Below are 54,989 nucleotides of genomic sequence, written 5' to 3' on the forward strand. Positions count from 1 at the left end.
AGGGAAGTTAGCGAATGGCGAGTAGCGAATAGAACGAGCGTCTATTCGCCATTCGCTACTCACTATGCGCGCTTCCTACCCCGCGATCTCCAGCCCCGCATTCGCGTACACCACACCGCCGTCCACCGCGATGGTGTTGCCGACCACGTAATCGCCCGCGCGCGAGGCGAGGTAGATCGCCACACCCGCCATGTCCTCGTCGGTTCCGATCCGCCGCGCCGGAATGCGCTTTGCGACCTCGTCCGAATGGTCGCGCGCGGCCCGGTTCATGTCGGACTTGAACGCGCCCGGCGCGATCGCGGTGACGTTGACGTTGTCCTTGATCAATTTGGTCGCCATGCGGCGCGTCAGATGGATCACGGCGGCCTTGCTGGCGGCGTAGGAATAGGTCTCGCCCGGATTGACGAAGATGCCGTCGACCGAGGCGATGTTGATCACCTTGGCCGGACGTTCGGCGCTTGCGGAAGCGCGCAGCGGTTTCGCCAGGGCCTTGGTCAGGAAGAACAGCGATTTGACGTTGAGGTCCATCACCTTGTCCCAGCCGCTTTCGGGGAATTCGTCGAACTCCGCGCCCCAGGCAGCTCCCGCATTGTTGACGAGGATGTCGAGCTTCGGCTCCAGCTTGATGATTTCGGAGGCGAGCCTGTCGCAACCTTCGACGGTGGAGATGTCGATCGGCAGCGCGATGCATTCGCCGTCATATTGCGCGGTGAGCTCCTTGGCGGTCGCCTCGCACGGTCCGGCCTTGCGCGCGGTGATGTAGACCTTCGCGGCGCCGGCGCTGAGAAATCCCGCCGCGATCATCTTGCCGATGCCGCGCGAGCCGCCGGTCACCAGCGCGACACGGCCTTTGAGCGAGAACAGGTCGTTGAACATGAGGCCTCCCTTGGTTGGCGCTGTTTTGAGCGGGGCGGCGAGGGGAGTCAAGGAAGGTGCTAAGTGTAGCGCGACAGCGGAGCGCGCGCCTACGCCGCCGCGATCCGGCGGAAACCGTTCCACATCGCGGTCGCGGCGCCCGAGGTCAACACCGGCAGGATTCGCGCGTCCTGGTAGTTGCCGTTGAGCGAGACGCGCGGCAGTGCCGTCATCTGGTCGGCATTCTCGGCGAACAGCATGCCGGGCCGTGTCGTCACCGCGGTCTTGAAGCCGGCCGTCGCCGCCAGGCCGAATTCGCGCATCCCCGCCGCCTCGCGGTCGCCATAGGGATAGGCGAGATGCAACACGGGGCGCTGCAGCGCCTGCTCGATCCGCGCGCGGCTCATGGCCAGCTCCTGCGCGGCGATGTCTTCCGCCACCTTGGCAAGATTGCAATGGCTGACGCTATGCGCGCCGATCGTGACCAGCGGATCGGCGGCGAATGTCTTCACCTCGGCCCAGGACAGGCAGAGGCTACGGCACAGCGCTTCCATGTCGACGTCGTGCGCCGTGCACAGCGCCTCGATCTCTCGCTGAAGGTCATGCTCGCCCGGCAGCGCGCGCAGCCAGTCGTGCAGGCGGTCGAACGCTGCCTGCTTGGCCGCGGGCGTTGTTGCATCGAGCCGCAACGCGGAATGGCCGATTCTGACGTCGACCTGCTCGGCCTTGGCGATCACGGCCTCCAGCGCCACCCACCACAGCCGTCCGGTGCCCTCGGCAAAGTCGCTCGCGACATAGACGGCCAGCGGGGCGTCGAATTCGCGTAGCACGGGCAGGGCGTGGTCCAGATTGTCGCGATAGCCGTCGTCGAAGGTGAAGGCAGCGAAGCGGCGGTCGAACCGGCCCTGCACCAGCCTCTCATGCAACTCGTCCATGCTGACGATGTCGATGTCGCGCGAACGCAAATGGCATAGCGTGGCGCGCAGGAATTCGGGGGTGACTTCGAGATGCCGGTTCGGCTGGAACGCGGCCTCGCGCGCCGGCCGGACGTGGTGCAGCATGAAAATGGCGCCGACGCCCGACAAAAGCGGGCGCAGCAGATGGTGCGCCCCGCTGAAGTAAAGTGCTTCCAGCCCGGCGCGGATGACGTTGTTACGCAGTTGTTTCATGACCCGCTGGCGGACTCTGGCATTCCGCTTTCAACTTACGGAAGAACCCTTGAAGAAAAAGTTATTTCGATTGTCCAGCCAGCGCCTTCGGAAGGGCGCCATTTCCGGTTTGACAGCCTGCCAAGGGTTTGTTTTGTCTCCGGTTCCAGAGTTCGGGTCGTCGAATGCAGAAACTTTTCAGGTGGGCCAGCAAATGGTGGCCGGGGCTGATTCCCCTGGCCGTCATGTGGGGATTTGCGGCTTGGAATAATACCTTACCGGTCGAAGCCGACCTGTCGGCCCGCAGCACGGCCGCGCTCAAGGGGACCGTTCTGGACAAGACCCGGATCGCGGTCGACGGCCGCGACGTTCGCCTGGCCGCGGACGCCTTCTCCGAGGAGGGGCGCCGCGACGCCGTGACGGCGGTCGAGACCGTTCCCGGCGTGCGCCTGGTCGACGACCGGACCCGTCTTGTTCCCGAGGCCAAACCCTTCGTCTGGAACGCCGAGCGCGACGTGGTGCGGGTGACGCTGTCAGGCTCCGCACCCTTGCCCTCGATGAAGGGCCGGCTGACCGAGGCGGCCCGCAAGGAGGTCGGCGGCGCCGAGGTGGCCGACCAGATGAGTCTGGCGCGCGGCGCGCCGCCGCGGTTCGAAGCCGCCGCCATGTTGTTGCTGGACCAGATCGGCAAGCTCAAGGACGGCAAGATCACGATCACGGATACCCAGGTCAATCTGTCGGGCATGGCGCGCGAGCTCGGCGGCCGCGAAGCGATCGCGGCTGCGCTGAAGAACCTGCCCGAGGGCTTTTCGGTCGCCGCCAACGACGTCAAGGCGCCGCCTTATATCTTCCAGGCGTACAAGGATCCGGTGGCCGCGACGGTGGCGCTGACCGGCTACGTTCCGGACAACAATGTGCATGCGGCGATCGCCACCAGCGCCTCGCGAAAATTCTTCACCGAAAAGGTCGTCGACAATCTCAAGGCCAGCATCGGCGCGCCCGGCTCCTTCAACACGGCCGTGGTCGCAGCGCTCGGCGCGCTGTCGCGACTGTCGACCGGCACGCTCGTCGTCTCCGACCGCGAAGTGAAGCTGTCGGGCGATGCGCTCTATGAGGGGGCCGCCAACGACATCCGCGCAGGCCTCGGCAAGGACTTCCCGAAGAACTGGCAGTACAAGCCGGAGATCACGGTGAAGCCTGCGGCAGGCCCGGTCGACGGCACCGTGTGCCAGCAATTGTTCACGGACCTCCTGGCCAAGGGCAAGATCCGCTTCGTCGCCAAGCGCGCCGACATCGATCCGGACTCCGCCGCCATCCTCGATCATCTGATCGAGACGGCGCTGCGCTGCCCCAATACCAATATCGAAATTGCCGGGCATACCGACGCCGACGGCGAGGAGGGCTTCAACCGGGCCCTCTCCGAGAAGCGCGCGCAGGCGGTGATCGACTATCTGGTCAAGGCCGGCCTGCCCGCCAGCCGCTTCACCGCGATCGGCCATGGCAGCACGCAGCCGGTCGCCGGCAACGACACCGACGACGGCAAGGCGAAGAACCGCCGCATCGAATTTCTGGTGAGGTGACGATGCCCTATCTCGTCTCGTTTCATCTGGGTTGGCTGATCGGCTCGGTGCTGCTGGGATTTTGCATGGGCTGGATCTCGGTGGTCCAGCGCGGCAACGGCACCTCCAAGGTGACGGCGCGCTGGCTCGCCGCGCTTGCCGCGGCCCTGGTCGCGGTCTCATTCGCCCGCGTCGTCCCCGGCCGCTTCGGCTACTGGCTCGACCTCGGCCTGATCCTGTTCGCGTGCTATCTGGTCGGCTGCACCATCGGCGCCTGGCTGCGCGACCGCGTGGTCTCGCGCAGCATGCCTGCGGCCTGAGCCGTTGGCCCCGACGATCGGGCGGTGCAGCGGTCTGCGGCCCCTCGCCCCGCCCTTCGGGCCCGCGACCTTCCGGCGCATCGGAAAATCCGCCCCCTTTCACCAGGCAGGCGTGCCCCATAGATTGACGTCGGCTTAAGGCGTGACGGAACATTGTACGTCCGAAATCATCAAACCTTCATCGCGCCTGCGCAGGATCGCCCTGGAGATTCGCCTCAACTCTGCCGCCGAAGGCGCCAAACCCTGCTTCAGGAGCCCGCAACCCTGCCTAAAATATTGAATGCACGTGTTTTTGTTCGAATTGGCGAATTCCACTCGGCCCGAAAACGCGCTAGTGGAATGGCAGGGGGCATGCGCGATGCCGGAGCCGGCGACGAGGGTTCGTTGATTGCCTGCGCGTCGTCCGCCCGTTCGCCGGCCACCCTGGCCGCTGAAGCGTTGTTCGAGGTCTAGATGCTGGAAGCCATCCGCAGGGCGACGACGTTTCTGCGCCAGAAGCAAATCCTGCATAAGCTTGGAGTTGTGATCAGCGTCGCGGTCATCGGCATCGCTTGCTATGTGCTGTACCACATGCTGCGAGGCATCGATTTCAACGAGGTCCTCGAAGCGATCAAGAGCACCGAGCCGAGCCAGATCGCGATGGCGGCACTGTTCGTCGCCGCGGGCTATTTCACCCTGACCTTCTACGACCTGTTCGCCACGCGCGCGATCGGTCACGCCCATGTGCCCTACCGCATCAACGCGCTCGCGGCCTTCAGCAGCTATTCGATCGGCCACAATGTCGGTGCATCCGTCTTCACCGGCGGCGCCGTGCGCTACCGCATCTATTCGGCCTACGGGCTGAACGCGATCGACGTCGCCAAGATCTGCTTCCTCGCCGGCCTGACCTTCTGGCTCGGCAATGCCGCCGTGCTCGGCCTCGGCATCGCCTATCATCCGGAGGCCGCCGCCTCGATCGACCAGCTTCCGCCATGGCTGAACCGGACGCTGGCGCTGACGATCATCGTGGGGCTGGTCGGCTACGTGGTCTGGGTCTGGACCAAGCCGCGCGTGGTCGGCCGCGGGCCATGGACCGTGGTGCTGCCGGGCGGCGCGCTGACGCTGCTCCAGATCGCGATCGGCATCATCGATCTCGGCTTCTGCGCGCTGGCGATGTACGTGCTGGTCCCGGACGAGCCCAATCTCGGCTTCGTGGTGGTCGCGGTGATCTTCGTCTCGGCGACATTGCTCGGATTCGCCAGCCACTCGCCCGGCGGGCTGGGGGTGTTCGACGCCGCCATGCTGGTCGGCCTCTGGCAGATGGACCGCGAGGAGCTTCTGGGCGGCATGTTGCTGTTCCGCGTCCTCTATTATCTGTCTCCCTTCGTCATATCTGTAATCTTGCTGACGTTTCGCGAAGTTATGATCGGCGCACGATCGAAGCGCTTGCAGCAGGCGGCGCTCAAGCTGGACCCCGGTCCGGCGCGTGAAGCCGCTTATGTGAGAGAGCGTAGCGACAGCGGCGCCTGACCGCGCCAAGCGTTAGGACAAGCCTCTAGGAGAAGTCCGCCCCGATGGCGATCGACGCCCCATCTTCTCCCTCCACCCAGCCCTGGTCCGACCGGCTGCGGCACTCGACCATCATCCTGATCGCTGCGGCGCTGGCGCTGTCGGTCGTGGTCTCGCTCGGCGAATTGGCACCGCTGCACGCCGCAATCGTGTTCCTCTGCATCGCGGCGGCGGCCCTGATCCCCTGGCGGCTGCACGATCCCGCCGCGTCCCGCGACGACGTCAGGCGCATCAACCCGGTCGAGAGCGCGGCGGTGGCCGCGGTCGTCGCCGGCATGCCGGATCCGGCGGTGCTGCTCGACCGTGCCGGCCGCGTCATCCACCTCAATGCCGCCGCCGCCCAGCTCGCGCCGGCGCTGCGCCGGAACGAGCTCGCCCAGTTCGCGCTGCGCTCGCCGGAGATCATCACGGCGCTGCGCGAGGCGATCGCGACCACCGAGCCGCGGCGCGCGACCTATCTCGATCATGTCCCGGTCGATCGCTGGATGGAGCTCATGATCACGCCGGTGCCGGTGCCGACCAGCTTCGGCGGCGCCGACAAATGCATGCTGATGACCTTTCACGACCAGACGCCGCTGCGCCGGGTCGAGGAGATGCGCGCCGACTTCGTCGCCAATGCCAGCCATGAGCTGCGCACGCCGCTCGCCGCGCTGTCGGGCTTCATCGACACGCTGCAGGGCCAGGCCAAGGACGATCCCAAGGCGCGCGAGCGCTTCCTCGGCATCATGCACAACCAGGCCACCCGCATGGCGCGCCTGATCGACGATCTGTTGTCGCTGTCGCGGGTCGAGCTGTCGGCCCATGTCCGGCCTGACACCCTGGTCGACCTCTTGCCGATCATCCGCCAGGTCGCCGACGGGCTCGAGCCGCTGGCGCTGGAGCGGCAGGTCGAGGTCGAGATCCATTTGCCTGAAGGGGCGGTGATGATCGCGGGCGACCGCGAGGAGCTGCTCCGGCTGTTCGAGAATCTGATCGAGAACGCGCTCAAATACGGCGCTTCCGGCGGACGCGTCATCGTGTCGCTGACATCAGGCGCAGCCACTGACGGAACTCAGGAAATCCGGATCATGGTTCGCGACTTCGGCCCCGGAATCGCGCCCGAGCACCTGCCGCGGCTGACCGAGCGGTTCTACCGGGTCGACGTCGGGGACAGTCGCTCGCAAGGCGGAACCGGGCTCGGATTATCGCTGGTGAAACATATTCTTAACCGTCATCGCGGCCGGCTTTTGATCGAGAGCGTGCCCAAGCAGGGCGCCACTTTCACCGCCTGCTTCCCCCAGGCCAAGACTTTAGTTTAGGCTGAAAATCCAAGCGATTTCAATCGCTTGCAGGTGTCATCCGACTGTCACGAAACCTTCGTAAAAGCACAGCCGACCGCTCCTAAAGGGGCGGCGTGGGGAGCGCGATCGGGCGCGGATGGCGCTTCGCTCCCCCCAATGGAGACCAGCATGAATTTCCTCAAAACGATGGTCGCCGCCGGCTTGGTCGCCGCGTCGGCGACGACGGCCTTTGCCGCCGACATCACCGGTGCAGGCGCGACCTTCCCGTTCCCGATCTATTCGAAGTGGGCTGATGCCTACAAGAAGGAGACCGGCAACGGTCTGAACTACCAGTCGATCGGCTCCGGCGGCGGCATCAAGCAGATCCAGGCCAAGACCGTGACCTTCGGCGCCAGCGATGCGCCGCTCAAGGCCGAGCAGCTCGAGAAGGACGGCCTCGTCCAGTGGCCGATGGTGATGGGCGCCATCGTTCCCGTCGTCAACCTCGAGGGCGTGAAGCCGGGCGAGATGGTGTTCGACGGCGAGACGCTGGCCAACGTCTATCTCGGCAAGATCACCAAGTGGGACGATCCGGCCATCAAGAAGCTCAATCCGAATGTGAAGCTGCCCTCGGAGGCGATCACCGTGGTCCGCCGTTCTGACGGTTCGGGCACCACCTTCAACTTCACCAACTACCTCGCCAAGGCCAGCGCGGACTGGAAGAGCAAGGTCGGTGAGGGTACCGCCGTCGAGTGGCCGGTCGGCGTCGGCGCCAAGGGCAACGAAGGCGTGTCGGGCAACATCAGCCAGACCAAGAACTCGATCGGTTACGTCGAGTACGCCTATGCCAAGCAGAACAAGCTGACCTACACCGGTCTCGTCAACAAGGCCGGCAAGACCGTGCAGCCGACCGTCGAAGCGTTCCAGGCGGCCGCCTCCAACGCCGACTGGGCCAAGGCTCCCGGCTACTACGTCATCCTGACCGACCAGCCCGGCGAGAAGTCCTGGCCGATCACCGCGGCGACCTTCATCCTGATGCACAAGTCCGCCACCGACAAGGCGGCCTCGCAGGAAGCCATCAAGTTCTTCCGCTGGGCCTTCAAGAGTGGCGACAAGCTGGCTGAAGAGCTCGATTACATCCCGATGCCGGACAGCGTCGTCCAGCTGATCGAGAAGACCTGGGCTGCCGACATCAAGAGCTAAGGTACGCGTGTCCCGGACGCGGCAGCGGGAAACGCTGCTGCGCTGCGCCGGGACCCACAAGAACCATGCCCCGGATCGGCGTTGCGTCGCATCCGGGGCACGGCACCAAGAACAAGCGTATAGAAAATGGGTACAGGGGATCGGCGTGGCAGAAATGGCCGTTCAGAGCGATGTAATCGAGGACGCCGGACCGTATGACCGCGCCAAGGCCTTGAGCGCGTTCAAGCTCGGCGACGTCACCTTCTACTGGATCACGCGGCTGTCCGCGATCTCGGTGCTGCTGATCCTCGGCGGCATCATCATCTCGCTGATCGTCGGCGCGTTCCCGGCGATCAGGGAATACGGCATCTCCTTCCTGTGGACGCAGCGCTGGGCGCCCTCGGCCGATCCGCCCGTGCTCGGCGCGCTCGGGCCGATGTACGGCACGCTCGTCACCTCCTTCATCGCCATGCTGATCGCGATTCCCGTCGGCCTCGGCATTGCGATCTTCCTCACCGAGCTCTGCCCGCAATGGCTGCGCCGCCCGATCGGCATGGCGGTCGAGCTGCTCGCCGGCATTCCCTCGATCATCTACGGCATGTGGGGCTTCTTCGTGTTGGGCCCGTTCCTGGCCAACACCTTCCAGCCCTTGATGATCAAGATCTTCGACGGCGTCCCCGTGCTGGGCGCGATCTTCGCAGGTCCGCCGTCCTATCTCAGCACGTTCAATGCCGCGCTGATCCTCGCCATCATGGTGCTGCCCTTCATCACCTCGATCTCGGTCGACGTGTTCAAGACGGTGCCGCCGGTCTTGAAGGAAGCCGCCTACGGCGTCGGCTGCACCACCTGGGAAGTCGTCCGCAGCGTGGTGATCCCCTACACCCGCGTCGGCATCATCGGCGGCGTCATGCTGGCGCTGGGCCGCGCGCTCGGCGAGACCATGGCGGTGACCTTCATCATCGGCAATTCGTTCCGCATCTCCTCGTCGATCTTCGCGCCGGGCACCACGATCTCGGCGGCGATCGCCTCCGAGTTTGCCGAGAGCGACGGCCTGCACCAGTCCGGCCTGATCCTGCTCGGCCTGCTGCTGTTCGTGCTGACGTTCTTCGTGCTGGCCGCCGCGCGGCTGATGCTGATGCGGCTGGACAAGAAGGCGGGGAACTAACGTCATGGCCCTCAATCCGATCTATTCGCGCCGCCGCCGCAAGGACATCGTCATCCGCGGGCTCTGCTTCGCCGCAGCCGCCTTCGGCGTCACTTGGCTCGCGCTGATCCTGATCACGCTGTTCTACAACGGCCTCGCTGGCCTGAACCTCCAGGTCTTCACCGCCGACACGCCGCCGCCCGGCTCGACCGAAGGCGGCCTGCGCAACGCCATCGTCGGCTCGATCATCATGACCGTGCTCGGCGTCGGCATCGGCGCGCCGCTCGGCCTGTTCGCCGGCACTTATCTCGCCGAATACGGCCGCAACGACAAGCTGACCTCGGTGATCCGCTTCATCAACGACATCCTCTTGTCGGCGCCCTCGATCATCATCGGCCTGTTCATCTACGGCGCGGTGGTGGTGCCGATGCGTGGCTTCTCGGCGATCGCGGGCGCGCTGGCACTCGCCGTCATCGTCATCCCGGTGGTGGTGCGCACCACGGAGGACATGCTGCTGCTGGTGCCGAATCCGCTGCGGGAAGCCGCCAGCGCATTGGGCCTGCCGCGTTCGCTGGTGATCAAGCGCATCGCCTATCGCGCGGCGCGCTCCGGCCTCATCACCGGCGTGCTGCTCGCCACCGCCCGCGTCGCCGGCGAGACCGCGCCGCTGCTGTTCACCGCGCTGTCGAACCAGTTCTTCAGCCTCGGCCTGGACAAGACGATGGCCAACCTGCCGGTCACCATCAACAATTTCGTCCAGAGCCCCTACGCCTATTGGAAGCAGCTCGCCTGGAGCGGTGCGCTGCTGATCACCCTGACCGTGCTTGCCCTGAACATTGGCGCGCGCATCATCGGCGCCGAGAGGACTGCAAAATGAGTGAAATGTCTGTTTCCGTGAGCGCGCCGACCGTTCATCCCGGCTCGCAGCCGCTGCCCGAGGCACCGGCCAAGGTCACCGCGCGCAATCTCAACTTCTATTACGGTGAGCACCACGCGCTGAAGAACATCAACCTGACGCTCGGCACCCACCGCGTCACGGCCTTTATCGGCCCGTCGGGCTGCGGCAAGTCGACCCTGCTGCGCATCTTCAACCGGATGTATGATCTTTATCCGGGCCAACGCGCCACCGGCCAGCTGATGCTCGACCAGACCAACATCCTCGACGCCAAGCTCGACCTCAATCTGCTGCGCGCCCGCGTCGGCATGGTGTTCCAGAAGCCGACGCCGTTCCCGATGACGATCTACGAGAACATCGCCTTCGGCATCCGCCTCTACGAGAAGATCTCGAAATCCGAGATGGACGACCGCGTCGAGAAGGCGCTGCGCGGCGGCGCGCTGTGGAACGAGGTCAAGGACAAGCTCAACGCCTCCGGCCTGTCGCTCTCCGGCGGCCAGCAGCAGCGCCTGTGCATCGCGCGCACCGTCGCGGTGCGGCCCGAGGTGATCCTGTTCGACGAGCCCTGCTCGGCGCTGGACCCGATCTCGACCGCCAAGGTCGAGGAGCTGATCCAGGAGCTGTCCGAGAACTACACGATCGCGATCGTCACCCACAACATGCAGCAGGCGGCGCGCGTCTCCGACAAGACCGCCTTCATGTATCTCGGCGAACTGATCGAGTTCGACGACACCAGCAGGATCTTCACGTCGCCGAGCGATCGGCGCACGCAAGATTACATTACCGGCCGGTTCGGCTGAGGAGACGCGACATGGGTACTGAACATACCGCAAAGGCTTTCGACACCGACCTCCAGGAGCTCACCCGCCTGGTCGCCGAGATGGGCGGCATCGCCGAGCGCATGATCGTCGAATCCGTCGACGCGCTGATCCGCCGCGACGTCGCGCTGGGCCAGCGCGTCGTCACCATCGACGCCGAGCTCGACGCGCTGCAGAAGCGCATCGAGGAACGCGCCGTGCTCACCATCGCCCGCCGCCAGCCGATGGCGGTCGACCTGCGCGAGATCGTCGGCGCTATGCGCGTTGCCACCGACCTCGAGCGGATCGGCGACCTCGCCAAGAACATGGGCAAGCGCGTCGCCGCGCTGGAGACCGACTTCCATCCGCTGAAGCTGTTCCGCGGCCTGGAGCACATGACCGACCTCGTGCAGCAGCAGGTCAAGAGCGTGCTGGACGCCTATGCCGCGCACGATCTGCCGGCGGCGATGGCGGTGTGGAAGGGCGACGAGGAGGTCGATGCGATCTGCACCTCGCTGTTCCGCGAGCTCCTCACCTACATGATGGAGGATCCGCGCAACATCTCGTTCTGCATCCATCTGATGTTCTGCGCCAAGAACATCGAGCGGATCGGCGACCACGCCACCAACATCGCCGAAACCGTGTTCTACATGATCGAGGGCCAGGCGATCACCGACAAGCGGCCGAAGGGCGACATGACCACCTTCGCCACCACGATCCCGAATAGCTGAAGACCTTAAGGAGCGACGACACCATGGGCGCACGCATTATGGTGGTTGAGGACGAGGAAGCTCTCACCGAGCTGCTTCGCTACAACCTCGAAGGCGACGGCTATGACGTCGAGACGGTCATGCGCGGCGACGACGCCGACACCCGCCTCAAGGAGCACATTCCCGACCTGATCGTGCTCGACTGGATGCTGCCGGGCCTGTCGGGCATCGAGCTGTGCCGCCGCCTGCGCACCCGTCCCGAGACCAAGCAGCTGCCGATCATCATGCTCACCGCGCGCGGCGAGGAGAGCGAGCGCGTACGTGGCCTTACGACCGGCGCCGACGATTACATCGTCAAGCCGTTCTCGGTGCCGGAGCTTTTGGCGCGGGTGAAAGGTCTGCTCAGGCGCGCCAGCCCGGAGCGGCTCGCCACCGTGCTGGCCTATGGCGACATCGAGCTCGATCGCGACAAGCGCCGCGTGGCGCGCTCGGGCCGGCCGATCGATCTCGGCCCGACCGAATATCGCCTGCTGGAGTTCTTCTTGGAGCATCCCGGCCGCGTGTTCTCGCGCGAGCAGCTGCTCGACAGCGTCTGGGGCCGCGACATCTACATCGACGAGCGCACGGTCGACGTCCATATCGGCCGCCTGCGCAAGCTGCTCAATCTCGGCCGCGAGCAGGACCCGATCCGCACCGTCCGCGGCGCCGGCTACGCACTGGACGATCGCTTCGCCAAGGCCGAGCAGACGTAAGGTGTGCTTGTGCTGAGCCAACAAAAAAGCGCGCCGCTGGCGCGCTTTTCTTTTTCGCGACGTCGCCTCAGGCCGTGCTTAGCGCGTGCCCGGCTTCGGTGCTGCACGACGGCGGTCCGCCGCCGGCTGATACGCCACGCGCGAGTGCTGGGCGCAGTAGGGCAGGCCGGACAGCGCCTTGCCGCCGCAGAAGAAGAAATCCGGGCTCGAGGGATCGCCGACCGGCCAGTGGCAGGTCGCCTCGTTCAGCTCCAGCAGCGACAGCCGCTGGCTCATCGGCACCACGTTGTCGTAGGTGACCGGTTCGGCCTCCACCTCGACCTCGAAGGCCTGCGCCAGCGCGGTGTTGCCGCGCGCAATGGGGCGGGTCACCCGCATCATATGCTGCGCCGGGCGCGCCTTGCGCGGCCGGGGCGCCGCCGATGAAGGGCTCTTGGCGCGGCCGGATAGACCGAGCCTGTGCACTTTGCCGATCACGGCATTGCGGGTCACATTGCCAAGCTCTGCTGCGATCTGGCTGGCCGAAAGTCCGGCCTCCCAGAGCTTTTTCAGCTGCTCGACGCGATCATCGGACCAGGTCAAAACCGTCATTGCACCCTTTCCCTCGCTGCCGGCCAGCCATCCTGGGGCCTTGCAGCGAATGCCTAAGCCTTCAAAAACCCGTGCCGTCAGAATCCCTTAAGGCTCGCCGGGCGCGTGACTGACGCCCGAACGTTTACGCCGGTACATGAGGACTCTTGGGATCAGAACCGCTGCACGAGATGTCGTATCTGACAATCCAAACGCTACAATATGGCGTGACTCCCGCGCAAGAGTCCGCCGACTCGCTTCCACATGTTCCGTGGTGAAAACCCGCAAAATCGGCACCGCAAGACTACGGATTCAGCGTTTCCTGAGGCTTTCCGGGCGGCATTGACACCCGTCTTGCCAAGCATAAGATAGTCCCGCGTGCCGCCCTTAAAAGGCGGCACGTTTCGTTTTCCGGGCCGGTCGATGGTGCGTTGCGCAATGCACGCGTCACACCGTCCGCAACCTTCAAGTGACCGTCATGACTAACCGCGCAGTGCCGCATTTGCTCCCCGTTTTCGCCAGGGCCGACCTCGGTTTCGAACGCGGCGAAGGCTGCTGGCTGATCGCGAGCAATGGCGATCGCTATCTCGATTTCACCTCGGGCGTCGCGGTGAATGCGCTCGGCCATTGCCATCCGCATCTGATCAAGGCGCTACAGGAGCAGGCGACCAAGCTCTGGCACATGTCGAACCTGTTCCAGAGCCCGGACGGCGAGAAGCTCGCCGCGCGCCTGTGCAATGAGAGCTTTGCGGACTTCGTGTTCTTCTGCAATTCCGGCGCCGAAGCGCTGGAGGGTGTGATCAAGCTGGTCCGCCATCATCACTTCTCCAAGGGCCATCCCGAGCGCTACCGCATCATCACCTTCGAAGGCGCCTTCCATGGCCGCACGCTGGCAACGCTCGCCGCGACCGGCTCTGCAAAATATCTCGAAGGTTTCGGCCCGCCGATGGACGGTTTCGACCAGGTCCCGCATGGCGACCTCGAAGCCGTCAAGAAGGCGATCGGCCTAGAGACCGCCGGCATCCTGATCGAGCCGATCCAGGGCGAGGGCGGCGTGCGCTCGGCGACACCTGCCTTCCTCAAGGCGTTGCGCCAGCTCTGCGACGACAAGGGCCTGCTGCTCGCATTCGACGAGGTGCAGACCGGCATGGGCCGCAGCGGTGATCTGTTCGCCTATCGTCGCACCGGCGTCACGCCTGACGTGATGTCGCTGGCGAAGGCGCTCGGCGGCGGCTTCCCGATCGGTGCTGTGCTGGCGACTGCGGAAGCGGCGTCCGGCATGGGGCCCGGTTCGCACGGCTCGACCTTCGGCGGCAATCCGCTGGCGATCTCGGCGGCCAACGCGGTGCTCGACGTCATGCTCAAGCCCGGCTTCTTCGACCACGTGCATAAGATGTCGCTGCTGCTCAAGCAGAAGCTCGCCTCCGTGATCGACCGTCACCCCGATGTCGTCAGCGAGGTGCGCGGCGAGGGCCTCCTGATCGGCATCAAGGCGGTGGTGCCTTCGGGCGATCTCGTGGCCGCCTTGCGTGGCGAAAAACTGCTCACCGTCGGCGCGGGCGACAATGTCGTGCGCTTCCTGCCGCCTCTGATCGTCACCGAAGCCGAGATCGAGGATAGCGTCGGGCGGCTCGAGCGCGCCTGCGCTGCGATCTCGTCCAGCCAGACCAAGCGGGCGGCAAGCTGATGAGCAAGTCGCCGAAACATTTCCTCGACATCAACGAGCTGCCGCTGTCGGAGCTCAAGCGCATGCTCGCCGCATCCTCCGCCATGAAGGCGAAGCAGAAGGCGCAGCAGCCGGTCAGGCCGCTCGAAGGCAAGACGCTGGCGATGATCTTCGAGCGCCCCTCGACGCGGACGCGGGTGTCGTTCGACGTCGCCATGCGCCAGCTCGGCGGCGAGCCCATCATGCTCACCGGCGCCGAGATGCAGCTCGGTCGCGGTGAGACCATCGCCGACACCGCGCGCGTGCTGTCGCGCTATGTCGACGCCATCATGATCCGCATCCTCAATCACGAGGCGCTGCTGGAGCTTGCGGCCAACGCCACCGTGCCCGTCATCAACGGCCTGACGCGGCGCTCACATCCCTGCCAGGTGATGGCCGACCTCATGACCTATGAGGAACATCGCGGCCCGATCGAGGGCAAGACGGTGGCCTGGACCGGCGACGACAACAACGTGCTGGCGTCCTGGGCGCATGCCGCCGAGCGCTTCAAATTCCAGCTCAATGTCGCAACGCCGCCCGAGCTCGCGCCGAAAAAGGCGATGCGCGACTTCATCAAGACTTCAGGCGCGCCGATCGTGCTCGGCACCGATCCGGAAGCCGCCGTGCGCGGCGCCGATTGCGTCGTCACCGACACCTGGGTGTCGATGGGCGACAAGGAGGGCGAGCATCGCCACAACGTGCTCAAGCCCTACCAGGTCAACGGCAAGCTGATGTCGCTCGCCAAGCCCGATGCGCTGTTCATGCATTGCCTGCCCGCCCATCGCGGCGAGGAGGTCACGGATGAAGTGATCGACGGCCCGCAATCGGTCGTGTTCGACGAGGCCGAAAACCGCCTGCACGCGCAGAAAGGCATTCTGGCCTGGTGCTTTGACGCGGTGAAGTGATCATCTTGTAGCCCGGATGGAGCGCAGCGTAATCCGGGGCTCTTCAGCTGCGGAACGAGTTTCCCGGATTGCGCTGCGCTCCATCCAAGCTACGCAGGCCGTCGTTTCGTGGACGATGGAATGCAGCTGCGCCTCTTTCATTCTGCATCGATCGACCCCAGATAGACCGCCATGGTTTTCCAATCTCCTGACATGAAGACCGGGCCCGAAGGCCCGGTTCGCGCACCATCAGCGGTTCCGATCGATGATGCCGTGCTGCCCTACGAGGTCGATGCGCTCGACGTGCGCGGCCGCTTGGTGCGGCTGGGTCCCGCGCTCGACGAGATCCTGACCAAGCACGATTATCCCGCTCCCGTCGGCAAGCTGCTCGGCGAGGCCATCGTGCTGACGACGCTGCTCGGCAGTGCGCTGAAATTCGAGGGGCGCTTCATTCTCCAGGCTCAGACCGACGGCCCCGTGTCGTTCCTGGTCGTCGACTACATGGCGCCGGATCGCCTGCGCGCCTATGCGCGCTTTGACGCCGCGCGTCTTGGCGAGACCAGGGATTCCGGCGCGCTGCTCGGCCGCGGTCATCTCGCCATGACCATCGACCAGGGGCCCGACATGAGCCGCTACCAGGGTTTGGTCGCGCTCGACGGCGGCAGTCTGGAAGACGCCGCCCACGAATATTTCCTGCGCTCCGAGCAGATTCCGACCAAGGTGCGTCTCGCGGTCGGCGAGGAGTGGCGCTCCAGCGACGGCGGCAAGCATCGCTGGCGCGCCGGCGGCATGCTGATGCAGTTTCTGCCGAAGGCGCCGGAGCGCGCCCGGCAGGCGGACTTACATCCCGGCGATGCCCCTGATGGCGTCGAGGTGCACAGCGTCGCGGAAGACGACGCCTGGGTCGAGGCGCGCTCGCTGATCGAGACGGTCGAGGACGTCGAGCTGATCGATCCCGAGCTCTCCGGCGAGCGGCTGCTGTTCCGCCTGTTTCACGAGCGCGGCGTGCGCGTATTCAATCCGATGGTTCTCAAAGCGCAGTGCTCCTGCTCGCGCGATGCCGTCGCTTCGATGCTCAAGAGCTTCTCGCCCGATGACCGCGCCGCCATGGTCAAGGACGACAAGGTCGTCGTCACCTGCGAGTTCTGCTCGTCGGTCTACCAGTTCACGCCGCATGAGGCAGGCGTCGAGGATGCGTAGCGAGCTCTCGTAGGGTGGGTTAGCCGTGCGGATGCGCAAAGCGCATCTGCTCGGCGTAACCCACCTCTTCTGTTCCTGCGGACGCAAACAATGGTGGGTTACGCCTTCGGCCAACCCACCCTGCGGCACCTCGCTGTGTCGGCCCGCTGTCAATCCATCCGCGCAAAAATATTCCACTTTACCGAAATTCGGTTTTGTCGTATGTGTCGGCCATCCCGGCTCATCCAAGAGGGGCGATCTCGAGGTCGTCTTGATCGCGAGCCGGGCTTGCGGTGGACGCGGCAGCGTCGGCATGATGGTAGCGGGCAGGGCGGGTAGTCCCTGTGAGCCCGAGGCTTCGTGCAGACGAGCGGCGCTGTCAGGTTCGTCTCGCCTGTAAGTTTCCGGCTTCGTCGACAGGGCTGGAAATACTGCGGGCGACATGGCGGGCCGTGCGTACGGCAAAACCGTGTGGTCCTGGCCGTCGTTGCCACGGTCAAGCCTTTCGAAGATGCGCGCGAGCCCAACCGGGTGGACGGCATCGTCAATTCGAACGGCGAGGGAGGCCAGAAGGAAAGTTCGGCTCCCGGGAGAGCACGGCATAAGCCGTCCGACCATCGCGCAGGGAAGGCCGAGTGATCGGCACCACCTGTATGCTGCTGTGCGGTTCTTTCTGCGTGTGCATTTCGCGCAGCGGACCGCGGGTGCTTGTCGGCACCCGGCCTTCCCTGCGCCCTCTTGGATTTGAGGGTGGCGAGACCAAGCAAAGCTCGGGCGAATTTAGCCGCGAGAACGAGAAGGCACGTCTGCGTGTCACAAGCTCAAACATCGTAGGGTGGGCAAAGGCGCACTTGCGCCGTGCCCACGATCTCTCTCCGCCGCGAAAGATACGTGGGCACGCTTCCGCCTTAGCTTTTCGAGCTATGGCGGACAAGTCGCTTTGCCCACCTTACGGCACTGCCTCAGTTCAACACCCGCTTGCTGTCCGGGCTGTCGAGCGAGAACGCGGGCACGTCGATCTCGAAGCGCTCGCCGCTTTCGCTGACCATCTGGTAGCGGCCGGTCATGAAGCCGGAGGCGGTCGAGAGTGGCACGCCTGAGGTATATTCGAAGCGCTCGCCGGGGGCCAGGATCGGCTGCTCGCCGACCACGCCCTCGCCCTTCACCTCCTGCTGGCGGCCGGAGGCATCGGTGATGATCCAGTGCCGCGTCTTGAGCTGCACGGTCTCCTCGCCGGAATTGGTGATGACGATGGTGTAGGACCAGAAGTAGCGGGAGCGGTCGGCCGACGACTGCTCCGGAACAAAGTTCGGCTCGACGGTCACTTCGATCTGGCGGGTCACGGCGCGGTACATGTTGCTACCATACCGAAATCCGGCTCCGGAACCAAACGCCGCGGGCGGCTTTGGCGACATCGTCCCGCCAGAATTCGAAGGGAATGACACCCCGAAGATCCGGCCGCTTTGCGAGATGACGACCGGACCGGTACACTCCTAGACACGTCGCGATTTGCGGAAGGGTTTTTGGCCCCCGATGAGCATTGCCGACCAAGTGACGGGACAGACGATCGCGGGAACCGCAAAGCCTGCAGGCGCGAAGCCGCGCGCGTCCGCATCGGCCATCACGCTGCCCGCCATCGGCGAGCGCGAGCTCCGGCTCGACCTGTTTCGCGGCCTCGCGCTGTGGCTGATCTTCATCGACCATCTGCCGGCCAGTCTGTTGACGTGGTTCACGATCCGCAATTACGGCTTCAGCGATGCCACCGAGATCTTCATCTTCATCTCCGGCTACACCGCCGCCTTCGTCTACGGCAGGGCGATGCTGGAGAGCGGCGTCCTCATCGCCACCGCGCGCATCCTGCGCCGGGTCTGGCAGATCTACGTCGCCCACGTCTTCCTGTTCACGATCTTCCTCGCGGAAATCTCCTATGTCGCGACCAGGTTCGAGAACCCGCTCTACACCGAGGAAATGGGCATCCTGGATTTCCTCAAGCAGCCCGACGTCACCATCGTGCAGGCGCTGCTGCTGCGCTTCCGTCCCGTCAACATGGACGTGCTGCCGCTCTACATCGTGCTGATGCTGGCGCTGCCGCTGATCCTGTGGTCGATGAAATGGCGCCCGGACTTCACGCTCGGCCTCTCGGTCGCGCTCTATGCGGTCACCTGGGAATACGACCTTTACCTCTCGGCCTATCCGAACGGCTTCTGGGCCTTCAATCCCTTCGCCTGGCAGCTGCTGTTCGTGTTCGGTGCATGGTGCGCGCTCGGAGGTGCGCGACGGATGTCGCGCATCCTGGCCTCGCCCGTGACGATGTGGATATCGATCGCCTATCTCGCGGCGGCGTTCTGCGTGACGTTGACCTGGTACGTGCCGCAGCTCTCCCACTTCATGCCGAGGCGGATCGAGCAGTGGATGTACCCGATCGACAAGACCGACCTGGACGTGCTGCGCTTCACGCATTTCCTGGCGCTGGCCGCGCTGACCGTGCGCTTTCTACCCCGGGATTGGCCGGGCTTGAAATCGCGCTGGCTGCGACCATTGATTCTATGCGGGCAACATTCGCTCGAGATCTTCTGCCTCGGCGTCTTCCTGGCCTTCGCCGGCCATTTCATTCTCGCCGAAGTCTCCGGCGGCGCAGCCATGCATGCGCTGATTAGTCTCTCCGGGGTCCTGATCATGTGGGGCGTGGCGTGGGTGATTTCGTGGTACAAGCGGGTGGCTGACAAGAGCGGTGCGAAAACCAAAAACGCCGTCGGCAACGCCGATCTGGCGGGAGGGGGCTGATGAAGGCGAAGGTTCTCCTGAGCCTGGTCCTGCTATGCGGTAACCTCGCCGCGCCCACGGCGCGCGCGGGCGATGCTGCGCCTGCCGCGCCCGCGGCGTGCGAATTGCCGTCCTATCTGCTGACCAGCGAAAGCCGGCTTCCCAAGGTCGCCGATGCCGTCAAGGCCGGCAAACCGCTCGACATCCTCGTCATCGGCAGCCGCTCGACCACGATTCCGTCTTCGGAAAGCAGCTCCTATCCGGCGCGCATGGAGGCGATCCTCAAGGAGAAGCTGCCGGCGTCCGAGGTGGTGCACGTCTCCGTAGAAATACAGAGCAAGAGAACGGCGGAGGAGGCCGCCTCCACCTTCGTTAAGCTGATAGAAGCAAAAACGCCTACTTTGGTCATCTGGCAGACCGGGACCGTGGATGCCATCCGATCCATCGATCCCGACGAATTTCGTAGCGCCGTGACGACAGGGGTTGTTGCGTTGCAAAAGGCAGGGACCGACGTCGTCTTGATGAATTTGCAGTACAGCCCGCGCACCGAAACGATGATCTCGGCGCAACCGTTTCTCGATAATATGCGCGTGGTGGCGCAGGAGCACGATATTCCGCTGTTCGATCGTTTCGCGATCATGCGGCAGTGGAATGATCAGGGTCAGTTCGACCTGTTCAGCCCGTCCCGCGGGCCCGAGCTGGCGAAACAGGTCCATGATTGCCTTGGCCGGGCGTTGGCACAGTTCGTGATTGACGCTGCCCATCTGGAGCCGGCCCAGCAGTAAAATTGAGGTCTAGCGTTAATGAGTTCTCTCCGCCCTTTTTGCCTGACGACATGGTTGGCCGCACCTGCAGCCGCAGTGCTGTTGTTGCTGACGCCGGCCTCGCAGTCGCTTGCGCAGGCGCCGGCCACGCAGGCGACGCCCGCACCCGCGCAGCCGGCTGATCCCGCTTCCGCTTCGCCCTCCCAGACCACCGTCGCAGCGACCTCGTCCGAGCAGCGCGGCGTCACCGCGCGCGCCGTCGACAAGGTGAAGCAGGCCGCCAAATCCGCCGCCGACATCTTCAGCCGCGTGCCCTGCCTGCCGCCGAAGGGGGGCTCGAAGGCGATGGGCACGCTGCCGCATGTCGCAAGCAAGCTCGTCGCTGGCCAGCCCGTCGTCATCGTCGCGTTCGGCTCGTCGTCGACCGCGGGTTTCGGCGCGACCTCGCCGGAGTTCAACTATCCGAACCGTCTTGCCGCGCAGCTGCGCCGGCACTATCCGACCGCCGACATCACCGTCGTCAATGCCGGCGTCGGCGGCGAGGACGCGCCGGAGATGATGAAGCGCCTGCAGACGCAGGTGATCGACGTGCATCCGGATCTCGTGATCTGGCAGGTCGGCACCAACGCCGTGCTGCGCAATCTCGATCCCGCCGACACCGCAAAACTGGTCGAGGACGGCATCAGCCGCATCCAGGCCGCGGGCGGCACCGACATCGTGCTGGTCGATCCGCAATATTCCCCGGCCGTCAACCAGCGCAAAGAGAGCGCCGGCAAGATGATCAAGCTGCTCGGCAACGTCGCCGAGCTGCGTCATGTCGGCATCTTCCCGCGCTTCGAGGTGATGCGTGACTGGCACGAGAACCAATCGATCCCGGTCGAGAGCTTCGTCATCGCCGATGGTCTGCACATGAACGATTGGGGCTATGCTTGCTTCGCCCAGCTGCTCGGCGACGACATCATCCGCTCCGTCGGCCAGATCAAGCTCGGGGTGAACGTGCCGGCGGATGTGCGCACGTATCGGCCGATGTAGAGACGGTGCCGTAGGGTGGGTTAGGCGAAGCCGTAACCCACCATGCATCAACGATTGCGGAACGAAGTTGGTGGATTACGCCGTGCGAACCGCGCTTCGCGCAGTCGCAGGGCTAATCCACCCTACGAGACCTTCGTCGCCTCACGCCTTCTCCAGCGCCGCGGTCAGATCCTCGATCAGATCATCCGCGTGCTCGAGCCCCGCGGAGAAGCGGATGAAGCCTTCGCCGATGCCGAGGGCGGCGCGGTCTTCCGGCTTCAGGCGCTGATGCGTCGTGGTCGCCGGATGCGTGACGAGGCTCTTGGCATCGCCGAGATTGTTCGAGATTCTCGCAAGCTTGAGCGCGTTGAGCACGCGGAACGCGGCCTGCTTGCCGCCCTTGACCTCGAAGCCGACCAGGGTCGAGCCGCCGCGCATCTGCTTTTTCACCAGCGCTGCCTGCGGATGATCGGCGCGGCCGGGATAGACCAGCCGTGCGATCTTCGGATGGCTCGCCAGCACCTCGGCGATGCGCGCCGCGGTATCGGTCTGCGCGCGTACGCGCACGGCCAGCGTCTCCAGGCCCTTGAGCAGAACCCAGGCATTGAACGGCGAGATCGACGGGCCGGTCTGGCGCATGAAATTGTGGATGTGCTCGGCGATGAAGGCTTCCGAGGACAGGATGATGCCGCCGAGGCAGCGGCCCTGGCCGTCGATATGCTTGGTCGCGGAATAGACCACGACGTCGGCCCCGAGCGCCAGCGGGCTCTGCCAGATCGGCGTTGCGAACACGTTGTCGACGACGAGCCGCGCGCCGCCCTTGTGCGCGATCTCGGCAATTGAGGGAATGTCGAGCACGTCCAGCGTCGGGTTGGTCGGGCTCTCCAGAAAGAACGTCTTGGTGTTCGGCCGCACCGCGCGCTGCCATTGGTCGAGATCGAGCCCGTCGACCAGCGTGGTCTCGATGCCGTAGCGTGGCAGCAGGTCCTGAATGACGTAGAGGCACGAGCCGAACAGCGCGCGGGAGGCGACGACGTGATCGCCGGCCTTGAGCGGTGCCAGGATCGCGGTCGTCACCGCGGCCATGCCGGTTGCCGCCGAGCGGGCGGCCTCGGCGCCCTCGAGCTCGATCATGCGGCGCTCGAACATCGCGATGGTGGGATTGGAGTAGCGCGAATAGATGAAGCCGGGGTCCTCGCCCTTGAACCGCGCCTCGCACTCCTCGGCGCTGTTGTAGACGTAGCCCTGCGTCAGGAACAGCGCCTCCGACGTCTCGCCATATTGCGAGCGCAGGGTGCCGGAATGGACCAGGCGGGTTTCGGGACGGTAAGCAGCAGGCGACTTCGACATAGGACCCTCCGACATGACCGTTTGACGTAAAAACGGTCACAAAAAAACCGGCCTGGATATCTCCACGGGCCGGGATCACAGAGGTCCCCGGCCTGTTTAGCGACTTATTTAACGTGGCTGCAAGCCGGCCGGCTCAAATCACCACGGGATAAGTGATGCTCATATTCCGCAATGCCCTTTTCGTCAAGGCGTCCATCGGATAGCCGTAAAAGGCTTGTATTTCCCGCATGTCCGGATGCATTTGACCCCTGATGAGGATCCCCGGTTGACGTTCACGGTCGCGCCCGACGCCAATGGTATCCTGCCCGACCGCATGATCGCGGCGATGGCGGAGGCGGGCCTCATCCTGCCTGCCTACGACTTCGTCGAGAGCCAGATCCAGCCGGCGAGCCTCGATCTGCGTCTCGGCGACATCGCCTATCGCGTGCGCGCCAGCTTCCTGCCCGGTCCCGGCGCCACGGTGGCCGAGCGCATCGATGAGTTGAAGCTGCACGAGTTCAGCCTCGCCGACGGCGCGGTGCTGGAGACCAACTGCGTCTACATCGTGCCGCTGCTGGAAAGCCTGGCGCTGCCGCCGGAGATCGTCGCGGCCGCCAATCCGAAGAGCTCCACCGGCCGGCTCGACGTCTTCACCCGCGTGATCGCCGACGGCACCCGCCGCTTCGACATGATCGGCGCCGGCTATCACGGTCCACTCTATGCCGAGATCAGCCCGAAGACGTTTCCGGTGCTGGTCAGCGAGGGCTCGCGTCTGAGCCAGGTGCGCTTCCGCACCGGTGATGCCATCCTCAACGCCGACGAGCTCGATAGCCTGCATGCCGCCGAGCGCCTTGTCGACATCGACGATGCTGATCTCTCGGGCGGCGTCGCTGTCTCCGTCGATCTCTCCGGCGAGAAAGGCAGCGGCTTCGTCGGTTACCGCGCCAAGCGCCACACCGGTGTCGTCGACGTCGATCGCCGCTCCGGCTACGCGATCGAAGATTTCTGGGAGCCGATCTCGGCCCGTCCCGACGGCAGCCTGATCCTCGATCCCGGCGAGTTCTACATCCTCGCCTCGAAGGAAGCCGTGCAGGTGCCGCCCGACTACGCCGCGGAGATGGTGCCGTTCGATCCCCTGGTCGGCGAATTTCGCGTGCACTATGCCGGATTCTTCGATCCCGGCTTCGGCTATGCCGGCGCCGGCGGGCTCGGATCGCGTGCTGTGCTCGAGGTGCGTTCGCGCGAAGTGCCGTTCATCCTCGAGCACGGCCAGATCGTCGGCCGCCTCGTCTACGAGAAGATGCTGGCCCGTCCCGACGCGATGTACGGCCAGCGCATCGGTTCCAACTACCAGGCTCAGGGGCTGAAGCTGAGCAAGCATTTCCGGGTGTAGCAATATTCCGTAGCCCGGATGAGCGCAGCGACATCCGGGAACAGTGTCCCCGCATATCGCTTCGCTCATGCGGGCTACGATCCAAGCAAATTTGCACCGCCGTCATTCCCCGCGAAGGCGGGGAATCCAGTACGCCGCGGCGTCTCGATTCAATCACAACCGCCTCTGGAATACTGGATCGCCCGCCCCAGTGCGCAATTGCGCACAAGGCGGGCGATGACACCGAATGTGCGTCTGGTTGCGTCGCATCAGCCACGATGACACACTCCTCAAAATAAGTCGGGAGTGAAACGGTGAACGCACCAGACACAGCGCAGCAGCAAGCCCAATGGAAGCGCTGGCGCGCGGTCGCTGACCTCTATCACGCCTGTTTCACCGGGCTCATCCTCACCGTCGTCACGCGGCGCGGACCTGCGGACGCCGCCGAGTTCGTCTTCCGGGTGTTCCGCCGCCAGCAGCAGGAGCGCTTCCTGCCGGGGCTTAGGAAGCTCGGCATCGATCATTTGCCGCCGGCGGTGGCGGCCGCGCAATATCACTATCTCTCCAACTGGATCGGTGGCGTGCATGTCGAATACATGCATGAGAGCGACTCCAAGGCCTGGATCCGTTATCCGCCGCCGCGCTGGATCTGGAAGGGCACGGCGATCTGCGGCGTGCCGGGCGAGGTTTCCCGCGCGATGCTGCGCGGCTGGCACGCCAACAATGGCGCAGCCCTCGGTGATCTCAGGCTCGGCTTCGTCTGCACCAAGCAGAGCGTCGACGGCCAGGACGGGCTCGAAGGCTATTACCACCAATACGACCACCCACTCGAGCTGGACCAGCGGCTCGTGTTCGCCCGCCATCTCGAAGCACCGCTGTTCGATGCGAAGACCGCGCCGGCCTTGCCGCTGGCGAGCTGGCCGAAGGCGCGTCTGGAGAAAGCCTATCGCAATTACGCGATGGAATATGTCCGCACCGCCGCGCCCGTGATGGTGCAGCTGTTCGGCCCGGAAGACGCCGGCTATCTGTTGCATCTCACCGGCAAGCTGATCGGCATGCAATACTTCGACGACGTCGCCGCCGCGCTGGCGATGAGCCGCGGCGGTGCAAGCGAGTTCGCATCGTTCCTGGGCGCGCTGTTCGCCGCGCAGGATGATGCGGCGGAGACCGCGCAATCCGAAGGCAGCTTCGAAATTCGCCAGCAGAGCTGGAAGCTGATGGATGACGTCACGGACTATCACCGCACCTGTGCCAAGGTGCTGGAAGGATTGTTCGAAGGCCTGGCTGCGGGATGCGGCCGGCACATCGGCGTGCAGATGCGCACCGCCGCAGGCGGCCGCCCGCCGCTGGTCTGGACGGTCGAATAGCTTCACCCATCGAAATGCGCTGCCGCAGGGCACGCTTGCATCTGGCGCAGGAGCAATCGCTTCGCGCCGTGCTAACAAGCTCTCACTGCGCCCTGCGCGCGTACAGATTTATTGTCACACCTACGCATTGCCGCGCCGCAAAGAGCGCTCGTGCCCCGGAGAGGATATGTCCGACATCGCCGAAATCCCGGTCGATGAGCAAGAGCGTCCGCTGCCGCCGCCCCCGCGGCCGGTGCGAAGCGCGCTGACCGACGGGCCGATCCTGCGCACGCTGCTCGGCCTCGCCTGGCCCAACGTGATCGCGCTGTCGGCCGGCACCTGCACGGTGATCGCGGAGACCTCCTATATCGGCCGGCTCGGCGTCGAGGCGCTGGCGGCGATGGCGCTGGTGTTTCCGACGATCATTCTGACCATGACGATGTCGGGCGGTGCCATGGGCGGTGCGGTGGCGTCCGCCATTGCGCGCGCGCTCGGCGCCGGCGACCGCGAGCGCGCCGGCACGCTCGCCATGCACGCGATGCTGATCGGCATCAGCTTCGGCCTCGTCTTCATGCTGGGCATGCTGATCTTCGGGCCCAAGGTGCTGGAAATGCTCGGCGGGCGCGGCGATGTGCTGACGCATGCGATCGCCTACACGCAGGTGTTTTTCGGCGGCGCTGTGCTGCCCTGGCTGCTCAACACCATGGCCGGCGTGCTGCGCGGCACCGGCAACATGAAGCTGCCGTCGTTCCTGATCCTCAACTCCGCGGCCTGGCAGATCGTGCTCGGCGGCACGCTCGGCCTCGGGCTCGGGCCGGTGCCGCAGTTCGGCATGCGCGGCGTCGCGGCCGGCGCGCTGATCGCCTATTGCATGAACATCTGCATCATGGGCTGGTACCTGTTCTCGGGTCGTGCGCGCGTCACGCCGAAGCTGCGCGGCCTGCGCATCCAATGGGCGATGTTTTTCGACATCCTCAAGGTCGGCGCCATCGCCTGCTTCTCGCCCCTGCAGTCGGTGCTGACGATCTCGATCTTCACCCACATGCTGGCGAAGTTCGGCACCGCGATTCTCGCCGGCTACGGCATCGGCGCGCGGCTCGAATTCCTGCTGACCTCGATCGCGTTCTCGTTCGGCATCGCCTGTGTGCCGATGGTCGGCATGGCGATCGGCGCCGGCAACATCGCGCGCGCGAGGCGCGTCGCCTGGATCGCCAGTGCTGCCGCCTTCGTGGCCGTCGGTGCGCCGGCCTGCGTCGTTGCGATGTTCCCCGATCTCTGGATCAATATCTTCACCGACAGCGCGGTCGTGCGCGCGGCGAGCCATCAATATCTCTCGACGGTAGGGCCGTTCTACGCGTTTTTCGGCCTCGCCACGACGATGTATTTCTCATCGCAAGGCGCCGCCAAGGTGATCGGGCCGGTGCTGGCGCAGACGGCCCGGCTGATCTACATCTCCGCCGTCGGCTGGTGGCTGTCGACCCACGAGGCCACCGCGCAGAGTTTTTTCTGGCTGGCCGCGAGCTCGATGGTCGTGCTCGGCCTGCTGTCATCCTCCAGCGTGCTGCTGACGCGCTGGGGACCGCGCGTGAGCAAGGCTGCGATCAGGTCGGCTCTCTCGGGTGTTGCAGACTAGTGATGCCTGCGGCGGCGATGGCCGCTGCCGCCGCCGACATTGGCGAGCCGCATCAGCTGCGGGATCATCGCCATCATGTCGCCGCCACCGGAACCACCGAGCATGCCCATGATGTCGCCGCCGCCGACGCCGGTCGGCACATAGCCGCCGCCCGTCGGCGTGGTGCCGCCGTAATTGGGCGCGCCGAAACCGCCGCCGCCCATCATGCCGCCAAGGCCACCACCGAATCCGCCGCCGCCATTCTCCATCATGCGGCTCATCATCGGGCCCATGGTCTGCATCATCATGGCGAAGCGGCGCTTGCCCATCTTCGCCTTCATCATCTCCAGCATCGGCGCCATCTGGGTCATCATGTCCTCGCCGCCGGCACCTCCGCCGCCGAGGAACTGCGCCTTCGCCGGCGAGCTCGCGACGGAAAACAGCAGCAACACGGCGGCCGCCTGGCAGATCACCTTGTCCGCACCTCTCATGGCATGCTCCTCGCGTGCGCAGCGCCGCCGGGAGAGCGGAGCCAACCGGACGCACGCCGCGATGGTTACGGCCGGCGAGGAGCGAGCTCTGTGAGAAAATTCACAGAGGAGGATCAGGCCGCGGGCGGAAACGCCCGGTGTATCGCGGCCACGGCCTCCTTGGTCTGCCCCTGAACGTAGGGCGCAAGCTCGTTCGGCAGCATGTCGATGATCCAGACCAGGCGGCATCGCGTCTCACCGTCGGCAATCACCTGCACCGAGGCGCTGTAGTGCTTCAGTCGTTCGTTGTTGATGGCGTAGACGAGGCGCCGCCGCGCATCGTCGCAATCGACCAGCACCTCGCGTGCCACCGACCCGTTGGCGAAGGTGACGATGCGCGCATCGCCGTCGAGCGTGCAGGCGGTGACGAAGCCCGGCGCCAGCCGTTGATGCAGCGCGCCGAAGTCGCGCACCGCGTCCCAGACGTCGCGTGCGGGGGTGTTGATGGGGATGTCGTTGTGGATGGAGGCCATGGGAGTTTCCTATCAGGTGGAATTTGTAGAATGGGCAAAGGCGCATGGCGCCGTGCCCACCATTTATCGGCATTGTCGCGGGCAGTTGGTGGGCACGCTTCCGCTTTGCCCACCCTACGAGATCTCGCTAGCGGCTGACGCTCACGTGCAAACCGCTTCGACATTGTTGCCGTCAGGATCGATCAAAAACGCCGCATAGTAAGTCGGGCTGTAATCCTTGCGCGGACCCGCGCCGCCATTGTCACGGCCGCCGCTGTTCAGGCCCTCGCTGTAGAACGCCTTGACCGCGTCATGGTCCTTGGCGCGAAACGCAATGTGCGCGCCGTCGGCCTTGCGGCCCTTGTTGAGGTGCAGCCAGAGCGCGGGCTCGCCCTTGGGGCCGAAGCCGGCATAACCGTCGCCGCTGGAGCACAGGACATAGCCGAGCGGCGCCAGCACCGCGCCGTAGAAGCGCGTCGCGGCGTCGAGATCGGCAACGCGAAGTCCGATGTGGTCGTACATGCTTGTCTCCATTTGCAAAGCGCGCCGCAACTGGCGCGCGCCGGAGACGAACCTAGCCAAGGTAAGGGGGGCGATTCTTGGAGAATCTTGCGCCCGGCTAGTTCGCCGGTGCCTCCGATTGCCACCGGATCACCCGTTTCAGGTGTGAGACCTGAACCCACATGTTGGTTCCGATCACACTGACCGTTGCGACGATCAGCGCTGTGAGCTTTTGCGGGTCGTGAAGGGCGAGAACGAGCAGGAACGCGGACAGCGACGCCGTGACGCCGAAGCTGAACCAGAGCCCGATCAGGCGTGGTGCGAACCAGGCCGGCTGACCGTCAGTGCCCCACTGCATCGGAATCCTGCGCGAGGTGATCTGGCGGCCATAATAGACGGCGCAGCCGGCGATGAAGGCGAGGCCTACGGCAAGCGCGACCGCTGTGGCCGCAATCACGTCATTCGGGGCACTGTTCATCCGCCGCTCGCCGCACTGAGAGAGCGCTCATTCGCTCTTGGGTTGTAGTATCGCGCGGCCTGCCGTAAGCCCAGTGCGACGCGTCCGTCTGGTCAACAGACTATTACCCGCGAAGGCGGCCGACCTGTCTCAGTTGAGGACGAGGCGTTCGGCGAAGATGCTGCGTTCCCCCTTCGAGGCCTGGCGGAACTTGGTCGGCGACACGCCGGCAGCGCGGTGGAAGGTGCGGACGAAGTTGGAGAGATCGCCGAAGCCGACGTCATAGGCGACATCGGTGACCGCGATGCCGTCATCGGCGAGCAGCCGTGCCGCGTGCCGCAGCCGTGAGCGCACCAGATATTGATGCGGGGTGACGCCGAGCACGCTCGAGAACAGCCGCAGGAAGTGGAATGGGCTGAGGCCCGCCTGGTTTGCTGCCTGTTCGAGATCGACCTCTTCATGCGAGTTGTCGTCGATCCACAGCGCGGCCTCGACGGCGCGGCGGCGGTCGCGCGCGGTCGGTGTGGCCGGCTTGCGCGCCTTGCCCGAGACGACGTCGACAAAACGTCCCGCCAGGATCTGGCCGACTTCGTCGAGACCGATGTCGCTGTTGCCATCTGCCGCCGTCTGGGCGAGCTCGCCCAGCACCATCAATTCGGGCAGCGGCGGCATGGCGCCGACCCGCCAGATCTCACGCCGCCCACCGAGGGCATCGACCATGTCCGCGCTGAGGAAGAACCCCAGGCAGACATCGCCGCTGACATGCTCATGGGTGCAGGTGTATTCCTCGCCGGGCGCGCCGACCAGCATCGAGCCCGCCACCAGCTCGAAGAAGCCGGCGCGGCAATGGCAGCCGAAGCTGCCCGAGCGGACATAGGCGATGGAATGCCCGGTGCGGCATTCGGCAAATGGCGTATCGCCTGGTCCCGCATCGCAGCGAAACTCGAAGACCGTGATCGATTGTGACGTCAGCAGCGGGGTCGCATCCATGCCACCTTATCTAGGTGGACGGCCTCGGCGGAGCAACGGGCAGCAGCACCTCGAACAGCGTCTTGCTGGCGACGGGATGGGCGCCCTCCAGCGCCAGCAGCCGCCGCTTCGAGATCACCCCGCCATAGGGCGAGAGCCGGTCGGTGTAATTGCCGGCCTCCAGCACCCGATGGCAGGGCACGATCAGCATGTAGGGATTTTTGGCGACTGCCTGCGCCACCGAATGCGCCGCGCCCGAGGCGCCGAGCGCCTTGGCGACCTCGTGATAGGTGCGTGTTTCCCCGCGCGGAATGGAGCAGGCGAACTCATAGACGCGCCGATTGAAGCCGGGCACGCCGCCGGCATCCAGGCTGACCTCGGAAAAATCGGGATCGCGGCCTTGCAGCAGGATCACGATGCCCTCGATTGCAAGCTCGGCATTTTGGCACGGCCGTTGCTCGCGCGCCTCGGGATGGACCTGAAAGATCCGGCGGCGGGTGTCGATCTCCCGCGCCTCCGGCAACTGCACGGCGACGACGCCGGTGCCGCTCCAGATGATGCCGCAGCGGCCTATGGCCGTGTCGAATATCGAATAGCCGCGCCCCACCATGCACACGCCCCACTCAGTGCACGTCTCTCCCCAGACACGGAGATCATAACACCGCCACAATCCGGCGCACCCAAAATCTTACCGAAAAGTTAAGGAGCGTCGGGCCGAATGCGCCAAACCGCTTGGCGGGACGCGCCGTCTCGGCTAATCAGAACCGGCGTGACCAGCGCATCCGCGGGCGTAGTTCAATGGTAGAACGGCAGCTTCCCAAGCTGCATACGAGGGTTCGATTCCCTTCGCCCGCTCCAACACTTAGTTCGGCAGGCTTCGCAGGAATTCCACGATCGCTGCATTCACCTCCGCCGGCCGCTCCTGCTGCGTCCAGTGTCCGCAGCCGGGTAGCATCCTGATCTCGCGCAGCTGCGGCACCCATTGCTTCATGTTGGCGAGATGCTCGGCGGCGCCGGGGAAGGCGACGACCATGTCGTGATCGCCGGCGATGAAGAGCGAAGGCACGGCCACCTTCACGCCCTCGAAGGCACCCATCAGCTCCCAGTTGTGATCGATGTTGCGGTAGTAGTTGAGCGGTCCGCGAAATCCGCTGCGGGCAAATTCAGTACCGTAATGGTCGAGGTCGGCGGCGCTCAGCCACGACGGAAGCGGCACCTGCACCTTCGGCAACATGCCGTCCTGGCGCGAGACCATGCCGACGCCAACGGTCCTGCTGGCGCGCTCGGCATTGGCGCGGATCGCCGACGCCCCTTCACCGGAGCCGCCATAGAGCATGGCACCGAGCGTTGCGCGCGGATCCCGTTCGAACTCCGCTTCGGCGACACCCGGCTCCTGGAAGTACAGTTGATAGAACTGCACATCCGCCGTTTGCGGCATGACACTTGTCGGCCGCACCGGACTCCGTGGTCGAAAGGGCACGCTGAGGATGGCGGCGGCGCGGAAGCGATCGGGCCGCAGGCGCGCTGTGTGCCACGCGATCGTCGCGCCCCAGTCGTGCCCGACGATGACGGCGTCCTTCGCCTCGAAGGCGTCGAGCACGCCGACGAGATCGCCGATCATGTGGAGGATCGTGTACTGATCGATCGCTTCGGGCCGGTCACTCTTGCCATAGCCGCGCATGTCGGGTGCGACCGCGTGGTAGCCGGCCGCCGCGAGCGCCTCGAGTTGGTGGCGCCAGGAGTACCAACCTTCCGGAAAGCCATGGCAGAGCAGCACCATTGGCCCCTTGCCCTGCTCGGCGACGTTGAGGCTGATGCCGTTCGCCTTGATCCTCCGCTGCGTCGGCTCGCCCATGTCATCGCCTCCCGGTCATCGCGAATGGGCGCATTTTAATCCGCTCTGCCGGCTCGGCAAAGATTCTAATATGTTAGCCTCTCGCTCCCGGCACGCCCGCCTCGCCCGCCCTAAGCTGCTCTCGCCCGGCGGATGCGGACCCTGCGCCGGGCGATATCTGGATTGGGGCCATGGACCAGCAGAAACTCGACCGCGCGATCGGGCGCCGCTTGAAGACGCTGCGGACGCAAGCCGGCATGACGTTGAACGAGCTCGCTGGCCGCTCCGGTGTGAGCCGGGCCATGATCGGGCGGGTCGAGCGGGCGCAGAGCAGCGCGACGGCGTCACTGCTCGGCAGGCTCTGCGCCGCGCTCGACGTATCGCTCAGCGACGTGGTCGCGCTCGCCGAGAAGCCGCCGGAGCGGCTGGTGCGGCTTGCCGACCAGCCGCACTGGCGTGATCCCGAGAGCGGCTATCGAAGGCGGCACGCCTCACCGACGGATGCGGCGAGCGGCCTCGAGATCATCGTCGTCGATTTGCCGGCCGGCGCGCGGGTGCCGTACAGCCCCTGGGGCCGCAACGCCTTCACCCAGCAGCTGTTGATGCTGGAGGGTGCGATCGCCGTGTACATCGACGCCAAGACGGTGCGCCTGCGCGAGGGCGATTGCCTGGATTTCGACGTGATGCGCGCGGTGATCTTCGAAAACGAAACCAAAGAGGACGCGCGCTACGTCATCATCACGCGGCGCGGTTCTGCTTACGGGAAGATGTGAGATCATCGAGCGTGAGGCCCTGACGATGCAGATCCGGACCGGCGACACCTATGATCCGCGCGTCATCGCGCTGCTCGATCATCACGTCACGGCAGCGCGGGCGCAGACCGCACCGGGCAGTGCGCATGCGCTCGATCTGGCGGGCCTTCGCGCGCCGGATATCGCGTTCTGGACCGGATGGGACGGCGAGACACTGATCGCCACCGGCGCGCTGAAGACGCTCTCGGCCAGCCAGGGCGAGGTGAAGTCGATGCACACGCTTCAGACCACCCGGCGGCGCGGCTTTGGCGGCCAGATGCTCCGCCACATCATCACGAAGGCCCGCGCGCGCGGCCTGACGCGGCTCAGCCTCGAGACCGGCTCATGGGACTATTTCAAGCCGGCGCTTGCGCTCTACCAGGCCCACGGCTTCGTCACCTGCGGCCCGTTCGAGGGTTATGTCGAGGATCCCAACAGCCTGTTCCTGACGCTCGACCTAACCAGGGGCTGACCTGCCGGCCGGGCAGCCTGGTTCGATCCGAGCTTGAAAATGCCTCCTGCTCCTCAAAATGAGTTGCGTACCTCAAAACACCTCTGCTAGCCTTCAGCCATGGCCGAGACGCTCACCCCGACCGCATTGACGCTGAAGGATATCGCCCGCGAGGCGGGCGTGAGCCTGGCGACGGTGGACCGCGTCTTGCATAACCGGCCGGGCGTACGGCCCGATACGGTGCGGCGCGTCAAGGCGGCGATCGAGCGCCATTCGTTCCAGCCCCACGTCGCCGCCGCGGAGCTCGCCCGCGGTCGCGCCCGCCGCTTTGCCTTCGTGATGCCGTCGGGGCCGAACCCGTTCATGCAGCAGATCGAGGCCTATCTCGGCGAGATGGCGGCCTGGCTCTCGGCGCGCCGGCTCAGCGTCGAGATCGTCACAACCGACGTGTTCGACCCCTCGGTGCTCGCAGGCTCGCTGGAGGCGATGGCGGGCGATTGCGACGGCATCGCCGTCGTGGCGCTGGATCATCCGAGCGTGCGCGCCGCGATCAACGATCTCGTCGATGCCGGCACCAAGGTGGTGACGCTGGTTTCGGACGTGCCGTCGTCACGCCGCCACCATTATGTCGGCATCGACAACATCGCGGCCGGGCGCACCGCCGGCGCGCTGGTCGGGCGGCTGGTCGGCCAGAGGTCCGGCAAGGTCGCGATCGTCGCGGGCTCGCAGGGCCTGCGCGACCATGCCGAGCGCATCTTCGGCTTCAACCAGGTGATGGGGGCGGAATTCCCCGGTCTCAGCGTGCTGCCGGTGCTGGAAGGGCGCGACGAGGACGATCGTTCGGAACAGGTTTTGGCGCGGCTGCTCGGCCGGCATGCCGACATAGTCGGCCTTTATAATGTCGGCGCCGGCACGCAAGGCGTCGCCAAGGCGTTGAGCGATGCGGGCCGCGACAAGCAGGTGGTGTTCGTCGGTCATGACGTCACCGTGCTGACGCGCCGGCTGCTGCTGCAGGGCGTGATGGATGCCGCGATCTCGCAGAACCCCGGACACGAAGCGCGCGCCGCCGTGCGCGTGCTGCTCGCGCTCGCCCGCGGCGAGCCGATCCTGCGTGAACAGGAGAAGATCAGGATCGACATCGTGATGCGGGACAATTTGCCTTAGCGGCAGGTCGATATCGAACGAGCCGTGGCGGAGAGCGCGACGTCAAGATCGCGCATTGAAATGGGTCAAGAGGAGGACGATTTGTATCTCGGACTGGACATCGGCACATCCGGTGTGAAAGCGGTGCTTGCGAGCGAAGCCGGCGCGATTGTCGCGACGGCAACGCGCGAGCTCGCGCTGTCGCATCCGGCGCCGCTGTGGTCCGAGCAGGACCCCGATTCCTGGGTCGATGCGGCGATCGGCGCGGTCGACGATCTCGCCGCCCGTCATCCGCGCGAGGTTGCGAACGTGGCCGGCATCGGCCTGTCGGGCCAGATGCACGGCGCGACGCTGCTCGACGAGGACGGCCGGCCGCTGCGTCCCGCGATCCTCTGGAACGACGGCCGCTCGCAGGCGGAATGCGTGGCGCTGGAGCGGCGCTGTCCCTCGCTGCATACGATCGCCGGAAATCTGGCGATGCCCGGTTTCACCGCGCCGAAGCTGCTCTGGGTCGCGCGGCACGAGCCCGATATTTTCGCACGCGTGGCAAAAGTGTTGCTGCCGAAGGCCTATGTCCGCTATCGCCTGACCGGCGAGATGATCGAGGACATGTCCGATGCCGCCGGAACGCTCTGGCTCGACGTCGGCCAGCGCCGCTGGTCGGCCCTGCTGCTGCATGCGACCGGGCTCGACCTTCATCACATGCCGCGCCTCGTCGAGGGCAGCGCGGTCAGCGCGGCGCTGGCGCCGGAATTCACGCAACGCTGGGGCATGGCTGAGAACGTCGTGGTCGCGGGCGGCGCCGGCGACAACGCTGCGAGCGCGATCGGGCTCGGCGCCATCGCTCCGGGCGATGCGTTCCTGTCGCTCGGCACATCCGGCGTCGTGTTCCGTGTCACCGATCGCTTCGCGGCGGCGCCGGCCCAGGCCGTGCATGCCTTCTGCCACGCGCTGCCCGGCCTCTGGCACCAGATGGGCGTGATGCTGTCGGCGGCCGCTTCGCTGGCCTGGCTGTCCGGTGTGATGGAGACACCGGCCGCGGCCCTGCTGGCCCCACTCGGCGAGCGTGTCGACGGGCCGAGCCCGATCAAGTTTCTGCCCTATCTCGACGGCGAGCGTACGCCGCACAACGATGCCGCGGCGAGCGGCGCCTTTGTCGGCCTGCGCGGTGCGACCGGGCGGACGCAGATCGTGCAGGCCGTGCTCGAAGGCGTCGCCTTTGCCGCGCGTGACAATCTGGCGGCGTTGAGCGCGGCGAGCGGGCCTGTTGCCGAGGTCGATCTCGTTGGCGGCGGTTCGCGCTCGCCGCTATGGGCGCAGATCTGCGCCGATGTGCTCGGCATTCCCGTCCACCGCGTCGAGGAGGGCGAGGTGGGGGCGGCCCTCGGCGCCTCCCGGCTCGGCCGGCTCGCTGCGACGGGCGAGGATCCGGCGCAAGTCTGCACCCGTCCGCGGCGGCTCGCGAGCTTCACGCCCCGCACCTCCGTCGCTGCGGCCTATGACGAGGCCTATCGGCGATGGCGTGCGCTTTATCCCGCATTGAAGGAGACTCTTTAAGTGAACGCGCCAGTCAAATTCTTCGATGCAAGTGCACCCGTCGCCTTTGCCGGCAAGGACGCGGGACAGGCGCCGGCTTTCCGCTGGTACGACAGGGATCGCATGGTCCAGGGCCGCAGGCTCGAGGATCATTTGCGCTTTGCGGTCTGCTATTGGCATTCGTTCTGCTGGCCGGGCGGCGATCCCTTCGGCGGCGAGACGTTCCTGAGGCCGTGGCACCAGGGCGGCGACGCGTTGGCGCAGGCCCGGGCCAAGGCCGATGTCGCCTTCGAGCTGTTTCGCCTGCTCGACGTGCCGTTCTTCACCTTCCACGACGTCGATGCGGCGCCGGAAGGCGCTTCGCTCGCCGAGTCCGTCGCCAATCTCAATGCGATCGCCGATCTGTTCGAGCAGAAGATGGCCGCGGCAAAAGTCCGCCTGCTCTGGGGCACCGCCAATCTGTTCACGCATCGTCGCTACATGGCGGGCGCAGCGACCAATCCGGACCCCGAGATCTTCACCTATGCCGCCGGCCAGGTCCGCGCCGCGCTGGAGGTGACGCACCGGCTCGGCGGCCAGAACTACGTGCTGTGGGGCGGACGCGAGGGCTACGAGACGCTGCTCAACACCGATCTCAAGCGCGAGCTCGACCAGCTCGGCCGCTTCGTCTCGCTGGTGGTCGAGCACAAGCACAAGATCGGTTTCAAGGGGCCGATCCTGATCGAGCCGAAGCCGAAGGAGCCGACCAAGCATCAATATGATTTCGACGTTGCCACCTGCTACGGGTTCCTCGAGCGCTACGACCTCCTGAAAGACGTCAAGCTCAACATCGAGCAGAACCACGCTATCCTTGCCGGCCATTCCTTCCACCACGAGGTCGCGCTCGCCGAGGCGCTCGGCGTGTTCGGCTCGCTCGACATCAACCGCGGCGACGATCTGCTCGGCTGGGACACCGACCAGTTCGCGATGAATGTCCCGGAGCTGGCGCTGGTGTTTCACGAGATCCTGAACCGCGGCGGCTTCACCACGGGCGGGCTGAATTTCGACGCCAAGATCCGCCGTCAGTCGATCGACCCTGACGACCTGATTCACGCCCATGTCGGCTCGATGGATGCCTGCGCACGCGCCTTCCTCGCCGCGGCCGACATGCTCGACGCCGGCGCGCTCAGCGCGCCGCTCGCAAAACGTTACGAGGGCTGGGCCGGCCCAGAGGGCCGCGCCATTCTCGGCGGCCAGCGTTCGCTCGCCGATCTCGCCGACCGCGCGCTCGAGCCCGGCTTCGACCCGCAACCGCGCTCGGGCCGGCAGGAATATCTGGAATCGCTGGTCAACCGTTATGTCTGAGGAAAGGCCGCTGATGGCAAATGCTGACTCGACCCCGGTCCTCGAACTGACCGGCATCGGCAAGGAGTTCGGCGCGATCCGCGCGCTGCATGACGTCGACCTGCAAGTCCTGCCGGGCGAGGTGGTCGGCCTGATGGGTGACAACGGCGCCGGCAAGTCGACGCTGGTCAAGATCATCGCCGGCAACTTCCGTCCCAGCCACGGCGATATCCGCTTTGCCGGCAACCCCGTCCATTTCAGCCGGCCGGTCGATGCCCGCGCCGTCGGCATCGAGGTCGTCTATCAGGACCTCGCGTTATCGGACAATCTCACGGCGGCGGCCAACGTGTTTCTCGGCCGCGAGCTGAAGCGCAAATTCGGTCCCATTGCCTTGCTCGACCACAAGGCGATGGCGGCGCGTGCGCTCGAATTGTTCGGCGAGCTGCGCTCGGAGACACGGCCCGACGATCTCGTCAAGCAGATGTCCGGCGGCCAGCGCCAGGCGGTCGCGATCGCGCGGACCCGGCTCTCCAATGCGCGGCTGGTGATGATGGACGAGCCGACGGCGGCGATCTCCGTCCGCCAGGTCGAGCAGGTGCTCGGCCTGATCCACCGGCTGAAGGAGCAGGGCGTCGCGGTGATGCTGATCTCGCACCGCATGCCCGACGTTTTTGCGGTGTGCGATCGCGTCGTCGTCATGCGCCGCGGCGAGAAGCGCGCCGACAAGCCGATCCACCAGACTTCCCCTGAGGAAGTCACCGCCCTCATCACCGGCGCGAAGGAGGCGGCGTGATGGCCATGCCCATGGAATCCCCGATCACCTTTTCCAATGTCGGCCAGATCAAGTGGTGGCAGCGCGGCATCTTCGCCTCTCAGACCGGCTACGTCCTGCTTGCGCTCGCGCTGTTGCTGGTGATCATGCATTTCGCCAGCCCGTATTTCTTCACCGAAGGCAACATGCAGAACGTGGCGAAGAACTTTTCCTTCATCGCCATCGCAACGCTCGGCGTCACCTTCGTGATCATCACCGGCGGCATCGACCTGTCGGTGGGGTCGATGATGTGCTTCTCCGCCATGATCACCTCGATGGTGATGACCGAATTGTCGGCGCCCGGTTCGCCCGCAGGCGCCTTGTTCGTGCATATGGCGGCTGACGGCAAGACCGTCGTTGCCAATGTGCCGGGGCTGATTCTGCTGGTCTCGATCCTCGCCGGCCTCGGCGTCGCGCTGATCGCCGGGCTCGTCAACGGCTTCTGCATCGCGGTGCTCGGCCTGTCGCCTTTCGTCACCACGCTCGGCATGCTCTCGATCGTGCGCGGGCTCGGCTATGTCGTCTCCAACGGCCGCGGCAGTTTCCCGGGCGGGCCGGACGCCGATTACTTCTACGCAGCGACCTCGGGTGACGTGCTCGGCGTGCCCGTGCCTTTCATTTATCTCGTGATCCTTGCGCTGACGATGGCCGTGGTGCTGCATCACACCTCGTTCGGCCGCCACGTTTTCGCGCTCGGCGGCAACGAGAAGGCCGCCGAACTGACCGGCATCCCGGTGGTGCGGGTGAAGATCGAGGTCTACGTGATCTGCGCGCTGGCCGCGGGCCTCCAGGGCATCATCATCTCCGGCTGGCTCGGATCGGCGCCGGCCAACATGGCGACGTCCTACGAGCTCAACGTGATCGCGGCGGCCGTGATCGGCGGTGCCAATCTCGCCGGCGGCATCGGCGGTCCGCTCGGAGCGATCGTCGGCTGCGTGCTGCTCGAAGTGATCCGCAACGGCCTCGTGCTGGCCCAGGTCAGCTCCTACTGGCAACAGACGCTGGTGGGCGTGATCATCATCCTGGCCGTGCTGGTCGATCGCATCCGCTCGCGGATGACCTGAATTTGACGTCGTTCCGGGAGGGCAAAAAAGTGTCGCCTGTCCGCTTCCCGGTCGTTTCCAAGAGGACGGGCACCAAACAGGAGTGGAGGAGACAATGAGGAAGATTCTTCTTGCCGGCATCGCGGTTGCGATGATGGCGACGCCGGCATTCGCCGCGAACTACCGTTTCGTCATCGTGCCCAAGGCGATGAACAATCCGTTCTTCGACTTCGCGCGCGACGGCTGCCTGAAGCGCGCCAAGGAGCTCGGCAACATCGAGTGCATCTACAAGGGGCCGGTCGAGCACGAGCCGGCGACGCAGGCGCAGATCATCCAGGACTTCGTCACCCAGAAGGTCGATGGTCTCGCCATCTCGGTTGCCGACGTCGCGGCCATGACCAAGTCGATCGAGGCGGCGACGGCAGCAGGCATCCCCGTCATCACCTTCGATGCCGATGCGCCCGGCTCCAAGCGCATCGCCTATATCGGCACCAACAACAAGGAGTTCGGCGTCGCGCTGGGCAAGCAGTTGTTGAAGATGCGCCCCGACGGTGGCAAATACGCCATGGTCTCGGGCGGTCCTGGCGCCAAGAACCTCGCCGAGCGTGTCGATGGTGTCCGCGAGGCGCTGAAGGGCTCGAAATGGGCCGAGGTCGCGGGCTCCCCGACCTTCTGCAACGACGATCCCGCGCTCGCGGTCCAGCAGATGACGGATATGCGTACCGCAACGCCTGATCTCGCCGCCATCGTTCCGATCGGCGGTTGGCCGATGTTCGCGCCCGAAGGCTTCAAGGCGTTCGCGAGCAGGAACAAGAAGGACATCGATTCCGGCAAGTTCACGCTTGTCGTCGCCGATACGCTGAAGATGCAGCTGGAGCTCTTGCGCGACGGCTATGCCAACGCGCTGGTCGGCCAGCGTCCATTCGAGATGGGCGAGAAGGCGATGGACACGCTGCTCGCCATCAAGAAGGGCGAGAAGGTGCCGGAGATCGTCTACACCGGCCTCGATCTCGTGACCAAGGACAACGTCGCGCAGATGTTGAAGTAGGAGCGCCCCCAGCCCCGCGTTCCTGCATGCCTCCCCCGCTTGCGGTTTCCGTGAGCGGGGGAGATGATCTTTGGATCGTTGGAATCGGAAGGCTATGGGAATGAAACGGTCGCGACTCGGCTCGCTTGACGTCACCTCAATTGGGCTCGGCTCCGCGCCGCTCGGCGGATTGTTCAGCCCCGTCAGCGATGCCGATGCGGAGGCGACGATTGCGCGCGCCTGGTCGCTCGGGGTGCGATTCTTCGATACCGCGCCGCTCTACGGCTTTGGCCTCGCCGAACGGCGGTTAGGGGCCTTCCTGCGGCAACAGAAGCGCGACTCCTTCGTCATCTCGACCAAGGTCGGCCGCCTGCTGCGTGCGCCGGAGGGCGACGCTGCCGAGGACGAGCACTACAAGAGCACGCCGCGTGAGCGGCCGGTGTTCGATTTCAGCCATGACGGTGTGATGCGATCGGTGGAGGAGAGTCTTGCCCGCCTTGGGCTCGATCGCATCGACGTCCTCTTGGTGCACGATCCCGATGATCACTATGACGAGGCCGTTGCTGGTGCCTTCCGTGCGCTGCAGCGGCTGCGCGAGGACGGCACGGCCAAGGCGATCGGTGCCGGCATGAACCAGTCGGAGATGTTGACGCGTTTTGCCGAGGCCGTGCCGGTCGACTGCTTCCTGCTCGCCGGCCGCTACACGCTGCTCGACCAGGGTGCGCTGGACGCGCTGTTTCCGCTCTGCACGGCCAAGAACATCGGCATCCTGCTCGGCGGCATCTACAACAGCGGCATCCTGGCCAATCCGCACACGAGCGCGAAATTCAACTATCAGGATGCCGACGCGGCGCTGGTTGCGCGCGCGCGCGAGCTCGACGCGCTCTGCCGCAAGCACGGCACCGAGCTCAAAGCGGCTGCGCTGCAGTTCTGCATAAGCCATCCGGCGGTGACGGTCGCCGTGATGGGCGCGCGCAACGCCGCCGAGGTCGCCGACAACATCGCGATGTCGGAGACGGTCGTGCCGACGGCGTTCTGGCAGGAGCTGCGTGCGCGAAACCTCGTCGATGCGCGCGCGCCGCTGCCGGGTGGGGCGTAAGCCATGATCATCGACGCCCATCAGCACTTCTGGGATCCCGCGCGCGCCGACTATCCCTGGATGGACGCGCCTGAACTCGCGCCGATCCGCCGCGCCTTCGGTCCGGCCGATCTCGCGCCGCTACTGAAGGCGAACGGCATCGACGCCAGCATCGTGGTGCAATGCCGCTCCTCGCTCGAAGAGACCGAGGAATTTCTGCGCATCGCGCATGCCACGCCGTCAGTGATTGGCGTCGTCGGCTGGGTCGACCTGACGGACGCCGCGCTCGACGACACGCTCGACCGGCTGCGCGGCTCGCCGGGCGGGGTAAAGCTCGTCGGTATCCGCCACCAGGTGCATGACGAGATCGATCCCGATTGGCTGCTCCGCGAGGATGTCCAGCGCGGTCTCACCGCTGTGTTCGCGCACGATCTCGCCTATGATTTTCTCGTCCGCAGCCGCGAGCTGCCCGCCGCCATTGCAACCGCACAGGCCTTTCCGCAAGCGCGCTTCGTGCTCGACCACGCGGCCAAGCCGCCGATCGCCGACGGCGGCAGCGCCGAATGGTCCGATCGCATCGAAGCGCTCGCGACGTGCGGCAATGTCTGGTGCAAGATCTCCGGGCTCGCGACTGAAGCGGTCTGGAATGACTGGGATGCGGAGCGCCTGTTTCCGTTCGTCGCGCACGCCGCAGAATGTTTTGGCGAGGACAGGCTGATCTTCGGCTCGGACTGGCCGGTGTGCCTGCTTGCGGGAAGCTACGGCGAGATCAAGACCGCGCTGGAGGCTTGCCTGGCGAGGCTTGGCCCGCAGATGCGGGACAAGGCTTTTGGTATGAATGCGACGCGGGCGTATCGGCTGTAGGTTAGCGCCTGAGCGCGCGCCTCGTCCTTCGAGACGGCGCTTACGCGCCTCCTCAGGATGAGGCTAAGCGGTACGGGTGTCTGCGAGAGCGACCGCCACGCACTCCGTTCCTCATCCTGAGGAGCCCGCCTAAAGCGGGCGTCTCGAAGGATGGCTGCAGGGAGATCTACTCCGACATCGGCTTGTCGGAGATGTCCCAGTCCTTGCCGGTGAAGGTGGAGATGAACAGCGTCTTCATCGGCGTGTAGTCCTCAGGCGTGTAGCTGTAGGTGACGCCGTCGAGGAAGTAGGGCGAGTGGAAGCCTTTGAGGTTCGAGGCCTGCTTCAGCACGTTGGCGCGGGTGAGATCGTCGCCGCAGCGGCGCAGGATCTCGCCCATGGTCACCGCCTGGCCGTAGCCGGCGAAGGCGATGGTGTTGTCGGGGTCGATGGCCGGCGTGTATTTCTTGCGCAATTCCTCGAATGCCATCACGTCGGGGTCTTTCTCCCATTTCGGCAGGCCGACTTCCTTGTTGTAGCGGATGGCGACGATGCCGGTGGCGTTCTCCAGGCCCGCAGCGCTGAGGATGGAGCGGCCGGTCGAGCCCGCCGACAGCAATTGCAGCGGCTTCCAGCCGAGCTCGGCCACTTTGCGGATCGACTGCGACGACGCCTTGCCGGTGGAGATGTTGTAGAAGACGTCGGCGCCCGACTTCGAGAGATTGATGAGCTGGGAATCGACGGTCGGCTCGGTGAGATCATAGGTCTGCTCCATGATCACCTGCGCGGTGCCGCCGGCATCCGCCAGCACCTTTTTGAACGGCCCCAGGAAGTCGCGGCCGAAATCGTCGTTCTGATAGAGGATGCCGATCTTCGCGTTTGGCTTCACGGCAACGACGTGCCGCGCCAGAATGCGTGCCTCGGTCGGATAGAGCGGCAGGCCAGCCATCGTCCATTTGAACTCTTTCGGGTTATTCCACTTCGAGGTACCGGTGTTGAGCAGCAGCTGCGGCACGCCCTTGGAGTTCAGGTATTTGTGCACGGCGGTCTGCGGCGCGGTGCCGAGCGAGCCGTACAGCGCCAGCACTTCCTCCTGCTCGACAAGGCGCCGCGTCGCCTCGACGCATTTCGGCGCGCTGTAGGCATCGTCCATGGTGAGAAACTTGATCTTGCGTCCGTTGATGCCGCCCTTCTCGTTCAGCATCTGGAAATAAGCTTCGCCGATGCGCCCGAGCACGCCGTAGAGCGAGCCGGGGCCGGAATGCGGCACGGTCTGCCCGATCTTGATCTCGGTGTCGCTGGCGCCCGCATCGTATTTCTTCTCCGCGGCCCAGACATAGGGCGCGGGCAAAGTGGATGCGGCGATGGTGGCGAGCGCGGCGGCGCTGAAATCACGCCGCGATGGATTCTTCGTCATTATTTTTTTCTCCCTAAAGCATGACCCGGAAAAGTGCGCAGCGGTCTTCCGAAAAGGTCATGCTTAAACGACAACCTAAAGCGCGATGGCGATCGCGCTTTAGCGCGCGCATTGTGCTGGCAACGCAGCTCGGCTCGCAAGTGGGAAGTCGCCGCTTTGCGACGCAATGACGCTCAAATCGCGCGTTTAGCGCCTAGACTCAAGTTTTTTCGGCGACGACGACGAGGCCGCGCACCGGCTCGTTGTTCTCGTTGCGCGGCGAGGCCGGCTCCAGCGTCAGCAGCTTCAGGCCCGCCTTGGCGAGCGCGCCGCGCACATATTCCGCGGAGTGGGCATAACGCAGGCCTTCGCCGAGAACGACTCCGGTGCCGTCATGCGTTTCCAGCGTGAAGGCGAGCACGCCGCCTGATACGAGCACGCGCCTGGCTTCGTTGAGGATCGGCGCGAGGTCGGACAGATAAACGAACGCATCCGCGGCGACGACGAGATTCGCGCTTGTCTCCGCCTTGGTGCGCAGGCCTACGATCATGTCGGCGACTTCGAGCTCGGCATAGAGGCCCGTGGCGCGCGCCTGCTTGATCATGCCGGGCGACAGGTCGATGCCGATGAAATGGTCGACCTGCTTGGCGAAGGCGGCGGCTGCAAGGCCGGTGCCGCAGCCGAGATCGATGGCGCGCTTGAAATAGGCCGGCTTCTTCGCGGCGACCCGCGCGGCCAGCACCGCCTTGAAGATCAGGCCGGGCGCGCGGTAGCCGAGATCGTTGATCAGCGTATGCTCGAAGCGCGGCGCGTATTGGTCGAACAGCGCCTGCACATAAGCTTTGGGCATCTCGGTCATCTCGGCATCGCCGAGCCGCATCAGATGCAGGCCGGCGCCGTGCTGATCGCCAGGATCGGACCGGCGCGCCTCTCGAAACGCCGCGATCGCCTTGTCGCGCTCGCCGAGCTGCTGACGGATCTCGCCGAGCGTGAACCAGGCCGAGGTGAAGTCAGGCGCGAGCTCGATCGCCTGCTCGAGCAGGTCTGCGGCCGCGGGCAGGTCGCCCTTGAGCTGGAGATCGCGCGCGAATTCGAAGCGGCGGTCGGCCATGAGATCGCCGGAGGTCAGGAACAAGCGCAGGGGCATGGGAACCAGGAAGCGTAGGACGGGATGGCTCGAAGAGACGGTAATGCGGCCTATATATCAGGCATGCGCCCGCAAGACATCCTGTTGCCAGCTGCCGCCGGCCTGTGCTGCAAGCCCGGCGGATTCCATATCGACCCCGTCCGCCCGGTCGAGCGGGCCGTGATCACCCACGGCCATTCCGACCATGCCCGTGCCGGCCACGGCGCGGTGCTGGCGACGCAGGAGACGCTCGACATGATGCGGCTGCGCTATGGCGAGAACTTTGCCGGATCGACGCAAGCCATCCGCTATGGCGAGGAGATCCGGCTCGGCGACGTCAAAGTGAAGTTTCACCCGGCCGGCCACGTGCTGGGCTCGGCGCAGATCGCCGTGACCTGCAAGGATACCTGCATCGTCGCCTCCGGTGACTACAAGGACGCGCCCGACCCGACCTGCACGCCATTCGAGCTGGTGCGCTGCGACGTCTTCATCACCGAAGCGACGTTCGGGCTCCCCGTATTCCGGCATGGCGATGCCGCGGACGAAGTCAAGAAGTTGCTGGCCTCTGTCGCATTGTTTCCCGAGCGCGCGCATCTGGTCGGTGCCTACTCCCTCGGCAAGGCCCAGCGCGTGATCGCGCTGCTGCGCCAGGCCGGCTACGACGCGCCGATCTACCTGCATGGCGCGATGGAGACGATCACGCATTACTACCAGAGCCGCGGCATCGCGCTCGGCGAGCTCAGGCCGGTGAAGGGCGTCAAGAAGGCCGCGCTCGCCGGCACCATCACGCTGGCTCCGCCCTCAGCGACCTCCGATCTGTGGACGCGGCGCTTTCCCGATCCCGTCACCGCGTTCGCCTCGGGCTGGATGCGCGTGCGCGCCCGGGCGCGGCAGCGCGGCGTTGAGCTGCCGCTGGTGATCTCCGACCACGCCGATTGGGACGGCCTCACCGCCACGATCGGCGCGACCGGCGCCGGCGAAATCTGGGTCACCCACGGCCAGGAAGATGCGCTGGTGCATTGGTGCCGAAGCAAGGGTCTGCGCGCACAGCCGCTCGATCTCGTCGGTTATGGCGACGAGGAGGAGAGCGAGGCGCCGATCGCTGGCGAGGCCGAAGCATGAACCGCTTCGCCGAATTTCTGGACCGCCTCGCTTATGAACCCGGCCGCAACAACAAGCTGCGGCTGATCACCGGCTATTTCCGTGAGGTCGGCGACCCCGACCGCGGCTATGCGCTGGCCGCGCTCACCGGCGCGCTCAGCTTCAAGCACGCCAAGCCTGCGCTGATCCGCGATCTCATTGCGGCGCGCACGGACGAGGTGTTGTTTGGGTTGAGTTATGACTATGTCGGCGATCTCTCGGAGACAGTGGCGCTGATGTGGCCGCGGGCCGCGCTGGCTGGCCATAATAATCCGCCGCCCCCATCCCTCACCGAGGTCGTCAGCACGTTGCGCACGCTCGGCAAGACCGAGCTGCCGAAGCAGCTCGAGCGCTGGCTCGACGAGCTGGATGAGACCGGCCGCTGGGCGCTGCTAAAACTCGTCACCGGCGCGCTTCGCATCGGGATCTCCGCGCGCCTCGCCAAGACCGCGGCCGCCGCGCTCGGCGACAAGGACCCGCATGAGGTCGAGCTGATCTGGCCGGGCCTTGCGCCACCTTATCTCGACCTGTTCGCCTGGCTGGAAGGTCGCGCCGACAAGCCGGTCAATCGCGATCCCGCGCCGTTCCGCCCCGTGATGCTGGCGCATGCGATCGAGGACACCGATTTTGCCGCGCTCGATCCCGCCGACTACATCGCCGAATGGAAATGGGATGGCATCCGCGTGCAGGCGGTGGCGGGGCGCGACGACCGCGGACACATCACCGCGCGGCTCTATTCGCGCACCGGCGAGGACATCACAGGGAGCTTTCCCGACCTCGTGCCGTCGCTGCACCTACCCGGCGCGATCGATGGCGAGCTTTTGATCCTGCGTGAAGGCCGCGTGCAGAGCTTCAACGTCCTGCAGCAGCGGCTCAACCGCAAGGTCGTCTCGCCCAAGCTGATCAAGGAGTTTCCGATCCACCTTCGCGCCTATGATCTGCTCGGCGACGACGAGAATGATCTGCGCGAATTGCCGTTCGTGGAGCGGCGTGAGCGGTTGGAGACCTTCATCGAGAAGCTTAGCGATCCCCGCATCGATCTGTCGCCCACCGTGCCCTTCGCAAGCTGGGAGGCGCTGACGGCCGCGCGCGCGGATCCCGCGAGTGCTGGCGCCGGCGAAGATGCCGATGCCGTCGAGGGCGTGATGCTGAAGCGGCGCGATGCGCCTTATCTGCCAGGGCGGCCGAAGGGCCAGTGGTGGAAGTGGAAGCGTGATCCGCACATCATCGATGCCGTGCTGATGTATGCGCAGCGCGGCCACGGCAAGCGTTCGTCCTACTACTCCGACTACACCTTCGGCGTCTGGACCGCGGGCGAGGGCGGCGACGAGCTGGTGCCGGTCGGCAAGGCCTACTTCGGCTTCACCGACGAGGAGCTTTTGCAGATCGACCGCTTCGTCCGCCGCAACACCACGGAAAAATTCGGCCCCGTTCGCCATGTCGTGCACGAGCCGGACCAGGGTCTTGTGCTTGAGGTGGCGTTCGAGGGCCTGCAGCGCTCACCGCGGCACAAATCCGGCGTCGCCATGCGCTTCCCCCGCATCAGCCGCCTGCGCTGGGACAAGCCGCCGAAGGAGGCGGATCGGCTGGAGACGTTGGAAAGGATGCTGAAGGCGGAGCCGGCGGAGGTGGAGGTGTGAGGTATGTGGCGTGATCTCGCCTCGAAGGCAGTGCACTCCCTCTCCCGCTTGCGGGAGAGGGTTGGGGAGAGGGCTGTCTCCGCAGTGAGAGTCCCCAAGAGGCGAGAGCCCTCACCCGCGCCTTCGGCGCGACCTCTCCCGCAAGCGGGAGAGGTGACCGAGCTCGCGGCCGGCAGAGGGCCCAAACAAAGTGGAAGCGCTTGCCCGAATTAAACTCCCGTAACCCGATTGACGCACCGATCCGGGTTCCCCATGTGCCTCGCCGTGCCCTATAATGGGTCGAATCCGCCTGAGGAGTTTGAGATGGTCCAAGACGTCAGAGATTTGCCGGCCAGCCGTAGCGACGGGCTGAACCGCTTTCTCGGCGGCTCGCCGCTGGCGGTCGCGTTTCGCCTGGTCCTGCTCTCGATCCTGGTCGGCGTCGTGCTGGCGACGATCGGCTTCGATCCCTGGAACATTCTCACCAGCATCCGCCTCCTGTTCCAGCGCCTGTGGGATCTCGGCTTCGATACCATCAACTGGCTGTGGCGCTACTTCCTGCTCGGCGCGGTCATCGTGATCCCGATCTGGCTGCTCTCGCGCGTGTTCGGCGCGCCGCGCGGCCGATAAGTTGGGAGTCCGCAGCCGATGCAACTGCGTTTCGTCGGCTGCGGCGACGCCTTTGGTTCCGGTGGCAGGCTCAACACCTGCTTCCACGTCTCGGGGCGCGAGGCCAACTTCCTGATCGATTGCGGCGCGTCGGCTCTGCCGGCGCTGAAGCGGCTCGAGATCGCGCGCGACGACATCGATCTGATCCTGATCACGCATTTCCACGGCGACCATTTTGCCGGACTGCCGTTCCTGCTGCTCGACGCGCAGTTCTCGCGGCGGACGCGGCCGCTGACGATTGCGGGACCGCAAGGGATCGAGGCGCGACTTGCCCAATTGATGGAGGCGCTGTTCGAGCACTCCTCCAAGACCAAGCAGCGCTTCGAGCTCGAGGTCGTCGAGCTCGCGCCCGAGCAACGCAAGACCTTCGGCGCGGTGACGGTGACGCCCTATCCGGTGGTGCACGGCGAATCCGGTGGTCCTTTCCTCGCCTACCGCGTCGAGGCCGAGCGCCGCACGCTCGCCTACAGCGCCGACACCGAATGGACGGAGACGCTCATTCCGCTGGCGCAAGGCGCGGACCTTTTCATCGCCGAAGCCTATATGTACGAGAAGGTGGTCAAGAACCATCTCAGCCTGAAGACCTTGGAACAGCATCTGCCTGATATCGGCGCAAAACGCCTCGTCCTCACCCATATGAGCGACGACATGCTGTCGCGCCTCGACGATATCTCGCATCTCGCCGCCGAAGACGGCATGGTCCTCGTATTCTGAGATGCACGCGCCCGTTCCCCTCAAGATCGGCTCCCGCCAGGTGTTCGCCATCGCAGGTCCCGCGATGGTCGCGAACCTCACCACGCCGCTGATCGGCATTGTCTCGACCACGGCGATCGGACGGCTGGACGATGCCGCGCTGCTCGGCGGCGTCGCGATCGCGTCGGTGATCTTCGACTGCCTGTTCTGGTTGTTCGGCTTCCTGCGCATGAGCACGCTCGCCTTCACCGCGCAATCGCTGGGCGCGGGCGAGGTGCGTGAGCCGGCCGCGATCCTGGCGCGTGGCTTCATCGTTGCCGGCCTGATCGGCCTCGCGCTGATCGTGCTGCAATTGCCGCTGGCCGCTGTGCTGTTCGATCTCATGGGCGGCAGCGAGGGGGTGACGCGGGCCGCGAAGACCTACTTCCAGATACGGATCTGGTCGTCGCCGTTCGCGCTCGCCAATTACGTCGTCCTCGGCTGGCTGATCGGAAAGGCCCGCGCCAATTCGGCCCTGTTGCTTCAGGTCGTCATCAACCTCGTCAACATGGCAGCGACGATCCTGCTGGTGCTGGTCTACGACACCGGCATCGCCGGTGCCGCGATCTCAGCGCTGTTGTCAGAAGCGGTCGGGTTCGTTCTCGGCGTGATCGTCTGCCGTCATCACGCCGAGGGCGGCTTCGCCGTGCCGTACAGGACGCTGCTCGACCGTGACAAGCTGTTGCGGCTGCTGGCGGTGAATTCCGACATCATGATCCGCACCGCGGCCCTGATCGCTGTCTTCCTGTTCTTCACCGCCAAGGGCGCGCAGGCCGGCGACGTCACGCTGGCCGCCAATTCGGTGCTCAACAACTTCCTGCTGGTCAGCGCCTTCTTCCTCGACGGTCTCGCCAATGCGGCGCAGCAGCTCTGCGGCCGCACCCTCGGCGCACGCGATGCAAAGGGATTTGCCGCTTCGACCCGGCTGGTGCTGCTGTGGGGGCTCGGCTTTGCCATCGTCGTCGCCGTGCTGTTCGCGCTGTGCGGGCCGGCCCTGGTCGATGTCATGACGGCGAGTGACGACGTCCGCCGTGCCGCGCGCGAATTCCTCCCCTTCGTCGTGCTGGCGCCGATCCCCGCCGTGTTCGCCTTCGGCTTCGATGGCATCTATATCGGCGCGACCTGGGCGCGCGAGATGCGCAATCTGATGCTGGCTTCGCTCGCGATCTTCCTCGGCACCTGGTGGGCGCTGCAATCGTTCGGCAATGCCGGACTGTGGTGGGCGCTGATGGCCTCCTACCTCTCGCGCGGCGGCTTGCAGGCCGCAAGGTATCCGGCGCAGTTCAGGATGACGTTCGCCAAATCATAGCTTTCGTGTCCCGGACGCGCTGCAGCGTGAAACGCTGCTGCGCTGAGCCGGGACCCATCTCTCCTCGAATTCGCTGCCACATGGGCCCCGGCTCTGCAGCGCACCACGCCGAAGATGGCGCGCTGCGCTGCGCCCGGGGCACGCGACCGCCTCACATCCCCGGCCAGTCTTCCGCCGTCAGCGTCGCAGCGTCCGCGCCGACGATCTCGGATAGCGAATCCCGCCCGGTGCGGAGCAGCGTCGAGGTGAGATCGCGCTTGATCTCGTCGACGAGACCGAGGCCCTTGTAGACCAGCGATGAATAGAGCTGGATCAGGCTGGCGCCGGCGCGGATTTTCGTCAGCGCGGCGCCGCCGGAATCGACGCCGCCGACGCCGATCAGCGGGAAGGCTCCCTCGACACGCACATAGGTCTCCGCGACCATGCGCGTCGACAGGCGGAACAGCGGCCGGCCGGACAGGCCGCCTTGCTCCCTGGCGCGCATCTCCGCCCGCAGCGTGCTCGGCCGCGCGATCGTCGTGTTCGACACGATCATGCCGTCGACCCGGCGCGAGCGCGCGACCTGCACGACGTCGTCGAGCTGGGCAAGGCTCAAATCCGGCGCGATCTTGAGCAGCACCGGCGTGTCGCCGGCCTTCTGGCGCACGCGTTCGCGGGCGTCGATCACGCGCGCGAGGAGATCGTCGAGCAGCGCGCCTTCCTGCAGATTGCGCAGGCCGGGCGTGTTCGGCGAGGAGACATTGACGGTGAAATAGCTCGCGACCGGCGCGAAGGTCTCGATCAGCTTGACGTAGTCGCCGACGCGGTCCGGCGAATCCTTGTTGGCGCCGACATTGACGCCGACGATGCCGCCGTGCTGCGCGCGCGCAGCTAGCCGGCGCAACGCGACATCGGCGCCGTCATTGTTGAAACCCATGCGGTTGATGATCGCTTCGTCGCGCTCGAGCCGGAACAGCCGCGGTCGCGGATTGCCAGCTTGCGGCTTCGGCGTCACCGAGCCGATCTCGACGAAGCCGAAGCCGAGCCGCAGCAACGCGTCCGGCACCTCCGCGCTCTTGTCGAAGCCCGCGGCCATGCCGATCGGATTGGGAAAGTTGAGCCCGAAGGCGCGCATCGCGAGCTTGGGATCGTCAGCGCGCGGCTTGATCGGCGGCAGGAAGCGCAGGCCCTGGATCGCCAGGCGATGCGCGTCTTCCGGATCGAGCCAGCGCAGCACCGGCAGCGAAAAGGCGTCGAAAGCGCGAATCACGGGGCAAGCTCCGGAACGTCGTGGCTGCCGTCGGAATGGGTGTTGAGATTTATCACCGCGATCACGGCGCCGAGATCGAGCTCGCCGTAGAGATGCGGAAACAGCTCGTCATTGCGCGCGCGCTCCCAGCGCAGTTCGCTGCCGAGCGCGTCGCCGTCGACCTCGACCAGGAACAGCGCGCGCTGCCCGAAATAGTGCTTGCGGAGGGTCTCGGGAACCTGCGCCGCGGTCGAGAAATGGATGAAACCGTCGCGCGCATCGTCCGCGCTGCCGAGGTAGACACCCTGCCGTTCCGCCTCGCGCCAGGCCGAGGCCGGACAGATTTTGTAGATCTTGACCACCGCTACCGCAGCCCCGTTTGCTCTTTGAGTCTTTTGGGTTTTTTCGTGTATTGCGGGTCCTGAAAACCCGGGCGCGACCGTAAAGGCCGCCCCTTCCGAACTCAAGACTTAGAGCCTATTCCGTGCCGATGAAATCGGAACGAGGCTCCAAATTTCCGTTTTGACGCGTTTTCTGCACACGAACCGGTGTCCGCCTTGGTTGAAAGCGCCTCTCTCGCCGCCTCTTGCGCGAAAACCGGAAAACCGGTTGATTTGAGGACAGTTTTCCTGAGTTGCGACGGGCTGGACCTTCCATGGTCAGACAGGCCAAAGCGCAGAGGATACTGACTCACGACCAGATCTGGGTCGCGCTGGATCGGCTGGCGGCGCGCGCCGGCCTGTCGCCGTCCGGCCTTGCCAAGCGCGCCGGGCTCGATCCCACCACCTTCAACAGGTCCAAGCGCGTCACCTCTGGCGGCCGCGAGCGCTGGCCCTCGACCGAATCGATCGCGAAGGCACTGGCGGCGGCCGACGCCTCGATCGAGAGTTTTGCGAGGTTGATCGACGATGACGCCGGCGACGGCCGCTCGATACCGCTGCTCGGCTTCGCGCTGGCCGCCGCGAGCGGCGCTTTCGACGAGTCCGGCCTTCCCGCCGGCAAGGGCTGGACCGAAATCGCGCTTCCCACTGCCGGCGATGGCCACGCTTTTGCGCTGGAGATTTCCGGCGATGCGCTGCTGCCGGCCTATCGCGACGGCGACATCATTCTGGTCTCGCCGGGCACGCCGATCCGCAAGGGCGATCGCGTCGTGGTGAAGACGAGGACGGACGAGGTGACGATCGCGACGCTGAAGCGCCGCACGGCGAAGGCATTGGACCTGCAGCCGCTCGATGCCTCGCAAGCGGCACGGACGATCCAGGTGGGCGACCTCGCCTGGATCGCACGGATCGTCTGGGCGAGCCAGTGATTGCGGAGACAGTTCCGGTCAGGAGACTTCCGTTGCGTTTCACAGCACTTCGAAGATCTTATAGGCGACAGCGCCCTCAACAAGATAACCCTTGCCGACGCAGACGATGTCATTGAGCCAGGCATAGGTTTGCGAGCCGGTTTCGAACAGCGGATTGGTGCGGAAGTAATATCCGGCGGGATCGACCTGGGTGCGGTGCGCGGGATCCGCCATCTCGGCGCGCAAATGCTGCGGCGTCACCCAGCGCCCGCCATAGGTCATATAAATCAGCTCGCCGTCGTGCGTGCGCAGCGACAGCCGGACATCGAGCGTCATGGCGCCGTCGGCGCGAAACAATGCCCAGTCGCCGCCGCCCCGCAGCACTTCGCCGCGCAGGCGCGGGCCCTCGAACGAACCCTTGGCTGCGCCGAACAACACGCGCTGCCCGACGGGCCCCGCGCCGAAATTGAGGCGCGGATCGAGATCGACGACGATGTCGAACAGGTGCCGGGTCGCAAGGTCGCCGGCGGACTTCACGCGTGGATCGGCCATGTTCTAGCTCTCCTTGATGCCGTGGATGGAAATGCTGTCGGCGATCTATGCCGCCTGCGCGGCGTCGCCGAACAGCTTGCGCCTGACCGCATCGGTCGAGACCCCGGATTGGGCGCAGAGCTCGGAGAGATCGAAGACGAAGCGCTCGTGGACGATTTTGTCGTCGCGAAAGCCAAAGGTGATGAACACCGGCAGCTCGGCGCGACGGCCGTTCGGCACGACGCCGAAGCGATCGCCCGTCATTGTCATCCGGGCGGTACCCCAGCAGACCAGCGTGCCGTCGGACCAGGCGTGGCCATCGAGCGTCACGTGATAGTCCGGGAAGGACTTGAAGAAGCGCGTCAGGATGCGCTCGTTTTCGGCAAGACCCTGCGCTCTCGTGCCGAAGGCCGGCGTCTCCAGCACCATGTCGGGATGCAAGACCTCCAGCGCGGCAGCGACATCCTGCCGGCTCTTCGCGATCGCCAGCCTTTCCGCCAGCTCGAACATGCGCTTGCCGTCCATGGGTTACCTCATGACATTCTACGTGTTTAAGACATACATCGTGTATGTTATATGCCGTTTGATACCTGCGCGTCAAGCATTAGGTTGCGCGCGATGCGGGCGAAGGATCCTCCAAAGAGCCGTCGGGAAGAGTACAGCGAGGCCACCAGGCAGGCGCTGCTCGATGCTGGCCGCCAAGCGTTTGCGGCCCATGGATTTCAGGCGGCCGGCATGGAGGCGATCTCGCGGGCGGCGCGGGTCACGCGCGGCGCGTTCTACCATCACTTCGAGGACAAGAAGGCACTGTTCGACGCCGTAGTGGTCGCCATGCAGCAAGAGGCCGCCGCCAGAATCGAGGCCGCGGCACGGGGCGAGCGCAAGATCTGGGATCGTCTCAGCGCCGGCATCGACGCCTATCTCGATGCCTGCGAAGAGCCGGACTATGCGCGCATCGTCATCCAGGAGGCGCAGGCCGTGCTCGGCGAGCCGCGCTATCGCGAGATCGAGGAGACCTATCCGACCGCGCTGCTGATCGCGACGCTGCGGGCCCTGAAGCGCGACGGCGAATTGAACGCGGACGATGTCGATCTGCTGAGCCGGATGATCGACGCCATGATCTGCAAGATCGGGCTGTTGCTCCCCTACGCGGACGATTCCAAGAAGCTGCGCAGAAACGGACAGAAAATCGTCGCGGCCGTGCTTGAGACATTCCGCCAGAAGGCGTGAACCTGCCTCGAGCTGGCGATCGCCCCCGATCGCCATTGCGACTCACCGGCCCTCTCGCATAGGTTGCGGCCGATAGTGCCGATCCAGTTTGTCTTAGGGGGATACGATGAATCGCCGTCACGCATTGAAGGCCCTGGCGGGTCTTGCGCTCTGTCCGCTCTGCAAGCCGGCCTTCGCCGCCGAGGGCGTGCATTGGAGCTACGAGGGCGCCGGCGGCCCGGCCAAATGGGGCGATCTCGACGCGGCCAACAAGGCCTGCGGTATCGGGCTGCAGCAATCCCCGATCGACATCGAGGGGGCGATCAAGTCGCAATTGCCGGTTCTGAAGCTGAACTGGGGCAAGAGCGCCGACACCATCGTCAACAACGGGCATACGATCCAGCTCAACTTCGCCGAGGGCAGCACGCTCATGCTCGGCAACGTCAAGTACAAGCTGCTTCAGGTGCACTTCCACCGGCCGAGCGAGCACATGATCGGCGGCAAGAATTTTCCGATGGAGGCGCATTTCGTCCATCGCAACGAGGCCGGCGGGCTCGCCGTGGTCGGCGTGCTGATGGCCGAAGGCAGGCCGAACGCGGCCTTCGGCAAGATCGTCAAGACCATGCCGGCGGCGGAAGGCCCCGCGGTGAAGGCGGATGCGACCATCGATCCGCACGCGATGCTGCCGCAAAGGCTCAGCTATTTCCGCTATCCCGGCTCGCTGACGACGCCGCCCTGCTCGGAGGTGGTGGAATGGCTGCTGCTGACCGACCCGATTCAGGTCTCGGCCATGGATGTCGCCGCCTTCGCAAAGCTCTATCCGATGAATGCACGCCCGGTGCAGAAGGATAACCGGCGTTACGTGCTGCGCTCGATCTGAGCGGGGAGTCTCGTAGCCCGGATGAGCGAAGCGACATCCGGGACCGCTGTTGAGGCACCCCGGATATCGCTGCGCTCATCCGGGCTACGCATTTTCTGCTGGTCTATGCACTCCGCGCCAGCGCACCGTCGATCATGTTCACCGCGTTCTGCACGCCGTACACCGCGACGAAAGAGCCGAAGCGCGGGCCCTTCTCCTGGCCGAGCAGGACCTGGTAGAGCATGTTGAACCAGTCCAGCGTGACGCCGGGACGGCCATCCTTGCCCTTCTTGACCTGATCGAGGAACGGCTCGCGGCGGCCGATCTCGTAGACGACGTTCTGGATGTCCTCGGCCGACGCGTCCGGCGCCAGCTGTGACAGCGCATCGC

At 65.4% G+C, this 54,989-nt stretch carries 57 protein-coding genes, 1 tRNA gene and 1 riboswitch (2 of these 59 cut by a window edge); of the genes, 39 read left to right on the plus strand and 19 right to left on the minus strand.

Features of this window, described 5'->3' with window-relative positions; all coding sequences use genetic code 11:
• Window positions 1-2, plus strand: partial view of a benzoyl-CoA 2,3-epoxidase subunit BoxB gene (gene boxB, locus IVA79_RS33315; RefSeq protein WP_247561290.1) — a 2-nt sliver only. The gene continues 1,450 nt to the left of window position 1, outside the view; just 2 of its 1,452 coding nucleotides fall inside the window; its start codon lies off the left edge, out of view; its stop codon straddles the left edge of the window (only 2 of its three bases are visible, at window positions 1-2).
• A gap of 73 nt (window positions 3-75) precedes the next feature.
• Here the strand turns inward: boxB and IVA79_RS33320 are convergent, their stop codons facing one another.
• Window positions 76-876: an SDR family oxidoreductase gene (locus IVA79_RS33320; RefSeq protein WP_247561292.1), complete on the minus strand. Its 801-nt coding sequence runs from the start codon at window positions 874-876 to the stop codon at window positions 76-78.
• Between the two features lie 89 nt (window positions 877-965).
• Window positions 966-2,024, minus strand: coding sequence for a polysaccharide deacetylase family protein (locus IVA79_RS33325; RefSeq protein WP_247561293.1), 1,059 nt, complete (start codon window positions 2,022-2,024; stop codon window positions 966-968).
• A 164-nt stretch (window positions 2,025-2,188) separates the two neighbouring features.
• Here IVA79_RS33325 and IVA79_RS33330 point away from each other — a divergent pair, with 164 nt between their 5' ends.
• The 10 genes from IVA79_RS33330 to phoB all read left to right on the plus strand — a co-directional run bounded on the left by IVA79_RS33330 (window position 2,189) and on the right by phoB (window position 12,169).
• The gene (locus IVA79_RS33330) at window positions 2,189-3,583 is read left to right on the plus strand and encodes an OmpA family protein (protein WP_247561295.1); all 1,395 of its coding nucleotides are present in this window, start codon (window positions 2,189-2,191) and stop codon (window positions 3,581-3,583) included.
• A gap of 2 nt (window positions 3,584-3,585) precedes the next feature.
• Window positions 3,586-3,882, plus strand: a complete 297-nt coding sequence (locus IVA79_RS33335; RefSeq protein WP_247561296.1) for a hypothetical protein — start codon at window positions 3,586-3,588, stop codon at window positions 3,880-3,882.
• Between the two features lie 453 nt (window positions 3,883-4,335).
• Window positions 4,336-5,391 (plus strand): lysylphosphatidylglycerol synthase domain-containing protein, encoded by a 1,056-nt coding sequence (locus IVA79_RS33340; protein ID WP_247561298.1) that lies wholly within the window; start codon window positions 4,336-4,338, stop codon window positions 5,389-5,391.
• 44 nt (window positions 5,392-5,435) lie between these two features.
• Window positions 5,436-6,728 (plus strand): ATP-binding protein, encoded by a 1,293-nt coding sequence (locus IVA79_RS33345; RefSeq protein WP_247561299.1) that lies wholly within the window; start codon window positions 5,436-5,438, stop codon window positions 6,726-6,728.
• Between the two features lie 150 nt (window positions 6,729-6,878).
• Window positions 6,879-7,892, plus strand: a complete 1,014-nt coding sequence (gene pstS / locus IVA79_RS33350) for a phosphate ABC transporter substrate-binding protein PstS (protein WP_247561301.1) — start codon at window positions 6,879-6,881, stop codon at window positions 7,890-7,892.
• A 154-nt stretch (window positions 7,893-8,046) separates the two neighbouring features.
• On the plus strand, window positions 8,047-9,036 hold the full coding sequence (gene pstC, locus IVA79_RS33355; protein WP_247561302.1) for a phosphate ABC transporter permease subunit PstC: 990 nt from the start codon (window positions 8,047-8,049) through the stop codon (window positions 9,034-9,036).
• Window positions 9,037-9,040: 4 nt separating this feature from the next.
• Entirely contained in the window at window positions 9,041-9,892 is an 852-nt protein-coding gene (gene pstA / locus IVA79_RS33360) for a phosphate ABC transporter permease PstA (RefSeq protein ID WP_247561303.1), read from the plus strand.
• Window positions 9,889-10,710, plus strand: coding sequence for a phosphate ABC transporter ATP-binding protein PstB (gene pstB / locus IVA79_RS33365; RefSeq protein WP_247561304.1), 822 nt, complete (start codon window positions 9,889-9,891; stop codon window positions 10,708-10,710). The genes pstA and pstB overlap by 4 nt, the downstream gene beginning before the upstream one ends.
• Window positions 10,711-10,721: 11 nt before the next feature.
• On the plus strand, window positions 10,722-11,438 hold the full coding sequence (gene phoU, locus IVA79_RS33370) for a phosphate signaling complex protein PhoU (RefSeq protein WP_246928241.1): 717 nt from the start codon (window positions 10,722-10,724) through the stop codon (window positions 11,436-11,438).
• Window positions 11,439-11,461: 23 nt separating this feature from the next.
• Window positions 11,462-12,169 carry a phosphate regulon transcriptional regulator PhoB gene (gene phoB / locus IVA79_RS33375; protein ID WP_247561305.1) on the plus strand — a complete coding sequence of 236 codons (708 nt, stop codon included), beginning with the start codon at window positions 11,462-11,464 and terminating at the stop codon, window positions 12,167-12,169.
• Window positions 12,170-12,247: 78 nt separating this feature from the next.
• On the opposite strand, the gene IVA79_RS33380 is transcribed toward phoB, so the two are convergent.
• A complete protein-coding gene (locus IVA79_RS33380; RefSeq protein ID WP_247561307.1) occupies window positions 12,248-12,760 on the minus strand; it encodes a GcrA family cell cycle regulator in 513 nt (170 codons plus the stop codon).
• Window positions 12,761-13,217: 457 nt separating this feature from the next.
• On the opposite strand from IVA79_RS33380, the gene IVA79_RS33385 reads away from it, so the two are divergent.
• From IVA79_RS33385 to IVA79_RS33395, 3 genes are all read left to right on the plus strand, one after another.
• Complete coding sequence (locus IVA79_RS33385) at window positions 13,218-14,426, plus strand: aspartate aminotransferase family protein (protein ID WP_247561309.1); 1,209 nt, start codon at window positions 13,218-13,220, stop codon at window positions 14,424-14,426.
• A complete protein-coding gene (gene argF / locus IVA79_RS33390; protein WP_247561311.1) occupies window positions 14,426-15,349 on the plus strand; it encodes an ornithine carbamoyltransferase in 924 nt (307 codons plus the stop codon). The genes IVA79_RS33385 and argF overlap by 1 nt, the downstream gene beginning before the upstream one ends.
• 171 nt (window positions 15,350-15,520) lie before the next feature.
• Window positions 15,521-16,528: an Hsp33 family molecular chaperone gene (locus IVA79_RS33395; RefSeq protein ID WP_247561312.1), complete on the plus strand. Its 1,008-nt coding sequence runs from the start codon at window positions 15,521-15,523 to the stop codon at window positions 16,526-16,528.
• Window positions 16,529-17,469: 941 nt separating this feature from the next.
• On the opposite strand, the gene apaG is transcribed toward IVA79_RS33395, so the two are convergent.
• Window positions 17,470-17,862, minus strand: coding sequence for a Co2+/Mg2+ efflux protein ApaG (gene apaG, locus IVA79_RS33400; RefSeq protein WP_164718924.1), 393 nt, complete (start codon window positions 17,860-17,862; stop codon window positions 17,470-17,472).
• Window positions 17,863-18,040: 178 nt separating this feature from the next.
• Between apaG and IVA79_RS33405 the strand changes: the two genes are divergently transcribed.
• From IVA79_RS33405 to IVA79_RS33415, 3 genes are read left to right on the plus strand one after another with little or no spacing between them, the layout of a single operon-like run.
• On the plus strand, window positions 18,041-19,291 hold the full coding sequence (locus tag IVA79_RS33405) for an OpgC domain-containing protein (protein WP_247561313.1): 1,251 nt from the start codon (window positions 18,041-18,043) through the stop codon (window positions 19,289-19,291).
• Window positions 19,291-20,055: an SGNH/GDSL hydrolase family protein gene (locus tag IVA79_RS33410; RefSeq protein ID WP_247561314.1), complete on the plus strand. Its 765-nt coding sequence runs from the start codon at window positions 19,291-19,293 to the stop codon at window positions 20,053-20,055. The genes IVA79_RS33405 and IVA79_RS33410 overlap by 1 nt, the downstream gene beginning before the upstream one ends.
• An 18-nt stretch (window positions 20,056-20,073) precedes the next feature.
• Window positions 20,074-21,066 (plus strand): SGNH/GDSL hydrolase family protein, encoded by a 993-nt coding sequence (locus IVA79_RS33415; RefSeq protein ID WP_247561315.1) that lies wholly within the window; start codon window positions 20,074-20,076, stop codon window positions 21,064-21,066.
• A gap of 141 nt (window positions 21,067-21,207) precedes the next feature.
• On the opposite strand, the gene IVA79_RS33420 is transcribed toward IVA79_RS33415, so the two are convergent.
• Window positions 21,208-22,395 carry an O-succinylhomoserine sulfhydrylase gene (locus IVA79_RS33420; protein WP_247561317.1) on the minus strand — a complete coding sequence of 396 codons (1,188 nt, stop codon included), beginning with the start codon at window positions 22,393-22,395 and terminating at the stop codon, window positions 21,208-21,210.
• Window positions 22,396-22,470: 75 nt separating this feature from the next.
• Window positions 22,471-22,550: riboswitch (SAM riboswitch) on the minus strand.
• A 110-nt stretch (window positions 22,551-22,660) separates the two neighbouring features.
• On the opposite strand from IVA79_RS33420, the gene IVA79_RS33425 reads away from it, so the two are divergent.
• The 3 genes from IVA79_RS33425 (at window position 22,661) to IVA79_RS33435 (ending at window position 26,725) form a co-directional block, all read left to right on the plus strand.
• On the plus strand, window positions 22,661-23,767 hold the full coding sequence (locus tag IVA79_RS33425; protein WP_247561319.1) for a 2'-deoxycytidine 5'-triphosphate deaminase: 1,107 nt from the start codon (window positions 22,661-22,663) through the stop codon (window positions 23,765-23,767).
• Window positions 23,768-24,060: 293 nt separating this feature from the next.
• Entirely contained in the window at window positions 24,061-25,113 is a 1,053-nt protein-coding gene (locus IVA79_RS33430) for a hypothetical protein (RefSeq protein ID WP_247561321.1), read from the plus strand.
• A 166-nt stretch (window positions 25,114-25,279) separates the two neighbouring features.
• A complete protein-coding gene (locus IVA79_RS33435) occupies window positions 25,280-26,725 on the plus strand; it encodes an MATE family efflux transporter (protein ID WP_247561322.1) in 1,446 nt (481 codons plus the stop codon).
• Here IVA79_RS33435 and IVA79_RS33440 read toward each other — a convergent pair.
• The 6 genes from IVA79_RS33440 to IVA79_RS33465 all read right to left on the minus strand — a co-directional run bounded on the left by IVA79_RS33440 (window position 26,722) and on the right by IVA79_RS33465 (window position 30,223).
• Window positions 26,722-27,195 carry a hypothetical protein gene (locus IVA79_RS33440; protein ID WP_247561324.1) on the minus strand — a complete coding sequence of 158 codons (474 nt, stop codon included), beginning with the start codon at window positions 27,193-27,195 and terminating at the stop codon, window positions 26,722-26,724. The two genes, IVA79_RS33435 and IVA79_RS33440, sit on opposite strands and share 4 nt — an antisense overlap.
• A 113-nt stretch (window positions 27,196-27,308) precedes the next feature.
• The gene (locus IVA79_RS33445) at window positions 27,309-27,707 is read right to left on the minus strand and encodes an SRPBCC family protein (protein WP_247561326.1); all 399 of its coding nucleotides are present in this window, start codon (window positions 27,705-27,707) and stop codon (window positions 27,309-27,311) included.
• A gap of 141 nt (window positions 27,708-27,848) precedes the next feature.
• Window positions 27,849-28,208 (minus strand): VOC family protein, encoded by a 360-nt coding sequence (locus IVA79_RS33450; protein WP_247561327.1) that lies wholly within the window; start codon window positions 28,206-28,208, stop codon window positions 27,849-27,851.
• Window positions 28,209-28,305: 97 nt separating this feature from the next.
• Window positions 28,306-28,665: a hypothetical protein gene (locus tag IVA79_RS33455; RefSeq protein WP_247561328.1), complete on the minus strand. Its 360-nt coding sequence runs from the start codon at window positions 28,663-28,665 to the stop codon at window positions 28,306-28,308.
• A 129-nt stretch (window positions 28,666-28,794) separates the two neighbouring features.
• Complete coding sequence (locus IVA79_RS33460) at window positions 28,795-29,634, minus strand: AraC family transcriptional regulator (protein ID WP_247561330.1); 840 nt, start codon at window positions 29,632-29,634, stop codon at window positions 28,795-28,797.
• 10 nt (window positions 29,635-29,644) lie between these two features.
• Complete coding sequence (locus tag IVA79_RS33465; RefSeq protein WP_247561331.1) at window positions 29,645-30,223, minus strand: methylated-DNA--[protein]-cysteine S-methyltransferase; 579 nt, start codon at window positions 30,221-30,223, stop codon at window positions 29,645-29,647.
• Window positions 30,224-30,397: 174 nt separating this feature from the next.
• Here IVA79_RS33465 and IVA79_RS33470 point away from each other — a divergent pair.
• A tRNA-Gly gene (locus IVA79_RS33470) sits at window positions 30,398-30,471 on the plus strand.
• A 4-nt stretch (window positions 30,472-30,475) separates the two neighbouring features.
• Here the strand turns inward: IVA79_RS33470 and IVA79_RS33475 are convergent.
• On the minus strand, window positions 30,476-31,468 hold the full coding sequence (locus IVA79_RS33475; RefSeq protein ID WP_247561332.1) for an alpha/beta hydrolase: 993 nt from the start codon (window positions 31,466-31,468) through the stop codon (window positions 30,476-30,478).
• Window positions 31,469-31,638: 170 nt separating this feature from the next.
• Between IVA79_RS33475 and IVA79_RS33480 the strand changes: the two genes are divergently transcribed.
• The 10 genes from IVA79_RS33480 to IVA79_RS33525 all read left to right on the plus strand — a co-directional run bounded on the left by IVA79_RS33480 (window position 31,639) and on the right by IVA79_RS33525 (window position 41,514).
• Window positions 31,639-32,220 (plus strand): XRE family transcriptional regulator, encoded by a 582-nt coding sequence (locus IVA79_RS33480; protein WP_247561334.1) that lies wholly within the window; start codon window positions 31,639-31,641, stop codon window positions 32,218-32,220.
• A gap of 25 nt (window positions 32,221-32,245) precedes the next feature.
• Window positions 32,246-32,710: a GNAT family N-acetyltransferase gene (locus tag IVA79_RS33485; RefSeq protein ID WP_247561335.1), complete on the plus strand. Its 465-nt coding sequence runs from the start codon at window positions 32,246-32,248 to the stop codon at window positions 32,708-32,710.
• Window positions 32,711-32,809: 99 nt separating this feature from the next.
• Window positions 32,810-33,853, plus strand: coding sequence for a LacI family DNA-binding transcriptional regulator (locus IVA79_RS33490; protein ID WP_247561336.1), 1,044 nt, complete (start codon window positions 32,810-32,812; stop codon window positions 33,851-33,853).
• An 81-nt stretch (window positions 33,854-33,934) separates the two neighbouring features.
• Entirely contained in the window at window positions 33,935-35,389 is a 1,455-nt protein-coding gene (gene xylB / locus IVA79_RS33495) for a xylulokinase (RefSeq protein WP_247561337.1), read from the plus strand.
• Entirely contained in the window at window positions 35,390-36,712 is a 1,323-nt protein-coding gene (gene xylA, locus IVA79_RS33500) for a xylose isomerase (protein WP_247561340.1), read from the plus strand.
• Between the two features lie 13 nt (window positions 36,713-36,725).
• The gene (locus IVA79_RS33505) at window positions 36,726-37,484 is read left to right on the plus strand and encodes an ATP-binding cassette domain-containing protein (protein WP_247561341.1); all 759 of its coding nucleotides are present in this window, start codon (window positions 36,726-36,728) and stop codon (window positions 37,482-37,484) included.
• A complete protein-coding gene (locus tag IVA79_RS33510) occupies window positions 37,484-38,566 on the plus strand; it encodes an ABC transporter permease (protein ID WP_247561349.1) in 1,083 nt (360 codons plus the stop codon). Before IVA79_RS33505 ends, IVA79_RS33510 begins: the two co-directional genes overlap by 1 nt.
• Window positions 38,567-38,660: 94 nt before the next feature.
• Window positions 38,661-39,593 (plus strand): sugar-binding protein, encoded by a 933-nt coding sequence (locus tag IVA79_RS33515; RefSeq protein WP_247561350.1) that lies wholly within the window; start codon window positions 38,661-38,663, stop codon window positions 39,591-39,593.
• A gap of 100 nt (window positions 39,594-39,693) precedes the next feature.
• Window positions 39,694-40,671, plus strand: coding sequence for an aldo/keto reductase (locus IVA79_RS33520; protein WP_247561352.1), 978 nt, complete (start codon window positions 39,694-39,696; stop codon window positions 40,669-40,671).
• 3 nt (window positions 40,672-40,674) lie between these two features.
• Window positions 40,675-41,514: an amidohydrolase family protein gene (locus IVA79_RS33525; protein WP_247561353.1), complete on the plus strand. Its 840-nt coding sequence runs from the start codon at window positions 40,675-40,677 to the stop codon at window positions 41,512-41,514.
• 166 nt (window positions 41,515-41,680) lie between these two features.
• Here the strand turns inward: IVA79_RS33525 and IVA79_RS33530 are convergent, their stop codons facing one another.
• A complete protein-coding gene (locus IVA79_RS33530; RefSeq protein WP_247561355.1) occupies window positions 41,681-42,910 on the minus strand; it encodes an ABC transporter substrate-binding protein in 1,230 nt (409 codons plus the stop codon).
• Window positions 42,911-43,109: 199 nt separating this feature from the next.
• Complete coding sequence (locus IVA79_RS33535) at window positions 43,110-44,036, minus strand: methyltransferase domain-containing protein (RefSeq protein WP_247561357.1); 927 nt, start codon at window positions 44,034-44,036, stop codon at window positions 43,110-43,112.
• A gap of 63 nt (window positions 44,037-44,099) precedes the next feature.
• Between IVA79_RS33535 and IVA79_RS33540 the strand changes: the two genes are divergently transcribed.
• From IVA79_RS33540 to IVA79_RS33560, 5 genes are all read left to right on the plus strand, one after another.
• The gene (locus IVA79_RS33540) at window positions 44,100-45,137 is read left to right on the plus strand and encodes a ligase-associated DNA damage response exonuclease (RefSeq protein ID WP_247561533.1); all 1,038 of its coding nucleotides are present in this window, start codon (window positions 44,100-44,102) and stop codon (window positions 45,135-45,137) included.
• Window positions 45,134-46,795 carry an ATP-dependent DNA ligase gene (locus tag IVA79_RS33545; protein ID WP_247561359.1) on the plus strand — a complete coding sequence of 554 codons (1,662 nt, stop codon included), beginning with the start codon at window positions 45,134-45,136 and terminating at the stop codon, window positions 46,793-46,795. Before IVA79_RS33540 ends, IVA79_RS33545 begins: the two co-directional genes overlap by 4 nt.
• A gap of 303 nt (window positions 46,796-47,098) precedes the next feature.
• Window positions 47,099-47,404: a DUF6460 domain-containing protein gene (locus IVA79_RS33550; protein ID WP_247561361.1), complete on the plus strand. Its 306-nt coding sequence runs from the start codon at window positions 47,099-47,101 to the stop codon at window positions 47,402-47,404.
• 18 nt (window positions 47,405-47,422) lie between these two features.
• Window positions 47,423-48,157 carry an MBL fold metallo-hydrolase gene (locus tag IVA79_RS33555; protein ID WP_247561362.1) on the plus strand — a complete coding sequence of 245 codons (735 nt, stop codon included), beginning with the start codon at window positions 47,423-47,425 and terminating at the stop codon, window positions 48,155-48,157.
• Window position 48,158: 1 nt separating this feature from the next.
• Entirely contained in the window at window positions 48,159-49,484 is a 1,326-nt protein-coding gene (locus IVA79_RS33560; RefSeq protein WP_247561367.1) for an MATE family efflux transporter, read from the plus strand.
• 151 nt (window positions 49,485-49,635) lie between these two features.
• On the opposite strand, the gene IVA79_RS33565 is transcribed toward IVA79_RS33560, so the two are convergent.
• Entirely contained in the window at window positions 49,636-50,733 is a 1,098-nt protein-coding gene (locus tag IVA79_RS33565) for a quinone-dependent dihydroorotate dehydrogenase (protein ID WP_247561376.1), read from the minus strand.
• Window positions 50,730-51,074: a DUF952 domain-containing protein gene (locus IVA79_RS33570; RefSeq protein WP_247561377.1), complete on the minus strand. Its 345-nt coding sequence runs from the start codon at window positions 51,072-51,074 to the stop codon at window positions 50,730-50,732. The genes IVA79_RS33565 and IVA79_RS33570 overlap by 4 nt, the downstream gene beginning before the upstream one ends.
• 293 nt (window positions 51,075-51,367) lie before the next feature.
• Here IVA79_RS33570 and IVA79_RS33575 point away from each other — a divergent pair, with 293 nt between their 5' ends.
• Window positions 51,368-52,021 carry a helix-turn-helix transcriptional regulator gene (locus IVA79_RS33575; protein WP_247561379.1) on the plus strand — a complete coding sequence of 218 codons (654 nt, stop codon included), beginning with the start codon at window positions 51,368-51,370 and terminating at the stop codon, window positions 52,019-52,021.
• Window positions 52,022-52,060: 39 nt separating this feature from the next.
• Here IVA79_RS33575 and IVA79_RS33580 read toward each other — a convergent pair whose 3' ends face one another.
• Together IVA79_RS33580 and IVA79_RS33585 are read right to left on the minus strand one after the other, a co-directional pair.
• Entirely contained in the window at window positions 52,061-52,552 is a 492-nt protein-coding gene (locus tag IVA79_RS33580; RefSeq protein WP_247561381.1) for a DUF3237 domain-containing protein, read from the minus strand.
• 45 nt (window positions 52,553-52,597) lie between these two features.
• A complete protein-coding gene (locus IVA79_RS33585; RefSeq protein WP_247561382.1) occupies window positions 52,598-53,056 on the minus strand; it encodes an ester cyclase in 459 nt (152 codons plus the stop codon).
• Between the two features lie 93 nt (window positions 53,057-53,149).
• Between IVA79_RS33585 and IVA79_RS33590 the strand changes: the two genes are divergently transcribed.
• Together IVA79_RS33590 and IVA79_RS33595 are read left to right on the plus strand one after the other, a co-directional pair.
• Window positions 53,150-53,761, plus strand: coding sequence for a TetR/AcrR family transcriptional regulator (locus IVA79_RS33590; RefSeq protein ID WP_247561383.1), 612 nt, complete (start codon window positions 53,150-53,152; stop codon window positions 53,759-53,761).
• Between the two features lie 106 nt (window positions 53,762-53,867).
• On the plus strand, window positions 53,868-54,620 hold the full coding sequence (locus IVA79_RS33595) for a carbonic anhydrase family protein (RefSeq protein ID WP_247561384.1): 753 nt from the start codon (window positions 53,868-53,870) through the stop codon (window positions 54,618-54,620).
• Window positions 54,621-54,723: 103 nt separating this feature from the next.
• Here IVA79_RS33595 and IVA79_RS33600 read toward each other — a convergent pair whose 3' ends face one another.
• A protein-coding gene (locus IVA79_RS33600) for a lysine--tRNA ligase (protein WP_247561534.1) crosses the window boundary here: on the minus strand, window positions 54,724-54,989 show its 3' end. 1,378 nt of this gene lie beyond the right edge of the window; only the last 266 of its 1,644 coding nucleotides appear in the window; its start codon lies off the right edge, out of view; it ends in the stop codon at window positions 54,724-54,726.

Origin of the sequence: Bradyrhizobium sp. 138 (genome assembly GCF_023074075.1) — a bacterium.
In the GTDB taxonomy this organism is placed as follows: domain Bacteria; phylum Pseudomonadota; class Alphaproteobacteria; order Rhizobiales; family Xanthobacteraceae; genus Bradyrhizobium.

Bases quoted from the DNA above. Each gene is read 5' to 3' on its own strand.
- IVA79_RS33560 (WP_247561367.1), top strand. From the start codon at position 48,159: ATGCACGCGCCCGTTCCCCTCAAGATCGGCTCCCGCCAGGTGTTCGCC.
- IVA79_RS33505 (WP_247561341.1), top strand. From the start codon at position 36,726: ATGGCAAATGCTGACTCGACCCCGGTCCTCGAACTGACCGGCATCGGC.
- IVA79_RS33465 (WP_247561331.1), bottom strand. From the start codon at position 30,223: ATGGTGGGGCGCGGCTATTCGATATTCGACACGGCCATAGGCCGCTGC.
- pstC (WP_247561302.1), top strand. From the start codon at position 8,047: ATGGCCGTTCAGAGCGATGTAATCGAGGACGCCGGACCGTATGACCGC.
- IVA79_RS33325 (WP_247561293.1), bottom strand. From the start codon at position 2,024: ATGAAACAACTGCGTAACAACGTCATCCGCGCCGGGCTGGAAGCACTT.
- IVA79_RS33585 (WP_247561382.1), bottom strand. From the start codon at position 53,056: ATGGACGGCAAGCGCATGTTCGAGCTGGCGGAAAGGCTGGCGATCGCG.
- IVA79_RS33330 (WP_247561295.1), top strand. From the start codon at position 2,189: ATGCAGAAACTTTTCAGGTGGGCCAGCAAATGGTGGCCGGGGCTGATT.
- IVA79_RS33450 (WP_247561327.1), bottom strand. From the start codon at position 28,208: ATGTACGACCACATCGGACTTCGCGTTGCCGATCTCGACGCCGCGACG.
- IVA79_RS33420 (WP_247561317.1), bottom strand. From the start codon at position 22,395: ATGTCGAAGTCGCCTGCTGCTTACCGTCCCGAAACCCGCCTGGTCCAT.
- IVA79_RS33510 (WP_247561349.1), top strand. From the start codon at position 37,484: ATGGCCATGCCCATGGAATCCCCGATCACCTTTTCCAATGTCGGCCAG.
- IVA79_RS33385 (WP_247561309.1), top strand. From the start codon at position 13,218: ATGACTAACCGCGCAGTGCCGCATTTGCTCCCCGTTTTCGCCAGGGCC.
- IVA79_RS33395 (WP_247561312.1), top strand. From the start codon at position 15,521: ATGGTTTTCCAATCTCCTGACATGAAGACCGGGCCCGAAGGCCCGGTT.
- IVA79_RS33485 (WP_247561335.1), top strand. From the start codon at position 32,246: ATGCAGATCCGGACCGGCGACACCTATGATCCGCGCGTCATCGCGCTG.
- IVA79_RS33335 (WP_247561296.1), top strand. From the start codon at position 3,586: ATGCCCTATCTCGTCTCGTTTCATCTGGGTTGGCTGATCGGCTCGGTG.
- IVA79_RS33515 (WP_247561350.1), top strand. From the start codon at position 38,661: ATGAGGAAGATTCTTCTTGCCGGCATCGCGGTTGCGATGATGGCGACG.
- IVA79_RS33480 (WP_247561334.1), top strand. From the start codon at position 31,639: ATGGACCAGCAGAAACTCGACCGCGCGATCGGGCGCCGCTTGAAGACG.
- IVA79_RS33475 (WP_247561332.1), bottom strand. From the start codon at position 31,468: ATGGGCGAGCCGACGCAGCGGAGGATCAAGGCGAACGGCATCAGCCTC.
- IVA79_RS33455 (WP_247561328.1), bottom strand. From the start codon at position 28,665: ATGAACAGTGCCCCGAATGACGTGATTGCGGCCACAGCGGTCGCGCTT.
- IVA79_RS33410 (WP_247561314.1), top strand. From the start codon at position 19,291: ATGAAGGCGAAGGTTCTCCTGAGCCTGGTCCTGCTATGCGGTAACCTC.
- IVA79_RS33540 (WP_247561533.1), top strand. From the start codon at position 44,100: ATGCGCCCGCAAGACATCCTGTTGCCAGCTGCCGCCGGCCTGTGCTGC.
- apaG (WP_164718924.1), bottom strand. From the start codon at position 17,862: ATGTACCGCGCCGTGACCCGCCAGATCGAAGTGACCGTCGAGCCGAAC.
- IVA79_RS33535 (WP_247561357.1), bottom strand. From the start codon at position 44,036: ATGCCCCTGCGCTTGTTCCTGACCTCCGGCGATCTCATGGCCGACCGC.
- pstA (WP_247561303.1), top strand. From the start codon at position 9,041: ATGGCCCTCAATCCGATCTATTCGCGCCGCCGCCGCAAGGACATCGTC.
- IVA79_RS33550 (WP_247561361.1), top strand. From the start codon at position 47,099: ATGGTCCAAGACGTCAGAGATTTGCCGGCCAGCCGTAGCGACGGGCTG.
- pstB (WP_247561304.1), top strand. From the start codon at position 9,889: ATGAGTGAAATGTCTGTTTCCGTGAGCGCGCCGACCGTTCATCCCGGC.
- IVA79_RS33435 (WP_247561322.1), top strand. From the start codon at position 25,280: ATGTCCGACATCGCCGAAATCCCGGTCGATGAGCAAGAGCGTCCGCTG.
- IVA79_RS33460 (WP_247561330.1), bottom strand. From the start codon at position 29,634: ATGGATGCGACCCCGCTGCTGACGTCACAATCGATCACGGTCTTCGAG.
- IVA79_RS33580 (WP_247561381.1), bottom strand. From the start codon at position 52,552: ATGGCCGATCCACGCGTGAAGTCCGCCGGCGACCTTGCGACCCGGCAC.
- phoU (WP_246928241.1), top strand. From the start codon at position 10,722: ATGGGTACTGAACATACCGCAAAGGCTTTCGACACCGACCTCCAGGAG.
- IVA79_RS33340 (WP_247561298.1), top strand. From the start codon at position 4,336: ATGCTGGAAGCCATCCGCAGGGCGACGACGTTTCTGCGCCAGAAGCAA.
- IVA79_RS33595 (WP_247561384.1), top strand. From the start codon at position 53,868: ATGAATCGCCGTCACGCATTGAAGGCCCTGGCGGGTCTTGCGCTCTGT.
- IVA79_RS33405 (WP_247561313.1), top strand. From the start codon at position 18,041: ATGAGCATTGCCGACCAAGTGACGGGACAGACGATCGCGGGAACCGCA.
- IVA79_RS33520 (WP_247561352.1), top strand. From the start codon at position 39,694: ATGAAACGGTCGCGACTCGGCTCGCTTGACGTCACCTCAATTGGGCTC.
- IVA79_RS33590 (WP_247561383.1), top strand. From the start codon at position 53,150: ATGCGGGCGAAGGATCCTCCAAAGAGCCGTCGGGAAGAGTACAGCGAG.
- IVA79_RS33490 (WP_247561336.1), top strand. From the start codon at position 32,810: ATGGCCGAGACGCTCACCCCGACCGCATTGACGCTGAAGGATATCGCC.
- IVA79_RS33525 (WP_247561353.1), top strand. From the start codon at position 40,675: ATGATCATCGACGCCCATCAGCACTTCTGGGATCCCGCGCGCGCCGAC.
- IVA79_RS33445 (WP_247561326.1), bottom strand. From the start codon at position 27,707: ATGGCCTCCATCCACAACGACATCCCCATCAACACCCCCGCACGCGAC.
- IVA79_RS33555 (WP_247561362.1), top strand. From the start codon at position 47,423: ATGCAACTGCGTTTCGTCGGCTGCGGCGACGCCTTTGGTTCCGGTGGC.
- IVA79_RS33380 (WP_247561307.1), bottom strand. From the start codon at position 12,760: ATGACGGTTTTGACCTGGTCCGATGATCGCGTCGAGCAGCTGAAAAAG.
- IVA79_RS33530 (WP_247561355.1), bottom strand. From the start codon at position 42,910: ATGACGAAGAATCCATCGCGGCGTGATTTCAGCGCCGCCGCGCTCGCC.
- argF (WP_247561311.1), top strand. From the start codon at position 14,426: ATGAGCAAGTCGCCGAAACATTTCCTCGACATCAACGAGCTGCCGCTG.
- IVA79_RS33440 (WP_247561324.1), bottom strand. From the start codon at position 27,195: ATGAGAGGTGCGGACAAGGTGATCTGCCAGGCGGCCGCCGTGTTGCTG.
- IVA79_RS33320 (WP_247561292.1), bottom strand. From the start codon at position 876: ATGTTCAACGACCTGTTCTCGCTCAAAGGCCGTGTCGCGCTGGTGACC.
- pstS (WP_247561301.1), top strand. From the start codon at position 6,879: ATGAATTTCCTCAAAACGATGGTCGCCGCCGGCTTGGTCGCCGCGTCG.
- IVA79_RS33545 (WP_247561359.1), top strand. From the start codon at position 45,134: ATGAACCGCTTCGCCGAATTTCTGGACCGCCTCGCTTATGAACCCGGC.
- phoB (WP_247561305.1), top strand. From the start codon at position 11,462: ATGGGCGCACGCATTATGGTGGTTGAGGACGAGGAAGCTCTCACCGAG.
- IVA79_RS33575 (WP_247561379.1), top strand. From the start codon at position 51,368: ATGGTCAGACAGGCCAAAGCGCAGAGGATACTGACTCACGACCAGATC.
- IVA79_RS33415 (WP_247561315.1), top strand. From the start codon at position 20,074: ATGAGTTCTCTCCGCCCTTTTTGCCTGACGACATGGTTGGCCGCACCT.
- IVA79_RS33345 (WP_247561299.1), top strand. From the start codon at position 5,436: ATGGCGATCGACGCCCCATCTTCTCCCTCCACCCAGCCCTGGTCCGAC.